Origin of the sequence: Escherichia sp. WS1450, from assembly GCF_046487395.1 — a bacterium.
GTDB lineage: Bacteria > Pseudomonadota > Gammaproteobacteria > Enterobacterales > Enterobacteriaceae > Escherichia > Escherichia coli.
Map to the genome: position 1 here is coordinate 57,672 of NZ_JBJQJO010000017.1, position 48,168 is coordinate 105,839.

The window sequence follows — 48,168 nt, forward strand, 5'->3', positions numbered from 1 at the left end:
TGGTGGAAACGGTGCAACCTTCTACCAGCGGCAGCAGGTCACGCTGAACACCTTCACGAGAAACATCCGGACCGGAAGACTCGCCGCGCTTACAGATTTTGTCGATTTCGTCGATAAACACGATCCCGTGCTGCTCAACAGCGTCGATAGCGTCTTGCTTCAGCTCTTCCGGATTCACCAGTTTCGCCGCTTCTTCTTCAATCAGCAGCTTCATGGCGTCTTTGATTTTCAGCTTACGTGCTTTTTGCTTCTGGCCGCCCAGGTTCTGGAACATGGACTGCAGCTGACTGGTCATCTCTTCCATGCCCGGAGGAGCCATAATTTCAACGCCCATCGGTGCTGCGGCAAGATCGATCTCGATTTCTTTGTCATCAAGCTGGCCTTCACGCAGTTTCTTGCGGAATGCCTGACGAGCAGCGGACGGTTCCTGCTGCTGTTCGGTCTGTCCCCAGTTGTTTTTAGCAGGTGGGATCAGCACGTCGAGAATACGTTCTTCTGCCAGTTCTTCAGCGCGATAACGGTTTTTCTCGATAGCCTGGACGCGTACCATTTTCACGGCGGCATCGGTCAGATCGCGAATAATAGAATCCACTTCCTTACCGACATAGCCCACTTCGGTGAATTTGGTCGCTTCAACTTTGATGAACGGCGCATTCGCCAGCTTAGCCAGACGACGGGCGATTTCAGTTTTACCGACACCGGTCGGGCCGATCATCAGGATATTTTTCGGGGTCACTTCATGGCGCAGCTCTTCGTTGAGCTGCATGCGACGCCAGCGGTTACGCAGAGCAATCGCCACAGAACGCTTGGCGTTGTCCTGGCCGATGATGTGCTTATCCAGTTCGCTGACGATTTCGCGTGGGGTCATTTCAGACATGGGAGATCCTTACGCTTTGTAGCTTAATTCTTCGATGGTGTGGAAATGGTTGGTATAGATGCAAATGTCGCCTGCAATATCCAACGCCTTTTCAGCAATTTCACGGGCGCTAAGTTCAGTGTTTTCTAACAGCGCGCGCGCCGCAGCCTGGGCGTAAGGGCCGCCGGAGCCGATAGCAATAAGATCGTTTTCTGGCTGCACCACGTCACCGTTACCGGTGATGATAAGCGATGCAGTTTCATCCGCGACTGCCAGCAGTGCTTCAAGTTTGCGCAGCATGCGATCGGTACGCCAGTCTTTTGCCAGCTCAACGGCGGCTTTGACCAGATGGCCCTGATGCATTTCCAGTTTGCGTTCAAACAGTTCGAACAGCGTAAAAGCATCCGCAGTACCGCCCGCAAAGCCCGCGATGACTTTGTCGTTGTACAGACGGCGGACCTTTTTCACGTTGCCTTTCATTACGGTATTGCCCAACGTGGCCTGACCATCACCAGCGATGACCACATGGCCGTTACGGCGTACGCTTACTATAGTTGTCACGAGCTGACCCCTTGGTTACGAATACAGAGTACAAACCCCGTACAAAAGTACGGGGCATAATGCAATTATAGATGGGGGGGATTTTGAGGGTTTCAACCCCCGGCGGCGAGCCGAATGCAGTTTGTATGACCCGCCATCTTCAAGCGATTGAGGGTGCTGTCTGCGTTCTCTTTGCCTTTCACCGGGCCAATGACCACACGATTCCAGCCATTGTTGGTGGTGATTTTCGAGTCAAAGCCTTCAAACGCCAGCTGAGCACGTACCGTCTCTGCCTGTTCCGCGCCTCTGAACGAACCGCACTGCACCATCCAGCGGCGTTCGTCTTTTTTCTCCGCCGTCGGTTTTGGCGCGTCAGCGGCACGAGCAACCGGCGCAGCTTGCTGCGGCTTCGACTGCGCGGTCGTGTGCGCAGGGGTTTGCAGCAGATCCTGGTACGGCTGCTGAGTAGAAGCCGGTTTAGACTGGCGCGGTTGCGCCTGTACCGGTGCGGCTTGCGACGTACGCGTCTGCTGCTGCCAGCTTTGTTCAGTCGTACGCGACTGCTGAGCCAAGCGTTGCTGCTCCGCTAATTGCTGTGCCTGACGCTGGCGCTGTAGCGTTTGCTGACGCTGTTCCGGCGTCTGCTCATTCCACGGAACTTCAACCAGCTGCGTTGGCTGCTGGCGCATATCGGCCTGCATTTGTTCAAGAAGCTGGCGTTGTTCTGGTGTCAGTTGCTCCGGCGTTTTCACTTCACCACCGGCAGAAGGTTCTGTAGGCGCACGCACACCTGGCTGGCGACTTTCCAGCTCTTTGATGTAGCGCCAGCGTTCTTCTGGTTTTGGTGGTAGTCCGTTTCCGGTCACTTTCTGGCTTTGCAGCGTCTCGGACTCTTCTTTCTTGTGATGCGTAATGAAGTACAGACCACCGATAAAGGTCACAAGAACGGCGGCAGCAATAGCGACCATAGCGGGAGAAACCGCAGGCAGATTTCGTTGCTTTTTCCGTGAGGTGCTCTTTTTTCGCCGCGAAGGTGCCGGTTGGCTGCGGCGTACATAATCTCGTTGTGCCACTATCGTTTCGCTGTATTTATTCGTTCGTCAGCCCGCCATGTTACTTAAGCGGCGGGCCTTTGACCAGTCACGGCAGTCTTAAAGGTTTACTTTAAGGTAACGCGCGTGTTGATCCCCGGATGATAAGTTCGCAGTCCATTAAACGAGAGCCACTGCCAACGTGTTGCCCCTGCATTTGATCAAGCAATAACAGCATAGCTTCCCGACCGATTTCGTAACGCGGCTGCGCGATGGTTGTCAGCGGCGGATCACAAAATTGCGTCAGGTCGATGTTATCAAAACCGATTATGGAAAGGTCTTCCGGGACTTTCAGCCCCTGACGTTTTGCCTGAGAAAGTGCGCCGAGCGCCATCACATCGCTATGGCAGAAGACAGCAGTAGGCGGTTGTGGAAGATCAAGCAGCTGTTGCATTGCTTTGCTTCCAGCTTCGAAGGTGAAGTCGCCACGGGCGATGTATTGCGGATCAACCATAATGCCGCAGCGACGCAGCGCCTGAACATAGCCTTGCAGGCGGTAGTGACACAGCGGCATCTCTTCGGGACCGGCTATACAACCAATCCGTTTATGCCCTTGCTCATATAAATAATTTACTGCATCAAATGCGGCGGTCAGATTGTCGATATGAACGGTAGGCAGCTCCAGTTCCGGTGCAAATTCGTTTGCCATCACCATCGGCGGCAGATTACGCTGTTCCTCAATGCTGGCATCAAACGGCAGCCTTGAACCCAGCAACAACATGCCATCAATTTGCTTGGTGATGATCAAATCGATAAAGGTTTTTTCCTGCTGATTTTGATGCGCACAGTCGCCAATCAGCACCAGATATCCGTGATTTGCCGCCGTAACTTCGATACCGCGAATAATTTCGCTAAAGAAGGGATCGCAGATATCCGGGACAATCACCAGAATGGTGCGGGATTCATTACGCTTGACGTTGCGCCCCATAGGCTGCGGTAAATAACCCACTTCCCGGGCCGCTTTTTCAACCCGATTACGGGTGGCCTGGGAGACTTTATCGGGATTCATTAATGCTCGGGAGACAGTCGCTGTAGAGACTTTTGCCTTGAGGGCAACGTCTTTCATGGTCGCGGCAGTTTCCTGCTTCTTCGCTTTCACACTCACTCCTCGCCTGACACGTCAGGCGTACTACATCCATGTTTACTTCACATCGGCAACATTTTTAGCAGATAGCGCGTGAAAACGGTTACAGAATTTTCATGAAAAGTGTGATGAATATTGAATTTTTCGATCCGCCTCGCATCGTGAGCGGTTTAACCCTCAATCGGATCGACATCCAGCACCCATTTCACCTTGCGGGAATCCGGTATTGTATTAATAAGTGCCAGCGTACCATTGATGATGTGCTGTAAGCGCACGCGGGAAGGGTGCTGCAACAAAATTTGCCAGCGCCAGCGACCGCCACGTTTAGGTGCCAGCGCCGGAACCGGACCGAGAACCCACAGTTTGTCGTCTGCCAGCGGGCTGGAGAGGATCAGATTACGCAGTTGTTGCAGGAACAGCGGCGCATGCTGATTGTTATGATCTTCCGCACGCACAATCACATGGCTGGTCCACGGCGGCAGCTGCATCATCCGTCGCTCAGCCAGCGCCTGTTCGGCAAAGGCGTCGTAGCCTTTATAGAGCAACGTTTGCAACAGAGGATGTTCCGGATGGTGCGTTTGCAGCACCACTTCGCCCTGTTTACCCGCACGCCCGGCACGACCGGCGACCTGGGTGTAAAGCTGGGCGAAACGCTCTGCCGAGCGAAAATCGGCAGAAAACAGCGCGCCGTCCACATCCAGTAACGCTACCAGCGTCACATCCGGAAAGTGGTGACCTTTCGCCAGCATTTGCGTGCCAATCAAGATCCTCGCGCCGCCGCGATGCACTTCCGCCAGTTGCTGTTCCAGCGCCCCTTTGCGGCTGGTGGTATCGCGGTCGATACGAGAAATGGGCACGCCGGGGAACAGCGGCGCAAGCGTCTGTTCAAGCTGTTCGGTGCCCAGCCCCACCGGCACCAGGTGCGTGGAACCGCAGGAAGGGCACTGGCGCGGCACCGGACGCTGACTGTCGCAATGGTGGCAGCGCAAATGCTGTTGCGCCTGATGCAGCGTGTAGTAGTGATCGCAACGTGGGCATTCGGCTATCCAGCCACAGTCGTGGCACAGTAGCGCAGGCGCAAACCCTCGGCGGTTAAGAAAGAGGATAACCTGATTGTTGGCCTGTAAATGCTGGCGCATACGGGTGATTAACGCCGGAGCCAGCCCCGCCTGCACCTTCTGACCTTTTAAATCCAGCACGTGTTGAATTGCCGGACGCGCATTCCCCGCCCGACGCGTCAGGCGCAGCAGGCGGTATTTTTTCTGCTGGACGTTGCATAACGTTTCCAGTGCGGGTGTTGCGGAGCCAAGAATAATCGGGATTTGCTCACTGTGCGCACGATAAACCGCCAGGTCGCGGGCATGATAGCGCCAGCCTTCCTGCTGCTTGTAGGAACTGTCGTGCTCTTCATCAATGACAATCACGCCGAGATTTTTAAACGGCGTAAACAGCGCGGAGCGGGTGCCGATCACAATCGCCGCCTCACCATTTTTCGCTTTCAACCACGCCGAAAGACGCTCGCTGTCGTTCAGGCCGGAATGCAGAACTTCCACGGGGGCATTAAAACGTTCACGAAAACGGGCGATAGTTTGCGGTGTCAGGCCGATTTCCGGCACCATCACCAGCGCCTGTTTGCCCTGAGCGAGCACGTTTTCCAGTACACTGAGATAAACCTCCGTTTTACCGGAACCGGTAACGCCCGCCAGCAGCCAGGCAGAAAAAGTATCTGCCGCGCTATGAATTGCGCCAACGGCGGTGGCCTGTTCGGTATTCAATCGCAACCGCTCACCAGAAACGGCATAGTTCGTTCGCCAGTCGCTAAACTCTGGTGTTTCACTTGCTAAATCACACAGACCTTTTTTGCGCAGCGCCTGCAACGCGGCATCATTAAATTCAAGTTCCGCGACCTGATCACGCCAGATTTTGCCTTGCCGTAACGCTGCCAGCGCCTGTTGTTGCTTGGGCGAACGTTTCAGGCTGTTCAGATCCACCGCCTGACCTTGTTCAGTGGCAAACCAGTACCACATCGGCGCGTTCGCCGCAGGCCGCCCCTGGCGTAGTAAAATCGGCAAGGCATGAAACAGCACATCGCCAATCGGATGATGATAGTAATCCGCCGCCCATAGCAGTAATCGCCAGACGGAGTGAGTAAACACCGGCTCAACGTCCAGCACTTCAACTACCGCTTTCAGCTCGTTGAGCGGCAGCTCGCTGACATCGCTAACTGACACCACAACCCCGATGCGCTCCTGCTGTTTGCCAAACGGCACGCGCACGCGACACCCGGCTTTGACCGTCATGCCTTCTGGCAGCAGATAGTCAAAGGTACGGGGAAGCGGAACGGGCAAGGCAACGTGGGCAACGGGCATAGCATCATCCTGACTTGAAATTCGGTGGGTTAGTATACACATTGCCGTAGAAGAGTGCGGATCAGTTTGCATACGCTGGTTAATTTCTGTATGATTTCGCGCCTTCGTACGAAATGATCGTATTGAAGCTATACTTTTAACATCGCGTGGTGTCTGGCGTTAGGGCTGGAAGAGCGACGCGGCCTTAAACCGAGGTTTTCCCATGAAAAAAGATATTCACCCGAAATACGAAGAAATTACTGCTAGCTGCTCTTGCGGTAACGTAATGAAAATCCGCTCCACCGTTGGTCATGACCTGAACCTCGACGTGTGCAGCAAGTGCCACCCGTTCTTCACTGGCAAACAGCGTGATGTTGCTACCGGTGGCCGTGTTGACCGCTTCAACAAGCGTTTCAACATCCCGGGCAGCAAATAAGACCGGATTTCCGAAAAAAGCGCCGCATGGCGCTTTTTTTGTGCCTGAATTTTGGTCGTATTACCACGAAAACAGCGGCCACTCTTTGGCAACCGTGGTGAGTTGTGGCGCGTCGAAAACGGCTTGTGGCGAGACCACCGTTTCCTCAAGCGGAATATTTTTGCCGTAGCGTTCTTTGAGCTTTGCCTGAACCAGCGGGTTACTAAGGTCGAACTCTTTCAACTTCTGCTGCTCGCCCACGCGCATTCCCAGCGCATTCTGATAAACCTTCCACACCACTTCCGAACAGTACTGGCGATCGTCGCTCCACGAGAAGCTGAAATCGTACGGTTTGCCGAGATAACGTTTTGCCGTTTGCGCCAGTTTTTGCTGTTGTTTAACACTCAGTCCGCCTTCAACGCGGCGAACAACGTATTTGCCCTTTTCACCATGGGCAATCCACTGCTTGAGCGGGGTGTATTTCACCGGGCCGACCGCTTCAAAAACGTAGGGCTTTTTGTTACGCATCACCAGCATACCGGTGTGGCTGTAATCGGAATGGGTCGCCAGTTGGATCGCTTTACTTTGCGATGAGCGAGAGATTTGAAAGATGATGTCGCCAGTTTGCGGCTGCCAGGCAAAGGCAGGCACAGAAACCAGCAGGCTGAGGATCAGTAGCCTGATTTTCATCGTTAAACGTCCATGTATGAAAAAAGCGGCTGGTTAACTCCGCGCCGCTCTTTTCCGCTTTAGTATTCCCACGTCTCCGGGTTAATCCCCATCTCACGCATGATCTCTTTTGCCGCTTCCGGGATTTCGTCGCTGCGCTCTTTACGCAGATCGGCATCATCCGGCAAAGGTTGCCCGGTAAATGCATGCAGAAACGCTTCGCACAGCAGCTCGCTGTTGGTAGCGTGACGCAGGTTGTTCACCTGACGACGCGTGCGTTCATCGGTGAGGATTTTTAACACCTTAAGAGGAATGGAAACCGTAATCTTTTTGACTTGTTCACTCTTCTTGCCGTGCTCAGCGTATGGGCTGATATATTCGCCGCTCCATTCAGCCATGAGATACTTAATCCTCTTCGTCAATAAATTGAGACCAGACCACACAATTTATGTGGGTACTGACCGTAAACCCGCATAGTTTACCGTACAGGCGCTACCGTGACATCGTGTAATGCACCTGTCGGCGTGATAATGCATATAATTTTAACGGCTATTTGGGTTTTGCTCAATCTATACGCAAAGAAGTTTAGATGTCCAGATGTATTGACGTCCATTAACACAATGTTTACTCTGGTGCCTGACATTTCACCGACCAAGCCCAGGGAACTTCATCACATGACGCGTAAACAGGCCACCATCGCAGTGCGTAGCGGGTTAAATGACGACGAACAGTATGGTTGCGTTGTCCCTCCCATCCATCTTTCCAGCACCTATAACTTTACCGGATTTAATGAACCGCGCGCGCATGATTACTCGCGGCGCGGCAACCCAACGCGCGATGTGGTTCAGCGTGCGCTGGCAGAACTGGAAGGCGGTGCTGGTGCAGTACTTACTAATACCGGCATGTCCGCGATTCACCTGGTAACGACCGTCTTTTTGAAACCTGGCGATCTGCTGGTTGCGCCGCACGACTGCTACGGCGGTAGCTATCGCCTGTTCGACAGCCTGGCGAAACGCGGTTGCTATCGCGTGTTGTTTGTTGATCAAGGCGATGAACAGGCATTACGGGCAGCGCTGGCAGAAAAACCCAAACTGGTACTGGTAGAAAGCCCAAGTAATCCATTGTTACGCGTCGTGGATATTGCGAAAATCTGCCATCTGGCAAGGGAAGTCGGGGCGGTGAGCGTGGTGGATAACACCTTCTTAAGCCCGGCATTACAAAATCCGCTGGCATTAGGTGCCGATCTGGTGTTGCATTCATGCACGAAATATCTGAACGGTCACTCAGACGTGGTGGCCGGCGTGGTGATTGCTAAAGATCCGGACGTTGTCACTGAACTTGCCTGGTGGGCAAACAATATTGGCGTGACGGGCGGCGCGTTTGACAGCTATCTGCTGCTACGTGGTTTGCGAACGCTGGTGCCGCGTATGGAGCTGGCGCAGCGCAACGCGCAGGCGATTGTGAAATATCTGCAAACCCAGCCGTTGGTGAAAAAACTGTATCACCCGTCGCTGCCAGAAAATCAGGGGCATGAAATTGCCGCGCGCCAGCAAAATGGCTTTGGCGCAATGTTGAGTTTTGAACTGGATGGCGATGAGCAGACGCTGCGTCGTTTCCTGGGCGGGCTGTCGTTGTTTACGCTGGCGGAATCATTAGGGGGAGTGGAAAGTTTAATCTCTCACGCCGCAACCATGACACATGCAGGCATGGCACCAGAAGCGCGTGCTGCCGCCGGGATCTCCGAGACGTTGCTGCGTATCTCCACCGGTATTGAAGATGGCGAAGATTTAATTGCCGACCTGGAAAATGGCTTCCGGGCTGCAAACAAGGGGTAAAAATGAGTGTGATTGCGCAGGCAGGGGCGAAAGGTCGTCAACTGCATAAATTTGGTGGCAGTAGTCTGGCTGATGTGAAGTGTTATTTGCGTGTCGCGGGCATTATGGCGGAGTACTCTCTGCCTGACGATATGATGGTGGTTTCCGCCGCCGGTAGCACCACTAACCAGTTGATTAACTGGTTGAAACTAAGCCAGACCGATCGTCTCTCTGCGCATCAGGTTCAACAAACGCTGCGTCGCTATCAGTGCGATCTGATTAGCGGCCTGTTACCCGCCGAAGAAGCCGATAGCCTCATTAGCGCTTTTGTCAGCGATCTGGAACGCCTGGCGGCGCTGCTCGACAGCGGTATTAACGACGCGGTGTATGCGGAAGTGGTGGGTCACGGCGAAGTGTGGTCGGCGCGCCTGATGTCTGCGGTACTTAATCAACAAGGGCTGCCAGCGGCCTGGCTTGATGCCCGCGAGTTTTTACGCGCTGAACGCGCTGCGCAACCGCAGGTTGATGAAGGACTTTCTTACCCGTTGCTGCAACAGCTACTGGTACAACATCCGGGCAAACGTCTGGTGGTGACCGGGTTTATCAGCCGTAACAACGCCAGTGAAACGGTGCTGCTGGGGCGTAACGGTTCCGACTATTCCGCGACACAAATCGGTGCGCTGGCGGGAGTTTCCCGCGTAACCATCTGGAGCGACGTCGCCGGGGTATACAGCGCCGACCCGCGTAAAGTGAAAGATGCCTGCCTGCTGCCGTTGCTGCGTCTGGATGAGGCCAGCGAACTGGCGCGTCTGGCGGCTCCCGTTCTTCACGCCCGTACTTTACAGCCAGTTTCTGGCAGCGAAATCGACCTGCAACTGCGCTGTAGCTACACGCCGGATCAAGGTTCCACGCGCATTGAACGCGTGCTGGCCTCCGGTACTGGTGCGCGTATTGTCACCAGCCATGATGATGTCTGCTTGATTGAGTTTCAGGTGCCCGCCAGCCAGGATTTCAAACTGGCGCATAAAGAGATCGACCAGATCCTGAAACGTGCTCAGGTGCGCCCACTGGCGGTTGGCGTGCATAACGATCGCCAGTTGCTGCAATTTTGCTACACCTCAGAAGTGGCCGACAGTGCGCTGAAAATCCTCGACGAAGCGGGATTACCTGGCGAACTGCGTCTGCGTCAGGGGCTGGCGCTGGTGGCGATGGTTGGTGCAGGCGTCACCCGTAACCCGCTACATTGCCACCGCTTCTGGCAGCAACTGAAAGGCCAGCCGGTCGAATTTACCTGGCAGTCGGATGACGGCATCAGCCTGGTGGCAGTACTGCGCACCGGGCCGACCGAAAGCCTGATTCAGGGTCTGCATCAGTCCGTCTTTCGCGCGGAAAAACGCATCGGCCTGGTATTGTTCGGCAAGGGCAATATCGGTTCCCGCTGGCTGGAACTGTTCGCCCGTGAGCAGAGCACGCTTTCGGCGCGTACCGGCTTTGAATTTGTGCTGGCAGGCGTGGTGGACAGCCGCCGCAGCCTGTTGAGCTATGACGGGCTGGACGCCAGCCGCGCGTTAGCCTTCTTCAACGATGAAGCGGTCGAGCAGGATGAAGAGTCGCTGTTCCTGTGGATGCGCGCCCATCCGTATGATGATTTAGTGGTGTTGGACGTTACCGCCAGCCAGCAGCTTGCTGATCAGTATCTCGATTTTGCCAGCCACGGTTTCCACGTCATCAGTGCCAACAAACTGGCAGGAGCCAGCGACAGCAATAAATATCGCCAGATCCACGACGCCTTCGAAAAAACCGGGCGTCACTGGCTGTACAATGCCACTGTCGGTGCGGGCTTGCCGATCAACCACACCGTGCGCGATCTGATCGACAGCGGCGATACTATTTTGTCGATCAGCGGGATCTTCTCTGGCACGCTCTCCTGGCTGTTCCTGCAATTCGACGGTAGCGTGCCGTTTACCGAGCTGGTGGATCAGGCGTGGCAGCAGGGCTTAACCGAGCCTGATCCGCGTGATGACCTTTCCGGCAAAGACGTGATGCGCAAGCTGGTGATTCTGGCGCGTGAAGCGGGTTACGACATCGAACCAGATCAGGTGCGCGTGGAATCGCTGGTGCCTGCCCATTGCGAAGGCGGTAGCATCGACCATTTCTTTGAAAACGGCGATGAACTTAACGAGCAGATGGTGCAACGGCTGGAAGCGGCCCGCGAAATGGGGCTGGTGCTGCGCTACGTGGCGCGTTTCGATGCCAATGGCAAAGCGCGTGTGGGCGTGGAAGCGGTGCGTGAAGACCATCCGCTGGCATCACTGCTGCCGTGCGATAACGTCTTTGCCATCGAAAGCCGCTGGTATCGCGATAACCCTCTGGTGATCCGTGGGCCTGGCGCGGGGCGCGACGTCACCGCAGGGGCGATTCAGTCGGATATTAACCGGCTGGCGCAGTTGTTGTAATCCTGAGTCAGAGAAAGCAGTATTTGCGTAACGCGCCCTGCGGAAAGCGGGGCGCTGTGCGTAAATTCTGTCTGTTTATGTAGCCAGTCGATAAAATGTCTGCTGGTTGCTAAAGAGAGCATTTGGGCTTTGCTACTCTTTCCGCCCGTTAATGCACATACCATTTTACGATTTTTTCCCTGAACCCAGAGTTGCCACTGATTTTTCCACCAGCCGTGATAAGTTGTTCCCTGAAAACGCCAGGGCATATTATCGGTATCGTCAGCTATTTCCTCTTCAATAAACCAAATCTCACCTTGCTGTTGGCGAAACAGATCAGCCCATGCCGTAATAATGGCACCTCTTAAAAAACACTCGTGTGAAATTACATGTGTTTTTACTGTAGGGAAGAGAATATTCAGTACTCTGAAATGCCCGTGCGCTGTGATAACCGGACGCAGAATAACACCTTTAGCATTGCGTTTGAGCGCTGCGCTGCCATACTGAATTTCATCAAACTGACTGCGGCGTAGAAATTGTGCTTCGCGCATATCAACGCGTTGTACAATATTACTCTCGTGTAACTCTGGTTCTGCATTCCCTCTGTATCGATAATGCAGACTTTCTCCAGCCTGATGCTGCGTGTAATTAGTAGAAAGATGAAGAATATTACCGCGAAGAGCATCAAAACTGATTAAAACATACAGTTTCTGCCCGCTGCTGACTCCCTGAAATGGCACGAGAAAAGCAACCGTTTCGATTATTTCAGGAGGCGTTATTTCTTTCTGATATTGTTTGGGTGTCCATACTTTTTTGCAGTTACGGCATTGAATGCGTTGCGAACCCTGTGGATTGTGACCATAACAAATCGTATCTGTACCATAACATACCGGGCAAAAATGGCCTTTCTCTGTTGCAAAAGTAGATAAGTGAACTGTCAACCAGTCACGAAATTGTTGCTCGTCAAACAACGGCGGGTAACTTCCGCATGCCCGACAGTGCAATGCCGGATAACCCAGTCGATAGTCGGGCCAGCTATAATCTGTCGATGTTGGCTGCCCTAAATTACGGCAACCAAACGACTTGCAGGCATTAATCGTAAACAGAGTCGACATATATCACCAACGATTTCACAAGGTCGTTGATTTTGTCCGGCAACGCTCCCCTGTGGATGTGATTACTCTCACATAAATAACTCTTTCAGAACGTAATGTAGCAATCCTTTAAATCACTGAAAGGGACTATTTATGAAAATTAAAATACTTGCTGCGGGTATCGCATTAACATTGCCGTTCTGGGCTTGCGCCAAAGATGTCACCATCATTTATACCAACGACCTCCATGCGCATGTCGAGCCTTATAAAGTGCCGTGGATCGCTGACGGTAAACGGGATATTGGTGGCTGGGCAAATATCACTACGCTGGTTAAGCAAGAAAAAGCAAAAAATAAAGCGACATGGTTTTTTGATGCGGGTGATTATTTTACCGGGCCATATATCAGCAGCCTGAACAAAGGTAAGGCTATTATCGATATTATGAATACTATGCCGTTTGATGCCGTCACGATAGGCAACCATGAATTTGACCACGGCTGGGACAACACATTATTACAGTTGAGTCAGGCAAAATTCCCTATTGTGCAGGGCAATGTTTTTTATCAGAACAGCAGTAAATCATTCTGGGATAAGCCCTATACCATCATCGAAAAAGACGGTGTGAAAATAGGCGTTATAGGTTTGCACGGTGTATTTGCCTTTAATGACACGGTATCTGCGGCAACGCGAGTGGGTATTGAGGCGCGTGATGAAATTAAATGGCTACAACGTTATATCGATGAACTTAAAGGCAAGGTTGATTTGACCGTCGCCCTGATCCATGAAGGTGTTCCGGCCCGCCAGTCCAGTATGGGAGGCACAGATGTGCGTCGCGCGCTGGATAAAGATATTCAGACGGCAAGTCAGGTGAAAGGGCTGGATATTTTGATCACCGGACATGCGCATGTGGGTACGCCGAAACCGATTAAAGTCGGCAATACGCTCATCCTCTCCACTGACAGCGGCGGGATTGATGTGGGCAAACTGGTCCTCGACTACAAAGAGAAGCCGCATGATTTTACGGTGAAAAACTTCGAGCTTAAAACCATTTACGCCGACGAGTGGAAGCCCGATCCGCAAACGAAACAGGTGATCGACGGCTGGAATAAAAAGCTTGATGAAGTGGTGCAACAAACGGTCGCGCAATCGCCGGTTGAATTAAAACGTGCCTATGGTGAATCGGCTTCCCTCGGGAACCTGGCGGCGGACGCTTTACTGGTAGCGGCGGGTAAAAACACCCAATTGGCGTTAACCAACTCTGGTGGTATTCGCAATGAGATCCCCGCAGGGGCGATTACGATGGGCGGCGTCATCAGTACCTTCCCGTTCCCCAATGAACTGGTGACGATGGATCTCACAGGTAAACAATTACGCAGTTTGATGGAACACGGCGCAAGTTTAAGTAATGGCGTTTTACAGGTATCGAAAGGCCTGGAAATGAAGTACGACAGCAGTAAGCCGGTTGGTCAGCGGGTAATCACGCTGGCTCTGAATGGCAAACCCATTGAAGATGCGACGATTTACCACATTGCTACTCAGAGTTTCCTTGCTGATGGTGGAGATGGTTTTACCGCCTTTACCGAAGGGAAAGCGCGTAACACAACGGGCGGTTATTACGTTTATCACGCCGTGGTTGATTACTTCAAAGCGGGTAACACCATCACGGATGAACAGATCAACGGTATGCGCGTGAAAGATATCAAGTAAAAGTACGTATTGAGTTGATTCATCTGTTTGTTACCAGTTGATTTTGCAGATCCAGTATTCGGCCTACGCGAGGGCGCAGGCCGAATCAGATGCCTTAGCATCACCATCCGGTGGCAGGACGTTGTTTTTCGAATAAGCCCAGGTGTCGCTGTGCTGTCAGAATATCAGTCAAAACGTGCGAGGTGGATTGCGCTATAGAGAAATCTTTTATCGCCTCTAATTAAGATGAGTTTTTTTCAACTTCCCTGATTTTTCCTCACCATCATTGGTCATTTTTCGGTTGACGCCCCTCGGCTTTTCCTTCATCTTTACATCTGGACGTCTAAATGGATAGATGTTCACAACACAACATATAACTACAAGCGATTGATGAGGTAAGGTATGAGCTTTTTTCACGCCAGCCAGCGGGATGCCCTGAATCAGAGTCTGGCAGAAGTCCAGGGGCAGATTAACGTTTCGTTCGAGTTTTTCCCGCCGCGTACCAGTGAAATGGAGCAGACCCTGTGGAACTCCATCGATCGCCTTAGCAACCTGAAACCGAAGTTTGTGTCGGTGACCTATGGCGCGAACTCCGGCGAGCGCGACCGTACGCACAGCATTATTAAAGGCATTAAAGATCGCACTGGTCTGGAAGCGGCACCGCATCTTACTTGCATTGATGCGACGCCCGACGAGCTGCGCACCATTGCACGTGACTACTGGAATAACGGTATTCGTCATATCGTGGCGCTGCGTGGTGACCTGCCGCCGGGAAGTGGTAAGCCAGAAATGTATGCTTCTGACCTGGTGACGCTGTTAAAAGAAGTGGCAGATTTCGATATCTCCGTGGCGGCGTATCCGGAAGTTCACCCGGAAGCAAAAAGCGCTCAGGCGGATTTGCTTAATCTGAAACGCAAAGTCGATGCCGGAGCCAACCGCGCGATTACTCAGTTCTTCTTTGATGTCGAAAGCTACCTGCGTTTTCGTGACCGCTGTGTCTCGGCGGGCATTGATGTGGAAATCATTCCGGGAATTTTGCCGGTATCTAACTTTAAACAGGCGAAGAAATTTGCCGACATGACCAATGTGCGTATTCCGGCGTGGATGGCACAAATGTTCGACGGGCTTGATGATGATGCCGAAACCCGCAAGCTGGTGGGCGCGAATATCGCCATGGATATGGTGAAGATTTTAAGCCGTGAAGGAGTGAAAGATTTCCACTTCTATACGCTTAACCGTGCTGAAATGAGTTACGCGATTTGCCATACGCTGGGTGTTCGACCTGGTTTATAAATAGTGTGGCTTTTGTGAAAATCACACAGTGATCACAAATTTTAAACAGAGCACAAAATGCTGCCTCGAAATGAGGGCGGGAAAATAAGGGTGTCAGCCTTGTTTTCTCCCTCATTACTTGAAGGATATAAAGCTAAAACCCTTTTTTATAAAGCATTTGTCCGAATTCGGACATAATCAAAAAAGCTTAATTACGATCAATTTGATCTACATCTCTTTAACCAACAATATGTAAGATCTCAACTATCGCATCCGTGGATTAATTCAATTATAACTTCTCTCTAACGCTGTGTATCGTAACGGTAACACTGTAGAGGGGAGCACATTGATGAGCACGTCAGACGATATCCATAACACGACAGCCACTGGCAAATGCCCGTTCCATCAGGGCGGTCACGACCAGAGCGCAGGTGGGGGCACAACCACGCGCGACTGGTGGCCAAATCAACTCCGTGTTGACCTGTTAAACCAACATTCTAATCGTTCTAACCCGCTGGGTGAGGACTTTGACTACCGCAAAGAATTCAGCAAATTAGATTACTACGGTCTGAAAAAAGATCTGAAAGCCCTGCTGACAGAATCTCAGCCGTGGTGGCCTGCCGACTGGGGCAGCTACGCCGGTCTGTTTATTCGTATGGCCTGGCACGGCGCGGGTACTTACCGTTCAATCGACGGGCGCGGCGGCGCGGGTCGTGGTCAGCAACGTTTTGCACCGCTGAACTCCTGGCCGGATAACGTAAGCCTCGATAAAGCGCGTCGCCTGTTGTGGCCAATCAAACAGAAATATGGTCAGAAAATCTCCTGGGCCGACCTGTTTATCCTCGCGGGTAACGTGGCGCTGGAAAACTCCGGCTTCCGTACCTTCGGTTTTGGTGCCGGTCGTGAAGACGTCTGGGAACCGGATCTGGATGTTAACTGGGGTGATGAAAAAGCCTGGCTGACCCACCGTCATCCGGAAGCACTGGCGAAAGCACCGCTGGGCGCAACCGAGATGGGCCTGATTTACGTTAACCCGGAAGGCCCGGATCACAGCGGCGAACCGCTTTCTGCGGCAGCAGCTATCCGCGCGACCTTCGGCAACATGGGCATGAACGACGAAGAAACCGTGGCGCTGATTGCGGGTGGTCATACGCTGGGTAAAACCCACGGTGCCGGTCCGACATCAAACGTAGGTCCTGATCCAGAAGCTGCACCGATTGAAGAACAAGGTTTAGGCTGGGCGAGCACTTACGGCAGCGGCGTTGGCGCAGATGCCATTACCTCTGGTCTGGAAGTAGTCTGGACCCAGACGCCGACCCAGTGGAGCAACTATTTCTTCGAGAACCTGTTCAAGTATGAGTGGGTACAGACCCGCAGTCCGGCTGGCGCAATCCAGTTCGAAGCGGTAGACGCACCGGAAATTATCCCGGATCCGTTCGATCCGTCGAAGAAACGTAAACCGACAATGCTGGTGACCGACCTGACGCTGCGTTTTGATCCTGAGTTCGAGAAGATCTCTCGTCGTTTCCTCAACGATCCGCAGGCGTTCAACGAAGCCTTTGCCCGTGCCTGGTTCAAACTGACGCACAGGGATATGGGGCCGAAATCTCGCTACATCGGACCGGAAGTACCGAAAGAAGATCTGATCTGGCAAGATCCGCTGCCGCAGCCGATCTACAACCCGACCGAGCAGGACATTATCGATCTGAAATTCGCGATTGCGGATTCTGGTCTGTCTGTCAGCGAACTGGTATCGGTGGCCTGGGCGTCTGCTTCTACCTTCCGTGGTGGCGACAAACGTGGTGGTGCCAATGGTGCACGTCTGGCATTAATGCCGCAGCGCGACTGGGATGTGAACGCCGCAGCCGTTCGTGCTCTGCCAGTTCTGGAGAAAATTCAGAAAGAGTCTGGCAAAGCTTCGCTGGCGGATATCATCGTGCTGGCAGGTGTGGTTGGCGTTGAGAAAGCCGCAAGCGCCGCAGGTTTGAGCATTCATGTACCGTTTGCGCCGGGTCGCGTTGATGCGCGTCAGGATCAGACTGACATTGAAATGTTCGAACTGCTGGAGCCAATTGCTGACGGTTTCCGTAACTACCGCGCTCGTCTGGATGTTTCTACCACCGAGTCACTGCTGATTGATAAAGCACAGCAACTGACGCTGACCGCGCCGGAAATGACCGCGCTGGTGGGCGGGATGCGTGTACTGGGTGCCAACTTCGATGGCAGCAAAAACGGCGTCTTCACTGACCGCGTTGGTGTATTGAGTAATGACTTCTTCGTGAACTTGCTGGATATGCGTTACGAGTGGAAAGCGACCGACGAATCGAAAGAGCTGTTCGAAGGCCGTGACCGCGAAACCGGCGAAGTGAAATACACTGCCAGCCGTGCGGATCTGGTCTTTGGTTCTAACTCTGTCCTGCGTGCGGTGGCGGAAGTTTACGCCAGCAGCGATGCCCACGAGAAGTTTGTTAAAGACTTCGTGGCGGCATGGGTGAAAGTGATGAACCTCGACCGTTTCGACCTGCTGTAATCTGACCTTCTTCAGCGACTGCCTGATGGCAGTCGCTGAAGTTTCTTTACCGGCGTATAGTGTCCACAGGAAAACTACACACTGGATCTCTCATGTCTGCCGCAGGAAAGAGCAACCCACTGGCAATCAGTGGCCTGGTTGTGCTCACACTTATCTGGAGTTATAGCTGGATTTTCATGAAGCAAGTCACCAGCTACATCGGTGCCTTCGACTTCACCGCCTTACGCTGCATTTTCGGCGCTCTCGTTTTATTCATTGTCCTTTTATTACGTGGTCGCGGAATGCGCCCGACACCGTTTAAATACACCTTAGCCATTGCCCTGTTACAAACCTGTGGGATGGTTGGCCTGGCGCAGTGGGCGCTGGTTAGCGGAGGAGCGGGGAAGGTGGCGATCCTGAGCTATACCATGCCGTTCTGGGTGGTGATTTTCGCCGCGTTGTTTCTCGGTGAACGCCTGCGACGTGGGCAATATTTCGCGATACTGATTGCCGCTTTCGGCTTATTTTTGGTGTTGCAGCCGTGGCAACTCGATTTCTCTTCGATGAAAAGTGCCCTGCTGGCAATCCTCTCCGGTGTTAGTTGGGGGGCGAGCGCGATTGTCGCGAAACGCCTATACGCCCGCCATCCACGCGTGGATTTATTGTCGTTAACATCCTGGCAGATGCTTTATGCGGCGCTGGTGATGAGTGCGGTCGCTTTACTGGTGCCACAACGTGAAATTGACTGGCAGCCCACCGTGTTCTGGGCTCTGGCCTACAGTGCGATTCTGGCGACGGCGCTGGCGTGGAGCTTATGGTTGTTTGTATTGAAAAACTTGCCTGCCAGTATTGCCAGCTTAAGCACACTGGCCGTTCCCGTTTGCGGCGTACTCTTTTCCTGGTGGTTGCTCGGTGAGAATCCGGGGGCCGTTGAAGGTAGCGGTATTGTGCTGATTGTGCTGGCACTGGCGCTGGTGAGCCGTAAGAAAAAAGAAGCTGTCAGTGTAAAAAACATCTGAATTTTTTCTTCATGTGGGGCGATCGCTTATTTAACAAAATACCGATAGTGCCCCACCATCCGCCAGCTAAACAGCACGTCTTCTTCCTGCGCGCCTGCGCCAATGTTATGTATCACCAGCGGCGTACCGTCGCGGGCAAAGCCATCTGACACCACCCCAATATGCGCCAGCCCGTTATCCAGTCGCCAGGAGACAATATCGCCCGCTTGATAGTCACTGGGGTTCTTGCTGGTGGGGCGTGTTTTATCATGGCGGCTAAACCAGGTTTCCAGATTAGGCACCCGACGGTGATCGATGTTGCTGTCCGGGCGCTTTAACTGCCATTTTTGCGGGTACTCAGCAAAATTCTTCGCCATATCTTCGTGAACCAGTTTCTGCAAATCGACCTTCTGGCTGCGCAAGGCGCGGATCACCACATCGGAACATACGCCGCGTTCTTGCGGGACATCACCGCCAGGATAGGTAAGCTGCACATACGCCGGATCGTAAAATAGCGTGCTGCCGATTTGCTGTCTGGCACCGTCTGCGATGGCAAGGTTGGTGTTGGCCTGGATTTGTACCACGGTTGGTGGAACGGCCGGAGATTTTAAGGAGTTGCTGGTAAACGCCGTTAGCAGGCTGACCAGCGCCAGTGAAGCTTTCATCTGGTTCGTCCGTGAAAATAAGAGTCACAGATTCGACCTTCCGGGCTAACGATTGTTCTGTAGAGAAAATGTCCAGAAGCGGATAAAAAATTCCTGAACAACGTGTGAGTTTCAGACGGGTGATAACGTATAAAAAGTGCTCGAACAGTCCCCTCTCCCCTTTGGGGAGAGGGTTAGGGTGAGGGGAACAGGCCAGCTCCGGGGCGAATATTTACCCTCACTCCGACCCTCTCCCTGAAAGGGCGAGGGGGAAAAACATGCCCGCAGTGACGAGTGAGCCACTTTGCCTGCACTCTCAAACTCCCGGACAAGCCGGGAGTTTGGAGTAGGTTATTCCCACTCTTGCAGGAAACGCTGACCGTACTGGTCGGCTACCAGCAGTGCAGCGTAAACCTGATCTGGCGTCGCGCCGCCAGGCATGTTGTGGATGGTTTCACCTTCTGCACATGCCGCTTCTGCCACAATTCGCATTTTCGCCGGGACATCTTCTTTAATATCCAGTTGAGCGAGAGTTATTGGCAAACCTACCGCATGGCTAAGTGCAGCTACGGTTTCGATTTCCTCCACCGGCGCGTTTTCCAGAACCAGCTGCGTCAGCGTACCGAATGCCACTTTTTCACCGTGATAATAGTGATGCGCATCTGGAATAGCGGTCAGGCCGTTATGTACTGCGTGCGCCGCAGCCAGACCTCCGCTTTCAAAACCCACGCCGCTCAAATAGGTGTTCGCTTCAATCACGCGCTCCAGCGCCGGAGTCACTACATGCTGTTCGGCGGCAAGCATCGCTTTTTCGCCTTCTTCCAGCAGGGTGTTGTAGCACAGTTCAGCCAGTGCCAGCGCCGCCTGGGTGCACTTGCCGCCCGCCATGGTGGTCGCGCCGCTACGAGAGCAAGCACGCGCTTCAAACCAGGTTGCCAGCGCATCGCCGATACCCGCCGCTAACAGACGTGCAGGTGCGCCAGCGACGATTTTGGTGTCGACAATGACCATATTCGGGTTATTTGGCAACATCAGATAGCGGTCAAATTCACCATCATCGGTGTAGATAACAGACAATGCGCTGCACGGTGCATCGGTAGAGGCGATAGTCGGTGCGATCGCTACCGGAACACCCATGAAATGTGCCAGTGCTTTGGCAGTATCGAGGGTTTTTCCGCCACCGATACCGAGAATTGCGCCACACTGCGCAGTCTCCGCGATGCCACGCAGACGGTCGATCTCATTTTGCGAACATTCACCGCCAAACGGCGCAATTTCTACTACCAGTCCAGCATCTTTAAAACTTTTCTCGACAGTGGATTGAGCAAAACCTAAAACAAATTTGTCACCCACCACTAACCAGCGTTCTGCCAGCGGCTTCAGGTATTCGCCCAGACGATTAATCACATCAGCGCCCTGGATGTATTTACCCGGTGATTGAATAATGCGGTCCATAATTGCTCCTTTAGAGATGAGTAGTGCCAAATGCGGCATTCCAGTCGTGTTCGAACTTCTCTATAGCTGACTCTACCGCAGGGGTGTTGAGCATTTGTTGCGCTACATCTAAGGGCAGGGTGATGGATTCACATCCTGCCAGTAAACAGTCCAGCGCCTGACGCGGCGTTTTAAAGCTGGCCGCCAGCACCATGCTTTCTGGTGCGTGCATTTCTAACAGCGCTTGCAGCTCCTGAACCGTACGAATGCCGTCTCCGCCCTGGGCATCTACGCGGTTAACATACGGAGCAACGTATTTTGCCCCTGCCAGTGCGGCTAATAACCCTTGTGCGGCGCTATATACAGCGGTGCCAAGTGTAGTAATACCCTCTTTTTTCAGTATTTTAATTGCTGCCAGACCTTCGGAAGTCACCGGGATTTTAACCACAATGCCCGGAATGGCGTCGCGCAGGCGCTTCGCTTCTTCCACCATCCCCTGCGCGTCGCGGCTCATTGTCTGAGCAAACAGAATGCCCTCATCACCAATCGCTTTTTGCAGACGCGGCAGCACTTCCCATATGGACTCCTTGCTGGCAGCGATAATGCTCGGGTTAGTTGTCACCCCGGCAATCGGGAATATGCGTGCCAGACGTTCGACTTCTGCGACGTTAGCGGTGTCCAGATACAGTTCCATGATGTTTCCTTTTACAGTTCCAGTTCATGTTGCAGCAGGCTGGCGATAGCGTCGGCAGAGGCGGCGTTAACCAGCGCGTTACGGAATTCTTCGTGCATGATGCGGCGAGCGAGGCGCGAGAAAATGCGCATGTGCTGATCGCCCGCAGCGTGTTTGTTCAGCGTTAACATAATGATGAATTGCGCTTCATCATCGCCCCAGCGCACCGGCGCTTGCAGACGCGCTACGCTGATGGTGGATTGCTCAATATGTTCCGATTTGCTGTGGGGAATGGCAAAACTAAAGCCCAGACCGGTAGAGAAAACGGCCTCGCGCGCCCACAAGTCGGCTTCCAGTTTACGCGGATAGCGGCAGCGGCCCGCCAGCAGCAGGTTATCGGTCATGCCTTTGAGCACTTCTTCTTTGCTGCGCCAGTCGCTTTCCAGTGTGATGCACTCGGCGGTGACCAGCGGTGCGTCTTGTTGGGTCATGCGGAATTGCGCCAGCAGGTGTTCCACTTCCAGCGAAGTACGGCAGGCCATTGCCTGGTTGAGCAACTTGCGGCACTCACGGCTATCAAGTTGCGCCATTCGCGCTTTCGCCGCCGGAATTGATGGTGCGCTCATGCTCAGCTCATCCAGCCCTAAACCGACCAGCAATGGCAGCACGGAACCTTTCGCTCCCAGTTCACCGCACAGACCAATCCATTTGCCCTGGCGATGTACCGCCTGCACGGCGTAATCGAGCGCCCGCAAGAATGCTGGATTCAGGCTGTTATAGTGACGAGTAACCTTAGCGTTATCGCGATCCACTGCCAGCAGATATTGCGTCAGGTCATTACTACCAATACTAAAGAAATCAATCTCTTCACAGCATTGATCGATGATGAACATCACCGACGGCACTTCCAGCATGATGCCGAGCTGGATCTTCTCATCAAACGGAATGTGTTCGTTACGCAGTTGCTGTTTGGCTTCCGCCAGTTTTTCTTTCACCCATAAGATCTCTTCCATTGAAGAGATCATCGGGATCATGATTTTCAGGCTGCCGTGAGCGGAGGCACGGAGAATCGACCGTAGTTGTGTGGTAAATAACGACGCGTACTCTTCATAAATACGCACGGCGCGATAACCGAGGAACGGGTTTGCCTCTGCGGGAATGTTCAGATAATCAACGGGTTTGTCACCGCCAATATCCATAGTGCGCACAATAATGCTGCGTCCGTTGGCGGACTCCAGCGCCTGGCAAAAAATGTTGTACAGCTCGCTTTCGCCCGGTGCACTGGTGCGATCCATATAGAGCATTTCAGTGCGGAATAAACCAACGCCTTCCGCACCATTGCCGAATGCGGCCTGCGCTTCCACGGAGTGAGCGATGTTAGCGGCAATTTCAATGCGGATACCGTCAGCGGTACGGGCTTGTTGGGTCAGCCAGACACGCTGTTGCTCACGCAGGGCGTCCTGTACGCGGGCTTCCTGCTGATAATAACGAGCTACGGCTTCCCCTGGCTCAACCACAATCGCCCCAGCGTTGCCGTCGATATAAATCGTTTGATGCTGCCACGGAGTGAGGGCATCAATATCCACACCAACCAGCGTCGGAATGTTGAACGAACGGGCAAGGATCACCGTGTGTGACGTGGTGCCGCCGCTTTTGAGCAACAATCCTTTGAGGTGATTTTTATCCAGTTCGAGGAACTGGCTGGGGGTCAGTTCATCAGCCATACAAATGGCGGGCTGCGTCAGTTTGCCCGGTGCCGGGAAGCGTTGCTCACCGTAGATTTGCTGGAGTAACTGGAAGCAGACGTCGCGTACGTCCAGGGCACGTTCTTGCAGGTAGCTGCTGCTGGAACGGGCGAACTCTTCGCAGAAGTGGTGTGCACTGGCGACAATCGCTTCGGCACAGCTTAATCCCTCGCTGACGCCTGCCAGTAAGTGCTGACGTAAAGAAGTATCGCCAGCCAGGGATCGGTGAGCTTCCAGTATCGCGCTGGTAGCACCGTCGCTATCCAGCAGACGAAATTCAATGTTTTTCATTACCAGTGTCAGGCCGTTTTCCAGCGCGGATTGCTCGGCGTCAACGCCTTTGGCAGCAGGAAGATTACCCAGCGCATTGAGATCTAAAGAAGAGATCGGCGTCAGAATGCCGCCTGCACTACCGCTGCACACGGTGCGGGCGCGGATAATTTGCGGATTCAGATTGGTCAGTGAAACCGGCAGTGGTTCCAGTTCGTCAGATTTAACTTTCGCCAGCGGCGCATCGCAGTGGGGGAATTCATCGCGCAGCCATTGGCTTAAACGCTGGTGCGCTTCCTGTTCGTCGGCCCCGGAAATCAGTAACTGGCAGTTATCGCCCGCCAGCGTGTCGGTGCCAATCAGCGCAAGGGCGCTTTTGGCGTTGCCCTTGCGGTCAGTGCGCAGGTTATGCCACTCAATTTGTGATGAAAAAGTATTACACAGCGTTTCAACGTGGCTTGCCGGACGCGCATGTACGCCGTTAGGTAGCTCACAAATAAATTCCACAATCAGGGCCATTGCCTTTCTCCCGGTACGGTTTTCTGTTTACAGGATAAGAGCGCACGGCAACGGCCTGCCATGTGACAAATCTGCCAAAAGCTGGACAAATGTAATGTAACCGTCAATTTGCGACGCGTCTCACAAGACACCGTTCTGCGGCATGCTTCCGGGTTATCGCAAGTTATGAGGCGGATCGCATTTTTGTACTGATATTACAAAAGTCCAGTAAATGGCCTTTTTATCCACTGTTTGCTCCGCCTGCGATTGCCTATTGTTTCCTCCATCAAAAATATGGACATGGGCTTTTGCAAGCCCGGGAGCAGCTTATGAATGAGTTGGTGCAGATCCTGAAAAATACCCGTCAGCACTTAATGACGGGCGTTTCACACATGATTCCCTTCGTGGTATCGGGAGGTATTTTGCTGGCGGTTTCCGTCATGTTGTATGGCAAAGGCGCAGTGCCGGATGCCGTAGCCGATCCGAATCTGAAAAAACTGTTTGATATCGGCGTTGCGGGTTTGACGCTGATGGTGCCTTTCCTCGCCGCTTACATTGGTTACTCCATTGCAGAGCGTTCTGCGCTGGCTCCGTGCGCTATCGGTGCCTGGGTTGGTAACAGCTTTGGTGCGGGCTTCTTTGGTGCACTGATCGCCGGGATTATCGGCGGCATCGTGGTGCATTACCTGAAGAAAATTCCGGTGCATAAAGTTCTGCGCTCGGTGATGCCAATCTTCATCATTCCTATCGTCGGCACACTGATTACCGCAGGCATCATGATGTGGGGGCTGGGCGAGCCTGTGGGGGCATTGACCAACAGCCTGACTCAGTGGCTTCAGGGGATGCAGCAGGGCAGCATTGTTATGCTGGCGGTGATCATGGGCCTGATGCTGGCGTTCGATATGGGCGGTCCGGTTAACAAAGTGGCCTATGCCTTCATGCTGATTTGCGTTGCTCAGGGTGTTTATACCGTGGTGGCCATTGCTGCCGTGGGTATTTGTATTCCGCCGCTGGGGATGGGGCTGGCGACGCTGATTGGTCGTAAAAATTTCTCCGCAGAAGAGCGCGAAACCGGTAAAGCGGCGCTGGTGATGGGGTGCGTTGGGGTTACTGAAGGGGCGATTCCTTTCGCCGCTGCCGATCCGCTGCGTGTTATTCCTTCCATCATGGTCGGTTCAGTTTGTGGTGCGGTAACTGCGGCACTGGTCGGTGCACAGTGCTATGCAGGCTGGGGTGGTCTGATTGTGCTGCCGGTGGTTGAAGGCAAGCTGGGTTATATCGCAGCAGTGGCTGTCGGAGCAGTGGTGACGGCAGTCTGCGTGAACGTGCTGAAAAGTCTGGCGCGTAAAAATGGGTCTTCGACTGATGAAAAAGAAGACGACCTGGATTTGGATTTTGAAATTAATTAATTGAGGAACGAGCCATGACGAAAATTATTGCAGTAACCGCGTGTCCATCTGGTGTTGCCCATACCTATATGGCGGCAGAGGCGCTGGAAAGTGCCGCGAAAGCGAAAGGCTGGGAAGTGAAAGTAGAAACCCAGGGGTCAATTGGTCTGGAAAATGAACTGACAGCGGAAGACGTGGCGAGCGCCGATATGGTGATTCTGACCAAAGATATCGGCATCAAGTTTGAAGAGCGTTTTGCTGGCAAGACCATCGTGCGCGTCAACATCAGCGACGCGGTAAAACGCGCTGATGCCATTATGAGCAAAATTGAAGCTCACCTGGCACAAACCGCTTAAGTTCTTATCCCGCCCGTAAGGGCGGGTTCGCTTTCCCACAGGAGTTCCTCATGACGAATCGTATCTCTCGCCTCAAAACTGCACTGTTTGCCAATACCCGTGAAATCTCGCTGGAGCGTGCGCTGCTTTATACCGCCAGCCATCGGCAAACCGAAGGCGAACCGGTGATATTGCGCCGGGCGAAAGCAACAGCGTATATCCTTGAACATGTTGAAATTTCGATTCGTGATGAAGAACTGATTGCCGGTAACCGCACCGTAAAACCGCGCGCCGGGATTATGTCGCCGGAAATGGACCCTTACTGGCTGCTGAAAGAGCTGGATCAATTCCCGACGCGTCCGCAGGACCGCTTTGCTATCAGCGAAGAAGATAAACGTATCTACCGTGAAGAGTTGTTCCCGTACTGGGAAAAACGTTCGATGAAAGATTTCATTAACGGGCAGATGACGGATGAAGTAAAAGCCGCGACCAGCACGCAGATTTTCAGCATCAACCAGACGGATAAAGGCCAGGGGCACATTATTATTGATTACCCGCGCCTGCTGAATCACGGGCTGGGTGAGCTGGTAGCGCAAATGCAGCAACATTGTCAGCAACAGCCGGAGAATCACTTTTATCAGGCCGCGTTGTTACTGCTGGAAGCCTCGCAGAAACACATTTTGCGTTACGCCGAACTGGCGGAAACGATGGCGGCAAACTGCACAGATGCCCAGCGTCGCGAAGAGCTGCTGACTATTGCGGAGATCTCCCGCCATAACGCGCAACATAAGCCGCAGACGTTCTGGCAGGCGTGCCAGTTATTCTGGTACATGAACATCATTCTGCAATACGAATCCAACGCCAGTTCGCTGTCTTTAGGGCGCTTCGACCAGTATATGTTGCCGTTCTATCAGGCATCATTAACCCAGGGCGAAGATCCGGCGTTCCTGAAAGAACTGCTCGAATCTTTATGGGTGAAATGCAACGACATCGTGCTGTTGCGCTCCACCAGTAGCGCGCGTTATTTCGCCGGTTTCCCGACCGGCTATACCGCACTGCTCGGCGGGTTAACCGAGAACGGACGTAGCGCGGTGAACGTACTTTCGTTCCTCTGTCTCGACGCCTATCAAAGTGTGCAATTACCGCAACCGAACCTGGGGGTGCGCACTAACGCCTTGATCGACACGCCGTTCCTGATGAAAACCGCCGAAACCATTCGCCTCGGCACCGGTATTCCGCAAATCTTTAACGATGAAGTGGTGGTGCCAGCGTTCCTCAACCGTGGCGTTTCGCTGGAAGATGCACGCGACTATTCCGTAGTGGGCTGTGTGGAATTATCTATTCCCGGCAGAACCTACGGCTTGCATGACATCGCGATGTTTAATCTGCTGAAAGTGATGGAAATCTGCCTGCATGAAAATGAAGGCAACGCTGCGCTGACTTATGAAGGTTTACTGGAGCAGATCCGCGCCAAGATCAGCCACTACATCACCCTGATGGTTGAGGGCAGCAATATTTGCGATATCGGTCACCGTGACTGGGCACCTGTACCGCTGCTCTCATCGTTTATCAGCGATTGTCTGGAAAAAGGCCGCGATATTACCGATGGCGGTGCGCGTTATAACTTCTCCGGCGTACAGGGGATCGGTATCGCCAACCTGAGCGATTCTCTCCATGCGTTGAAAGGTATGGTTTTTGAGCAACAGCGTTTAAGTTTTGACGAATTGCTGTCGGTATTAAAAGCCAACTTCGCAACGCCAGAAGGCGAAAAAGTCCGTGCTCGCTTAATTAACCGCTTCGAGAAATACGGTAACGATATCGACGAGGTGGATAACATCAGCGCCGAACTGTTACGCCACTACTGCAAAGAAGTGGAAAAATACCAGAACCCGCGCGGCGGCTACTTCACGCCGGGATCGTATACCGTTTCTGCTCACGTCCCGTTGGGATCGGTGGTTGGCGCGACGCCAGACGGTCGTTTTGCCGGGGAACAACTGGCAGACGGCGGCTTGTCACCTATGCTGGGTCAGGACGCACAAGGGCCAACGGCGGTACTGAAGTCAGTCAGTAAGCTCGATAATACGCTGCTGTCTAACGGTACGTTGCTGAACGTGAAATTCACTCCGGCGACCCTGGAAGGTGAAGCGGGATTACGCAAACTGGCCGACTTCTTACGGGCGTTTACCCAGCTTAAGTTGCAGCATATTCAGTTTAACGTGGTGAACGCCGACACGTTGCGGGAAGCGCAACAGCGCCCACAAGATTATGCCGGGCTGGTGGTGCGCGTTGCCGGATACAGCGCCTTCTTTGTCGAACTGTCGAAGGAGATCCAGGATGACATCATCCGCCGGACAGCGCATCAGCTGTAACGTTGTGGAAACGCGCCGCAATGATGTGGCGCGCATTTTCAACATTCAGCGTTATTCACTGAATGACGGCGAGGGCATTCGTACGGTGGTCTTTTTTAAAGGCTGTCCGCATCTTTGCCCGTGGTGTGCTAATCCGGAGTCGATCTCCGGCAAAATCCAGACGGTACGCAGAGAGGCGAAATGTCTGCACTGTGCGAAATGTTTGCGTGATGCGGATGAATGCCCGTCCGGGGCGTTTGAACGGATTGGTCGCGATATCAGCCTTGACGCGCTAGAACGGGAAGTGATGAAAGATGACATTTTCTTTCGCACGTCCGGCGGCGGCGTCACGCTTTCTGGCGGCGAAGTGTTAATGCAGGCGGAGTTTGCTACCCGTTTTTTACAGCGACTTCGGCTTTGGGGGGTGTCATGCGCCATTGAAACTGCCGGAGACGCGCCAACCAGCAAGTTGTTACCGCTGGCGAAATTGTGCGATGAAGTGTTGTTCGATTTAAAAATTATGGATGTGACTCAGGCGCGGGATGTGGTGAAGATGAACCTGCCACGCGTGCTGGAGAATTTGCGTTTGCTGGTGAGTGAGGGTGTCAACGTGATCCCGCGTTTACCGCTGATCCCTGGTTTCACACTCAGCCGGGAGAATATGCAGCAGGCGCTGGATGTACTGATCCCGCTGAATATCAGGCAGATCCATCTGTTACCGTTTCATCAGTACGGCGAACCGAAATACCGCCTGCTGGGGAAAACATGGTCGATGAAAGATGTTGCTGCGCCGTCGTCAGCCGATGTGACAACGATGCGCGAAATGGCAGAACGGGCCGGATTTCAGGTTACCGTGGGAGGTTAAAATGGCATACCTGGTGGCAGTAACCGCCTGCGTAAGCGGCGTGGCGCATACATATATGGCGGCGGAACGGCTGGAAAAGTTGTGCCAGTTAGAGAAGTGGGGCGTCAGCATTGAAACCCAGGGCGCGTTGGGAACGGAGAATCGTTTAGCGGACGAGGATATCCGCCGGGCGGATGTTGCGCTGTTAATTACGGATATCGAGCTTGCCGGTGCTGAGCGATTTGAACATTGCCGCTATGTGCAATGCAGCATCTACGCTTTCCTGCGTGAGCCGCAGCGGGTGATGAGCGCGGTGCGCAAAGTGCTTTCTGCGCCGCAGCAAACCCATCTTATTCTGGAGTAGTCGGTTTTTCTGTCAGTTGGCTGTGGTACTGACGACGATATTCCGACGGCGAGCGTTCGGTATTTTTACGAAACAGACGGCAGAAGTAGTTGCTGTCGACAAAGCCGCAGGCGTGCGCCACTTCTTTTACCTTCAGGTCATAGCCTTTCAATAACGTCTTAGCGTGCTCCAGTCGCGTGTGATTCAGGTATTCGTTAAAACCAATGGCCCCTGTTTTTTGAAACAGGTGCGAGAGATAGTTTGGTGAAATATAGAACGCCTGTGCGACAGATTCGCGGGTAAGCGCGGAGGCATAGCGTTCGTCGATATAATCGCGAATAGCTTCGAATAGTGCCTGGCTGCGTGAGGCGGTCTGGATTTGGCTGCCAAGCAAATCGCGGCAGTGGCTAAGCAGGCTGGCGACGATAAGCCTTGCCGTTTGCTGCTCCTGCGGCTGCATTTGCATTTCATTGAGCGTTTGTAGCAGAAAAGAACCTATGCGTGGGCCGCGCCGGGCGACGTGTTGCTTCGCCAGATTTTGATATTGTTTGCCATCCCATTGCACGACGCTGAAGCCGAGTTGCTGTTTGCCAAACAGCACGCTAAAGGTAGTGGCGGGGGCTTGCCATTGTGGAAAATTCCAGCCACCAGCAGGAACGTACAGCACATCGCCGGGAACTAACGTTGCTCCAGCACCGGTATCAACAAACTCACCTTCCAGCACAATTTCCAGCCGTGGAAAATCGACCTGATACGCAAGATCGGGCACCGGGCCGTTACTGCTGGCAAAGTAAATCTGGCGCAGGGACAGCGGGCCGTTGATCAGGCGGGAGAGCAGATAGCTGACGTCGTGATACATGTTATTCCCTTAGGTATGTAGACGGGAAAACAGTAACTGGCATTATTAAAAAAGGCCACCTGAAAAGTGTGGCCTGAGGGGAGTTCGATGTAAACATTGCGGCAGTTTCAGTCGACTTGTATTGCCGGATGCGGCGTAAACGCCTTATCCTGCCTACCGCCGCGATCTGTAGGCCGGATAAGACGCGTCAAGCGTCGCATCCGGCAAATAGCACTTGGCTGATAATTACTGATTACCCACCTGATCGCCATACGGCAGTGTGTCGTAATCGATCAGCGCATTTTTCTTATACGGGTTACCAATCCAGCGGGTAGTTTCTTTGAACTGCGGATTCACCACTGAACGGGTTGGATCGTAACCGTCGTAAGATAAACCCGCCAAATCTGACCAGGTGTGGATCAGTTCCGCCAGGCTGTATTTACGATCAACATCCTGCGAGAAATCACGCGGATGAGTCGCTTGCCATTTTTCTGACGTCCACAGCAGGAACGGAATGGTGTACATATGACGCGTCGGGTTGTCCTCATTACGCCCCTGAGTTTTGTGCGGCGGCGTGTCGTAAACCTCTTCACCGTGGTCAGAGAAGTAAACCAGGAAACCGTTCGGGTCTGCTGCTTTAAAGTCTTTAATCAGGCTGGCAACCACATGATCGTTATACAGGTTAGCGTTGTCATAATCGTTATATGACTCCAGCTCTTCTGCGCTTAGTCCCGGCGGAACATGATCGGTATTGCCATCAAACTTGCCCTGATTTTCCGGGTAGCGGTATTTGTATTTGATATGCGTACCCAGCAGATGAACGATGATCAGTTTCTTCGGCGCAGGGTCATTCAGCACTTCCTGGAACGGCTTCAGCACGTTGGTGTCGTATTCACGCGCACTCTGCGTACGTTGCTGGTTCATGTAGTACTGCTTGTCGGTCTGGCGCGAAAATACCGTCAGCATGGTATTGCGGGCGGTCATCGTCTGCTGGTTGGTGATCCAGAAGGTTTTATAACCCGCCTGTTTCATCATGTTCATCAGCGACGGCTGCGTCAGATACAGATCCGGGTTCTTTTCATTGGCAAAGGTCAGCGCCTGTTGCAGGATTTCAATGGTGTACGGACGAGACGTCACCACGTTATTAAACACGGTCAGATTCGGATCGGTTTTATGCAGCGCATCCAGCTCCGGCGTGGTTTCACGCGGATAACCGTACAGACTCATGCGGCCACGCTGGGTCGACTCGCCAATCACCAGCACTAAAGTGCGCGGTTCGTTACCCGATTCATCTTTGAAATTCGCCAGCGGCGGCAAGGCATTATTTTCATTCAGTAGCTTTGTTAGCGAGTTTAGTTGCTGACGATACTGATAATAGCCGGTCAGGAATTGCCACGGTGCGGCAGGCTCCATACGCGATGCCAGGTTATCCAACGTTTTCTCAAATGGCTTGTTTTTGATAAACGTATTCATGGCGATCGGATGCAGAATCAAGCCATAAAGTAGGGCAAAAGAGACAACATAACGCCACGGCTTTGGAATATAGACCGGGCGCAGGCGTGTCCACAGCAGAACTGCCACCGCCGTATAGGCCAGCGCGATAAGCACAATTTTCAGGCTGAAATACTGGCTTAAATACTCGCTGGCTTCGTTGGTGTTGGTTTCAAACATCACAAACAGAACGCTCTGCGAGAACTCCTGACCGTAGATGACGTAGTAGCACAGCGCCGCCAGAGAGGCCGCCCATAGCACCACGCCGATCACTGCGGCAATAATTTTAATCCGCTTCGGAAAGAGGAATATCGGGATCAACCACAGCGAACTGAATAACAGCGAGTCGCGAATGCCGTTAGTGCCACTATAACCACTGATGTAAATAATGGCCTGTAGCAGAGTAGAGAAAAACCAAAAGTAGAGCAGTGCCCAACCCAGGGCTTTCCAGCTAAAAAGGGGTTTAGCTTGGACTTCTGTGGAATGCATAGTAAGAACCTGTCTTGAAAAAAATATCGCCGAATGTAACGACAATTCCTTAAGGATATCTGAAGGTATATTCAGAATTTGAATAAAATGCAGACAGAAATATATTGAAAACGAGGGTGTTAGAACAGAAGTATTTCAGAAAACCCTCGCGCAAAAGCACGAGGGTTTGCAGGAGGGGAAGATTAGCCGGTATTACGCATACCTGCCGCAATCCCGGCAATAGTGACCATTAACGCCTGTTCGACGCGAGGATCCGGTTCCTGGCCTTCTTTTTCTGCCTGGCGGGAGCGGTGCAGCAACTCGGCCTGCAATACGTTCAGCGGGTCGGTGTAAATATTCCGTAGCTGAATAGACTCTGCAATCCACGGCAGATCGGCCATCAGATGGGAATCGTTGGCAATCGCCAGCACCACTTTGATGTCTTCTTCTTGCAGATTGCGTAACTCTTTACCTAACGGCCACAGTGCTTTGTCTACCAGACGTTGATCATAGTACTCCGCCAGCCACAGGTCTGCTTTGGCGAAGACCATCTCCAGCATGCCGAGACGCGTCGAGAAGAATGGCCAATCGCGGCACATAGCCTCCAGCTCGCTCTGTTTGCCATCTTCGACCACTTTTTGCAGTGCCGTACCTGCACCCAGCCAGGCGGGGAGCATCAGGCGGTTTTGCGTCCATGCAAAAATCCACGGAATGGCGCGCAGCGACTCGACGCCGCCAGTCGGGCGACGTTTCGCCGGACGTGAACCCAACGGCAGTTTGCCCAGTTCCTGTTCCGGCGTAGCGGAGCGGAAGTAAGGCACAAAATCTTTGTTTTCACGTACGTAGCCACGGTAGAGATCGCAGGAGATGACTGACAGTTCATCCATAATGCGACGCCAGCTCTCTTTCGGCTCAGGTGGTGGCAGCAGGTTGGCTTCCAGAATCGCCCCGGTGTACAGCGACAGGCTGCTGACGGTGATTTCTGGCAGACCATATTTAAAGCGGATCATCTCGCCCTGTTCAGTCACGCGCAGGCCGCCTTTCAGGCTTCCTGGCGGTTGTGACAGCAGCGCCGCATGAGCAGGTGCGCCGCCGCGACCAATGGAACCGCCGCGACCGTGGAACAACGTCAGTTCAATACCCGCTTTTTCGCAGGTTTTGATTAATGCATCCTGTGCCTGATATTGCGCCCAGGAAGCCGCCATCACGCCCGCATCTTTTGCTGAGTCGGAATAGCCAATCATCACCATCTGTTTGCCCTGAATCAGGCCGCGATACCAGTCGATATTCAGTAGCTGAGTCATGACATCGTTGGCGTTGTTCAGGTCATCGAGAGTTTCAAACAGCGGAGCAACCGGCATCGCAAAGCCGATACCCGCTTCTTTCAGCAGCAGGTGGACAGCCAGCACGTCGGACGGCGTTTTCGCCATCGAGATCACGTAGGCGGCAATGGAGCCTTGCGGTGCTTCGGCAATCACCTGGCAGGTATCGAGCACTTCGCGCGTTTCGGCGCTTGGTTGCCAGTTGCGCGGCAGAAGCGGACGTTTGGAGTTCAGTTCGCGGATCAGGAATGCCTGTTTGTCGGCCTCTGACCAGCTTTCATAATCGCCGATGCCGAGATAGCGGGTCAGCTCGCCCAATGCTTCGGTATGGCGGGTGCTCTCCTGGCGGATATCAATGCGCACCAGCGGTACGCCGAAACATTTCACGCGACGCAGAGTGTCGAGCAGATCGCCGTTGGCGATAATACCCATGCCACATGCCTGAAGGGACTGGTAGCAAGCGTAGAGCGGTTCCCACAGTTCTTCGTTTTGTGTCAGCAGGCCTTCTGGTTTTGGCAGTTCTTCGCCTTTCAGGCGCGCTTCCAGCCATGCCTGTGTCGCCATCAGGCGAGAACGCAGGTTTTTCATCAGATAGCGATACGGTTCTGCGGCACCTTCTTCGCCGACCAGCGCCAGCAGTTCAGGGGTTGCTTCAACCATCGACAGTTCAGAAACCAGCACCTGAATATCTTTCAGGAACAGATCGGTGGCTTTCCAACGGCTGAGCAGCAGGACGTGGCGGGTGATATCGGCCGTGACGTTCGGGTTGCCGTCGCGGTCACCACCCATCCACGAGGTAAAACGCACCGGAACAAATTCGACGGGCAGTTTGTAGCCGAGGTTCTCTTCCAGTTGTTCGTTCAGTTCGCGCAGGTAATTCGGTACGCCTTGCCACAGGCTGTTTTCTACTACAGCAAAGCCCCATTTGGCTTCATCTACCGGGCTTGGGCGCAGCTTACGGATTTCATCGGTATGCCATGACTGGGCGATTAACTGGCGCAGGCGACGCATCAGCTGGTTGTGTTCGTAGTCAGCGATATCTTTGTTATCGAGCTGTTTTAAACAGGCGTTCACTTCCACCATTTTGTGGATCAGTGTACGACGGGTAATTTCGGTTGGGTGAGCCGTGAGGACCAGTTCCAGCGACAGCGATTCCACTGCTTTTTTGATGGTGTCTTCGCTCAGTTCCGGCTGGTTTTTCAGTTTACGCAGGGTGCGGGCGATCACTTCCGGGTTGCTGGCAGCTTCGCCTTTCGGCGAAATGCTGTGGTATTGCTCGGCGGTGTTGGCCAGGTTCAGGAACTGACTAAACGCACGCGCAACGGGCAGCAGCTCGTCGTTCGACAAATTTTGTAAGGTGGTGAGCAACTCCTGGCGGTTAGCATCATTGCCAGCGCGTGAAGATTTCGACAACTTACGGATAGTTTCTACGCGTTCAAGAATGTGTTCTCCCAACGCATCCTTGATGGTTTCTCCCAGCACTTTGCCGAGCATACTGACATTACTACGCAATGCGGAATATTGTTCGTTCATATTACCCCAGACACCCCATCTTATCGTTTGATAGCCCTGTATCCTTCACGTCGCATTGGCGCGAATATGCTCGGGCTTTGCTTTTCGTCGTCTTTTATAAAGCCACGTAAAAGCGGTGACGTCAAATGCTGCGAAATCGCTTCAGCAAACGAATAAATAGCAGGAATTTACGCCATTAAATTCACGACGCTTTAAATAAGCGTAACTTATGGGAATGTTAAAAAATCGTCTCAATTAACACCAAAGGTGTAGGTCGGATAAGATGTGCAAGCATCGCATCCGACATTGTTTGGCCTACGTTTTAATGCCAGCAAAAATGGTGAATCACCTGGGTGATCAGTTCGCGGGTGGGCTTGATAAACCTCGTCTCCAGATATTCATCAGGCTGATGAGCCTGATTAATTGAGCCAGGCCCCAGAACCAGCGTCGGGCATAACGTTTGAATAAACGGCGCTTCGGTACAGTAATTCACCACTTCGGTCTTTGCTCCGAGCAATTTCTCAACCACTTCAACCAGTTGATGATTCGGTGGGCATTCATAGCCAGGGATCGGCGGATGCAGCTCGTCGACCGTCAGACGACCCGGCCAGCGTTCGCTCACTGGAGCCAATGCATCGTTGAGCAAACCATTAAGTTCATTGAGTGTCATGCCTGGCAGCGGACGAATATCCATATGCAACTCACAGCAAGCACAAATACGGTTAGAAGCGTCGCCACCGTGAATATGCCCGAGGTTGAGCGTGGGGTATGGCACGGTAAACGCTTCGTAGTGATAACGTTCTTTCAGCTTATCGCGCAATTGCAAAATATGCCCGATGGCGTCGTGCATCAGTTCGATAGCGTTAACTCCGCGTGCTGGATCGCTGGAGTGGCCCGACTGGCCCTGAATACGGATGGCGTTAGAGATATGACCTTTATGTGCGCGTACCGGTTGTAGTGACGTCGGTTCGCCAATGATGGCGCAATCCGGGCGCAGGGCAGTAGTTTCGGCAAAATAACGCGCTCCGGCCATACTGGTTTCTTCATCGGCAGTCGCCAGAATGTAGAGCGGTTTTTTCAGTTTCGTGACGTCGACATCGCGTAGCGCATCAAGGATAAACGCAAAAAAGCCTTTCATGTCGGCGGTGCCTAAGCCGTAAAGCTTGCCGTCATGCTCCGTCAGTGTAAACGGATCGCGCGTCCAGCGTCCGTCATCAAATGGCACCGTATCGGTATGCCCCGCCAGCAACAAGCCGCCAGCCCCCTGTCCGGTACTGGCCAGCATATTAAATTTGTTGCGAGTTCCTGGCACAGGCTGCACTTCCACATTGAAGCCTAAATTTTTAAACCAGTCCGCCAGCAGAGTGATTAAATCTGCATTGCTTTGATCGAGTGCCTCTTCCGTGGCGCTTATTGAAGGTGTGGCAATCAGAGCACGGTAAATCTCGATAAATGGCGGTAATTTGTTTTTCATTGTTGACACACCTCTGGTCATGATAGTATCAATATTCATGCAGTATTTATGAATAAAAATACACTAACGTTGAGCGTAATAAAACCCACCAGCCGTAAGGTGAATGTTTTACGTTTAACCTGGCAACCAGACATAAGAAGGTGAATAGCCCCGATGTTGAATACGCTGATTGTGGGTGCCAGCGGCTACGCTGGCGCAGAGCTAGTGACCTATGTAAATCGCCATCCGCATATGAACATAACCGCTTTGACTGTTTCAGCGCAAAGCAATGATGCGGGAAAGTTAATCTCCGATTTGCATCCGCAGCTAAAAGGCATCGTTGATCTGCCGTTGCAGCCGATGTCGGATATCAGCGAGTTTAGCCCAGGGGTGGACGTGGTGTTTCTCGCCACCGCCCATGAAGTTAGCCACGATTTAGCGCCGCAATTTCTTGAAGCCGGCTGCGTGGTGTTCGACCTTTCCGGCGCGTTTCGTGTTAACGACGCCACCTTCTATGAAAAATATTACGGCTTTACCCATCAGTATCCGGAACTGCTGGAACAGGCAGCCTACGGTCTGGCCGAGTGGTGCGGTAATAAATTAAAAGAAGCGAACTTGATTGCCGTGCCAGGCTGTTATCCGACGGCGGCACAGCTGGCGCTGAAACCGTTGATTGATGCCGATCTTCTTGACCTCAATCAGTGGCCGGTAATCAACGCCACCAGCGGTGTGAGCGGTGCAGGACGTAAGGCAGCGATTTCAAATAGTTTTTGTGAAGTTAGCCTACAACCGTATGGCGTCTTTACCCATCGCCATCAACCAGAGATCGCCACACACCTCGGTGCTGACGTTATCTTCACCCCGCATCTGGGCAATTTCCCGCGCGGCATTCTCGAAACCATTACCTGCCGCCTGAAACCGGGTGTGACCCAGGCGCAAGTCGCGCAAGTGTTACAGCAGGCGTATGCCCATAAACCGCTGGTGCGATTGTATGACAAAGGCGTTCCGGCGCTGAAAAATGTCGTTGGGCTGCCATTTTGCGATATCGGGTTTGCCGTTCAGGGCGAGCATCTGATTATTGTGGCGACCGAAGACAACTTACTGAAAGGCGCGGCGGCACAAGCGGTACAGTGCGCCAATATTCGTTTCGGCTATGCGGAAACGCAGTCTCTTATTTAAGGGTGCAATGATGAATCCATTAATTATCAAACTGGGCGGCGTACTGCTGGATAGTGAAGAGGCGCTGGAACGTCTGTTTAGTGCACTGGTGAATTATCGTGTGTCACATCAGCGTCCGCTGGTGATTGTGCACGGCGGCGGTTGCGTGGTGGATGAGCTGATGAAAGGGCTGAATCTGCCGGTGAAAAAGAAAAACGGCCTGCGGGTGACGCCTGCTGATCAGATTGACATTATCACCGGAGCACTGGCGGGAACGGCAAATAAAACCCTGCTGGCATGGGCGAAGAAACATCAGATTGCGGCCGTAGGTTTGTTTCTCGGTGACGGCGACAGCGTCAAAGTGACCCAGCTTGATGAAGAGTTAGGCCATGTTGGACTGGCGCAGCCAGGTTCGCCTAAGCTTATCAACTCCTTGCTGGAGAACGGTTATCTGCCGGTGGTCAGCTCCATTGGCGTAACAGACGAAGGGCAACTGATGAACGTCAATGCTGACCAGGCAGCGACGGCGCTGGCGGCAACGCTGGGCGCGGATCTGATTTTGCTCTCCGACGTCAGTGGCATTCTCGACGGCAAAGGGCAACGTATTGCCGAAATGACCGCCGCGAAAGCAGAACAACTGATTGAGCAGGGCATTATTACTGACGGCATGATAGTGAAAGTGAACGCGGCGCTGGATGCTGCGCGCACGCTGGGCCGCCCGGTGGATATCGCCTCCTGGCGTCATGCGGAACAGCTTCCGGCACTGTTTAACGGTATGCCGATGGGTACGCGGATTTTAGCTTAAGTTTTGTTAGCCGGAGGCGCAGCTTTCCGGCATTAAATTTCAAAATAAGGAAACAGAGTTATGGCACTTTGGGGCGGGCGTTTTACCCAGGCAGCAGATCAACGGTTCAAACAATTCAACGACTCACTGCGCTTTGATTACCGTCTGGCGGAGCAGGATATTGTTGGCTCTGTGGCCTGGTCCAAAGCCCTGGTAACGGTCGGTGTGCTGACCGCAGAAGAACAGGCGCAACTGGAAGAGGCGCTGAACGTGCTGCTGGAAGATGTTCGCGCCAGGCCACAACAAATCCTTGAAAGCGACGCCGAAGATATCCATAGCTGGGTGGAAGGCAAACTGATCGACAAAGTGGGTCAGTTAGGCAAAAAACTGCACACCGGGCGTAGCCGTAATGATCAGGTAGCGACTGACCTGAAACTGTGGTGCAAAGATACCGTTAGCGAGTTGCTGACGGCTAACCGGCAGCTGCAATCGGCGCTGGTGGAAACCGCACAAAACAATCAGGACGCGGTGATGCCAGGTTACACTCACCTGCAACGCGCCCAGCCGGTGACGTTCGCGCACTGGTGCCTGGCCTATGTTGAGATGTTGGCGCGTGATGAAAGCCGCTTGCAGGATGCACTTAAGCGTCTGGATGTCAGCCCGCTAGGCTGTGGTGCGCTGGCGGGAACGGCCTATGAAATCGACCGTGAACAATTAGCAGGCTGGCTGGGATTTGCCTCAGCGACCCGTAACAGTCTCGACAGCGTTTCTGACCGTGACCACGTGCTGGAACTGCTGTCTGCTGCCGCTATCGGCATGGTGCATCTGTCGCGTTTTGCTGAAGATCTGATTTTCTTTAACACCGGCGAAGCGGGGTTTGTCGAGCTTTCTGACCGCGTGACTTCCGGTTCATCATTGATGCCGCAGAAGAAAAACCCGGATGCGCTGGAGCTGATTCGCGGTAAATGCGGTCGTGTGCAGGGCGCGTTAACCGGCATGATGATGACGCTGAAAGGTTTGCCGCTGGCTTACAACAAAGATATGCAGGAAGACAAAGAAGGTCTGTTCGACGCGCTCGATACCTGGCTGGACTGCCTGCATATGGCGGCGTTGGTGCTGGACGGCATTCAGGTGAAACGTCCGCGTTGCCAGGAAGCGGCTCAGCAGGGTTACGCCAACGCCACTGAACTGGCGGATTACCTGGTGGCGAAAGGCGTACCGTTCCGCGAGGCGCACCATATTGTTGGTGAAGCGGTGGTGGAAGCCATTCGTCAGGGCAAACCGCTGGAAGATCTGCCACTCAGTGAGTTGCAGAAATTCAGTCAGGTGATTGACGAAGATGTCTATCCGATTCTGTCGCTGCAATCGTGCCTCGACAAGCGTGCGGCAAAAGGCGGCGTCTCACCGCAGCAGGTGGCGCAGGCGATTGCTTTTGCGCAGGCGCGGTTGGGGTAAGAACATTTATATGTACAAATTTGAGCCTGGCTTATCGCCGGGCTTTTTTATGGCAAAAAAAAGCGGATCCTGGAGATCCGCAAAAGTTCACGTTGGCTTTAGTTATTCGAGTTGAGAAACTCTCGAAACGGGCAGTGACTTCAAGGGTTAAAAGAGGTGCCGCTCCGTTTCTGTGAGCAATTATCAGTCAGAATGCTTGATAGGGATAATCGTTCGTTGCTATGCTACCTATCGCCGCGAACTATCGTGGCAATGGAGGATGGATAATGAATATTCGTGATCTTGAGTACCTGGTGGCATTGGCCGAACACCGCCATTTTCGGCGTGCGGCAGATTCCTGCCACGTTAGCCAGCCGACGCTTAGCGGGCAAATTCGTAAGCTGGAAGATGAGTTGGGCGTGATGTTGCTGGAGCGGACCAGCCGTAAAGTGTTGTTCACCCAGGCGGGAATGCTGCTGGTGGATCAGGCGCGTACCGTGCTGCGTGAGGTGAAAGTCCTTAAAGAGATGGCAAGCCAGCAGGGCGAGACGATGTCCGGACCGCTGCATATTGGTTTGATTCCCACGGTTGGACCGTACCTGCTACCGCATATTATCCCGATGCTGCACCAGACCTTTCCAAAGCTGGAAATGTATCTGCATGAAGCACAGACCCACCAGTTACTGGCGCAACTGGACAGCGGCAAGCTCGATTGCGTGATCCTCGCGCTGGTGAAAGAGAGCGAAGCATTCATTGAAGTGCCGTTGTTTGATGAGCCAATGTTGCTGGCTATCTATGAAGATCACCCGTGGGCGAACCGCGAATGCGTACCGATGGCCGATCTGGCAGGAGAAAAACTGCTGATGCTGGAAGATGGTCACTGTTTGCGCGATCAGGCAATGGGTTTCTGTTTTGAAGCCGGGGCGGATGAAGATACACACTTCCGCGCGACCAGCCTGGAGACGCTGCGCAACATGGTGGCGGCAGGTAGCGGGATCACTTTACTGCCAGCGCTGGCTGTGCCGCCGGAGCGCAAACGCGATGGAGTTGTTTATCTGCCGTGCATTAAGCCGGAGCCTCGCCGCACTATTGGGCTGGTTTATCGTCCGGGCTCACCGCTGCGCAGCCGCTATGAGCACCTGGCAGAGGCCATCCGCGCAAGAATGGATGGCCATTTCGATAAAGTGTTAAAACAGGCGGTTTAAACCGTTTAACGCAGCTACCCGATAGGCTTCCGCCATCGTCGGGTAGTTAAAGGTGGTGTTGACGAAGTACTCAATAGTGTTGCCGCCACCTTTCTGTTCCATAATCGCCTGACCGATATGAATAATTTCGGCAGCGCGCTCGCCAAAGCAGTGAATACCCAGAATCTCTTTTGTTTCCCGATGGAACAAAATTTTCAGCGTGCCCACGTTCATGCCGACGATTTGTGCGCGTGCCAGATGTTTGAACTGGGCGCGGCCCACTTCATACGGCACTTTCATCGCGGTCAGCTGCTGTTCGGTTTTGCCCACAGAGCTGATTTCCGGGATGGTGTAAATGCCGGTAGGGATATCTTCAATCAGATGTGCGGTGGCTTCGCCTTTCACCAGCGCCTGCGCGGCAATGCGCCCCTGGTCATAGGCCGCCGACGCTAGGCTCGGATAACCAATCACGTCGCCCACCGCGTAAACGTGTGGCTGTGCGGTCTGATACATGCTGTTGACCTTCAGCTGTCCGCGACTGTCAGTTTCCAGCCCAATGTTCTGTAACGCCAGCGAATCGGTATTACCGGTGCGACCGTTGGCATAGAGCAGACAGTCAGCTTTCAGTTTTTTACCCGACTTCAGATGCATGATCACACCGTCGTCACAGCCTTCGATCTTCTCGTACTCTTCGTTGTGACGAATCACTACGCCACTGTTCCAGAAGTGATAGGAGAGAGAATCTGACATCTCTTGATCGAGAAATGCCAGCAGGCGATCGCGGGTATTGATCAGATCCACTTTTACATCCATACCGCGGAAGATCGACGCATATTCACAGCCGATCACTCCAGCACCGTAAATCAGCACATGGCGCGGTTCGTGGTGCATGCTAAGAATTGAGTCGCTGTCGTAAATGCGTGGATGGGTGAAATCAACATCTGTTGGATGATATGGACGAGAGCCGCAGGCAATAACAAATTTTTCAGCGGTTAGTGTTTCGACGCTGCCGTCCGGGCAATCCAGCGCCAACGTATGCTCGTCAACAAAGCGAGCGTTCCCCTGCAATATTTCACAGTGATTACGTTCGTAAAATCCCTGACGCATGCGCGTTTGTTGATTAATCACGTTATCGGCATGGTTAAGGATATCGGCAAAAGAAGAGCGGAGCAGTCGGGAATGGTCGCTGTAAAGTGGGTTTTGATTGAATTCTATAATGCGGCTGACGGCGTGACGGAGAGCTTTCGACGGGATGGTGCCCCAGTGGGTGCAACCGCCGCCAACACTTTGATAACGCTCGATAACTGCGACGCGCGCACCTTGCTTAACCAGGCCCATTGCAGCGCCTTCGCCGCCGGGGCCGGAACCTATTACTATGGCATCGTAATCGTAGGAATGTGGCATGGTAGGGCTTACCTGTTCTTATACATAAAAGCAACAGAATGGTAACATTTTATCGCGGGTAAGCCAATTGATCCCCGTCATTTATCTGGCTATAACTTGAGCGGGCTTTGCTTTATCTGTTTCTTACTTTTGACCTGAACGTTTTATTGGATTTTTATCGACGATACTCTCCGTTTAAGCGGCAGGTTTCCTTTGTACGTAAAAGAACCGGCCAAAGAATTGCAGTAAATATGTTTTATTGCGTTACCGTTCATTCACAATACTGGAGCAATCCAGTATGTTCATTCTCTGGTATAGTGCCAGCAGTACTTTTGGCAAGGATTCAGACATCGTGATGGGCGTAAGAGCGCAACAAAAAGAAAAAACCCGCCGTTCGCTGGTGGAAGCCGCATTTAGCCAATTAAGTGCTGAACGCAGCTTCGCCAGCCTGAGTTTGCGTGAAGTGGCACGAGAAGCAGGCATTGCTCCCACCTCTTTTTATCGGCATTTCCGCGACGTAGACGAACTGGGTCTGACCATGGTTGATGAGAGCGGTTTAATGCTACGCCAACTCATGCGTCAGGCGCGTCAGCGTATCGCCAAAGGCGGGAGTGTGATCCGCACCTCGGTCTCCACATTTATGGAGTTCATCGGTAATAATCCTAACGCCTTCCGGTTATTATTGCGGGAACGCTCCGGCACCTCCGCTGCGTTTCGTGCTGCCGTTGCGCGTGAAATTCAGCACTTCATTGCGGAACTTGCGGACTATCTGGAACTCGAAAACCATATGCCGCGTGCGTTTACTGAAGCGCAAGCCGAAGCAATGGTGACAATTGTCTTCAGTGCGGGTGCCGAGGCGTTGGACGTCGGCGTCGAACAACGTCGGCAATTAGAAGAGCGACTGGTACTGCAACTGCGAATGATTTCGAAAGGGGCTTATTACTGGTATCGCCGTGAACAAGAGAAAACCGCAATTATTCCGGGAAATGTGAAGGACGAGTAATGAAACAAGCAAATCAAGATAGAGGTACGCTGCTGCTGGCGCTGGTGGCTGGCTTATCGATTAATGGTACTTTCGCAGCGCTGTTTAGCTCCATTGTGCCATTTTCTGTATTCCCGATTATTTCCCTGGTGCTGACGGTTTATTGCCTGCATCAACGTTATCTTAATCGCACCATGCCGGTAGGCTTGCCGGGTCTGGCTGCTGCCTGTTTTATTCTCGGCGTACTGCTGTACAGCACGGTAGTTCGTGCGGAGTATCCGGATATCGGCTCTAACTTCTTCCCGGCAGTACTCTCCGTCATTATGGTGTTCTGGATTGGCGCGAAGATGCGTAACCGTAAGCAGGAAGTTGCTGAGTAATCGGAATCATGCCGGATGCTGATGCATCCGGCATGGGTTTTACTTCGCGGTCAGTAATACGCCGCACTCCATATGGTGCGTGTAGGGGAACTGATCAAACAGAGCCAGACGTTCAACCTTGTGCGTCTGGCTTAATGTTTCCAGATTCTTGCATAACGTTTCCGGATTGCAGGAGATATACAGAATACGTGGATACGCCTGCACCATTTTCTCGGTTTCACCGTCCAGACCGCTGCGTGGTGGGTCGACAAAAATGGTTTCGCACTGATAACTCTTTAAATCGATCCCTTGCAGGCGGTTAAACTCGCGTACGCCATTCATCGCCTGAGTAAATTCTTCTGCCGCCATACGAATAATTTGTACGTTATCAATATGGTTAGCGGCAATGTTGTATTGCGCGGCAGCGACCGACGGCTTAGCGATTTCGGTGGCTAATACCCGATCAAAATTGCGCGCCAGTGCTAATGAAAAGTTACCGTTGCCGCAGTACAGCTCCAGTAAATCGCCTTTTGAGCCTTTGGTTACGTCCAGCGCCCATTCCAGCATCTGAATATTCATCGCCGCGTTCGGCTGGGTAAAGCTGTTTTCTACCTGACGGTAGATCATCTCTTTCCCTGCGACCGGCAGACGTTCATCGATGTAATCTTGATCCAGCTCGATTTTGGTTTTCGTTGCCCGACCAATCAGATGCACATTCAGATTCTGCGCTCGCAGTGCATCGCGCAGGGCTTCCGCTTCCTGACGCCACTCATCATCCAGCTTCTTATGGTACAGCAGGGAAACCACCGCCTGATTACTCAGCGTGGTGAGGTAATCAATCTGGAACAACTTGTGGCGCAGAACGGGATTATTACGCACACCCGCAATCATCGCCGTCATCAACTGGTTGATAAGTTCACTGGCGGCGGGGAAGCTATCCACGCGGATGCGGCTTTTGGTTTGTTGATCGAAAATGATGTGATACAGGTCATCGCCATCGTGCCAGATGCGGAACTCCGCACGCATCCGGTAATGACTGACCGGCGAGCGAAACACTTCCGGAACCAGGTCAGAAAACGGTGCCATCATACTTTGCAAACGTACCACTTTTTCGGCTAACTGCGCTTCATACTGTTCTGTTGGAAGGTGTTCGGGGGTCATGATGTATCCTGAAAAATTAAAGTACGCGGCGATTGTAGGGATTGCTCATCAGATGTCCAGATCTTGATGAATTCCTATTTGTGAGCTACGTCTGGACAGTAACTTGTTACAACCTGTAGCATCCACTTGCCGGTCCTGTGAGTTAATAGGGAATCCAGTGCGAATCTGGAGCTGACGCGCAGCGGTAAGGAAAGGTGCGATGATTGCGTTATGCGGACACTGCCATTCGGTGGGAAGTCATCATCTCTTAGTATCTTAGATACCCCTCCAAGCCCGAAGACCTGCCGGCCAACGTCGCATCTGGTTCTCATCATCGCGTAATATTGATGAAACCTGCGGCATCCTTCTTCTATTGTGGATGCTTTACAATGATTAAAAAAGCTTCGCTGCTGACGGCGTGTTCTGTCACAGCCTTTTCCGCTTGGGCACAGGATACCAGCCCGGATACTCTCGTCGTTACTGCTAACCGTTTTGAACAGCCGCGCAGCACTGTGCTTGCACCAACCACCGTTGTGACGCGTCAGGATATCGACCGCTGGCAGTCGACCTCGGTCAATGATGTGCTGCGCCGTCTTCCGGGTGTCGATATCACCCAAAACGGCGGTTCAGGTCAGCTCTCATCTATTTTTATTCGCGGTACAAATGCCAGTCATGTGTTGGTGTTAATTGATGGCGTACGCCTGAATCTGGCGGGGGTGAGTGGTTCTGCCGACCTTAGCCAGTTCCCTATTGCGCTTGTCCAGCGTGTTGAATATATCCGTGGGCCGCGCTCCGCCGTTTATGGTTCCGATGCAATAGGCGGGGTGGTGAATATCATCACGACGCGCGATGAACCCGGAACGGAAATTTCAGCAGGGTGGGGAAGCAATAGTTATCAGAACTATGATGTCTCCACGCAGCAACAACTGGGGGATAAGACACGGGTAACGCTGTTGGGCGATTATGCCCATACTCATGGTTATGATGTTGTTGCCTATGGTAATACCGGAACGCAAGCGCAGACAGATAACGATGGTTTTTTAAGTAAAACGCTTTATGGCGCGCTGGAGCATAACTTTACTGATGCCTGGAGCGGCTTTGTGCGCGGCTATGGCTATGATAACCGTACCAATTATGACGCGTATTATTCTCCTGGCTCACCGTTGCTCGATACCCGTAAACTCTATAGCCAAAGTTGGGACGCCGGGCTGCGCTATAACGGCGAACTGATTAAATCACAACTCATTACCAGCTATAGCCATAGCAAAGATTACAACTACGATCCCCATTATGGTCGTTATGATTCGTCCGCGACGCTGGATGAGATGAAGCAGTACACCGTCCAGTGGGCAAATAACGTTACCGTTGGCCACGGTAATATTGGTGCGGGCGTTGACTGGCAGAAACAGACTACGACGCCGGGTACTGGTTATGTTGAGGATGGGTATGATCAACGTAACACTGGTATCTATCTGACCGGATTGCAACAAGTCGGCGATTTTACGTTTGAAGGCGCAGCCCGCAGCGACGATAACTCACAGTTTGGTCGTCATGGAACCTGGCAAACGAGTGCCGGTTGGGAATTCATCGAAGGCTATCGTTTTATCGCTTCTTATGGCACGTCGTACAAGGCACCTAATCTTGGGCAACTGTATGGTTTCTACGGAAATCCGAATCTGAATCCTGAGAAAAGCAAACAGTGGGAAGGCGCGTTTGAAGGCTTAACCGCTGGGGTGAACTGGCGTATTTCCGGATATCGTAACGATGTCAGTGATTTGATCGATTATGATGATCACACCCTGAAATATTACAACGAAGGGAAAGCGCGGATTAAGGGGGTCGAGGCGACCGCCAATTTTGATACCGGACCACTGACGCATACTGTGAGTTATGATTATGTCGATGCGCGCAATGCAATTACCGACACGCCGTTGTTACGCCGTGCTAAACAGCAGGTGAAATACCAGCTCGACTGGCAATTGTATGACTTCGACTGGGGTATTACTTATCAGTATTTAGGCACTCGCTATGATAAGGATTACTCATCTTATCCTTATCAAACCGTTAAAATGGGCGGTGTGAGCTTGTGGGATCTTGCGGTTGCGTATCCGGTCACCTCTCATCTGACAGTTCGTGGTAAAATAGCCAACCTGTTCGACAAAGATTATGAGACAGTCTATGGCTACCAAACTGCAGGACGGGAATACACCTTGTCTGGCAGCTACACCTTCTGAACCACGTCCCACCGTGCTGGTGTTTGACTCCGGCGTCGGTGGGTTGTCGGTCTATGACGAGATCCGGCATCTCTTACCGGATCTCCATTACATTTATGCTTTCGATAACGTCGCTTTCCCGTATGGCGAAAAAAGCGAAGCGTTTATTGTTGAGCGAGTGGTGGCAATTGTCACCGCGGTGCAAGAACGTTATCCCCTTGCGCTGGCTGTGGTCGCTTGCAACACCGCCAGTACCGTTTCGCTTCCTGCATTACGCGAAAAGTTCGACTTCCCGGTTGTTGGTGTCGTGCCGGCGATTAAACCTGCTGCACGTCTGACGGCAAATGGCATTGTCGGATTACTGGCAACCCGCGGAACTGTTAAACGTTCTTATACTCATGAGCTGATCGCGCGTTTCGCTAATGAATGCCAGATAGAAATGCTGGGCTCGGCAGAGATGGTTGAGTTGGCTGAAGCGAAGCTGCATGGCGAAGATGTTTCTCTGGATGCGCTAAAACGTATCTTGCGTCCGTGGTTAAGAATGAAAGAGCCGCCAGATACCGTTGTACTGGGGTGTACCCATTTCCCTCTACTACAAGAAGAACTGTTACAGGTGCTGCCAGAGGGAACCCGGCTGGTGGATTCTGGCGCAGCGATTGCTCGCCGAACGGCCTGGTTGCTAGAGCATGAAGCCCCGGATGCAAAATCTGCCGATGCGAATATTGCCTTTTGTATGGCAATGACGCCAGAAGCTGAACAATTATTGCCCGTTTTACAGCGTTACGGCTTCAAAACGCTCGAAAAACTGGCAGTTTTAGACTGATTTGGTTGAATGTTGCGCGGTCAGAAAATTATTTTAAATTTCCTCTTGTCAGGCCGGAATAACTCCCTATAATGCGCCACCACTGACACGGAACAACGGCAAGCACGCCGCCGGGTCAGCGGGGTTCTCCTGAGAATCTCAACAGAGAAAAGCAAAAAAATGCTTGACTCTGTAGCGGGGAAGCGTATTATGCACACCCCGCGCCGCTGAGAAAAAGCGAAGCGGCACTGCTCTTTAACAATTTATCAGACAATCTGTGTGGGCACTCGAAGATACGGATTCTTAACGTCG

At 52.8% G+C, this 48,168-nt stretch carries 38 protein-coding genes and 1 riboswitch (1 of these 39 cut by a window edge); of the genes, 20 read left to right on the top strand and 18 right to left on the bottom strand.

The features are described from left to right. The 5 genes from hslU to priA all read right to left on the bottom strand — a co-directional run. Positions 1 to 877 carry the 5' portion of an HslU--HslV peptidase ATPase subunit gene (hslU, locus tag ACJHYR_RS18580; protein WP_001293344.1) on the bottom strand. 455 nt of this gene lie to the left of the window's left edge, so the window shows 877 of its 1,332 coding nt (coding positions 1-877); its start codon is at positions 875 to 877; its stop codon lies beyond the left edge, outside the window. A gap of 9 nt (positions 878 to 886) precedes the next feature. Then, positions 887 to 1,417 carry an ATP-dependent protease subunit HslV gene (hslV, locus tag ACJHYR_RS18585; protein WP_000208242.1) on the bottom strand — a complete coding sequence of 177 codons (531 nt, stop codon included), beginning with the start codon at positions 1,415 to 1,417 and terminating at the stop codon, positions 887 to 889. Positions 1,418 to 1,509: 92 nt separating this feature from the next. Further along, positions 1,510 to 2,469, bottom strand: coding sequence for a cell division protein FtsN (gene ftsN / locus ACJHYR_RS18590; protein ID WP_000068834.1), 960 nt, complete (start codon positions 2,467 to 2,469; stop codon positions 1,510 to 1,512). A gap of 91 nt (positions 2,470 to 2,560) precedes the next feature. Then, positions 2,561 to 3,586, bottom strand: a complete 1,026-nt coding sequence (gene cytR / locus ACJHYR_RS18595; RefSeq protein WP_000644904.1) for a DNA-binding transcriptional regulator CytR — start codon at positions 3,584 to 3,586, stop codon at positions 2,561 to 2,563. A 155-nt stretch (positions 3,587 to 3,741) separates the two neighbouring features. Continuing rightward, positions 3,742 to 5,940: a primosomal protein N' gene (gene priA, locus ACJHYR_RS18600; RefSeq protein WP_001309112.1), complete on the bottom strand. Its 2,199-nt coding sequence runs from the start codon at positions 5,938 to 5,940 to the stop codon at positions 3,742 to 3,744. A gap of 202 nt (positions 5,941 to 6,142) precedes the next feature. On the opposite strand from priA, the gene rpmE reads away from it, so the two are divergent. Then, positions 6,143 to 6,355 carry a 50S ribosomal protein L31 gene (gene rpmE / locus ACJHYR_RS18605; RefSeq protein ID WP_000710769.1) on the top strand — a complete coding sequence of 71 codons (213 nt, stop codon included), beginning with the start codon at positions 6,143 to 6,145 and terminating at the stop codon, positions 6,353 to 6,355. A gap of 60 nt (positions 6,356 to 6,415) precedes the next feature. Here rpmE and ACJHYR_RS18610 read toward each other — a convergent pair whose 3' ends face one another. Then, positions 6,416 to 7,024, bottom strand: coding sequence for a YiiX family permuted papain-like enzyme (locus ACJHYR_RS18610; RefSeq protein WP_000702310.1), 609 nt, complete (start codon positions 7,022 to 7,024; stop codon positions 6,416 to 6,418). A gap of 59 nt (positions 7,025 to 7,083) precedes the next feature. After that, positions 7,084 to 7,401, bottom strand: a complete 318-nt coding sequence (gene metJ, locus ACJHYR_RS18615; protein ID WP_000852812.1) for a met regulon transcriptional regulator MetJ — start codon at positions 7,399 to 7,401, stop codon at positions 7,084 to 7,086. A gap of 276 nt (positions 7,402 to 7,677) precedes the next feature. Between metJ and metB the strand changes: the two genes are divergently transcribed. Continuing rightward, positions 7,678 to 8,838, top strand: coding sequence for a cystathionine gamma-synthase (gene metB / locus ACJHYR_RS18620; protein ID WP_059327821.1), 1,161 nt, complete (start codon positions 7,678 to 7,680; stop codon positions 8,836 to 8,838). A gap of 2 nt (positions 8,839 to 8,840) precedes the next feature. Then, the gene (metL, locus tag ACJHYR_RS18625) at positions 8,841 to 11,273 is read left to right on the top strand and encodes a bifunctional aspartate kinase/homoserine dehydrogenase II (RefSeq protein WP_072837526.1); all 2,433 of its coding nucleotides are present in this window, start codon (positions 8,841 to 8,843) and stop codon (positions 11,271 to 11,273) included. Here metL and ACJHYR_RS18630 read toward each other — a convergent pair. After that, complete coding sequence (locus ACJHYR_RS18630; RefSeq protein ID WP_001309893.1) at positions 11,237 to 12,367, bottom strand: hypothetical protein; 1,131 nt, start codon at positions 12,365 to 12,367, stop codon at positions 11,237 to 11,239. The two genes, metL and ACJHYR_RS18630, sit on opposite strands and share 37 nt — an antisense overlap. Before the next feature lie 132 nt (positions 12,368 to 12,499). On the opposite strand from ACJHYR_RS18630, the gene ACJHYR_RS18635 reads away from it, so the two are divergent. The 4 genes from ACJHYR_RS18635 (at position 12,500) to yijE (ending at position 18,832) form a co-directional block, all read left to right on the top strand. After that, a complete protein-coding gene (locus ACJHYR_RS18635) occupies positions 12,500 to 14,053 on the top strand; it encodes a bifunctional metallophosphatase/5'-nucleotidase (protein WP_059327819.1) in 1,554 nt (517 codons plus the stop codon). A gap of 381 nt (positions 14,054 to 14,434) precedes the next feature. Further along, the gene (metF, locus tag ACJHYR_RS18640; RefSeq protein WP_000007512.1) at positions 14,435 to 15,325 is read left to right on the top strand and encodes a methylenetetrahydrofolate reductase; all 891 of its coding nucleotides are present in this window, start codon (positions 14,435 to 14,437) and stop codon (positions 15,323 to 15,325) included. A 328-nt stretch (positions 15,326 to 15,653) separates the two neighbouring features. After that, a complete protein-coding gene (katG, locus tag ACJHYR_RS18645) occupies positions 15,654 to 17,834 on the top strand; it encodes a catalase/peroxidase HPI (RefSeq protein ID WP_001296626.1) in 2,181 nt (726 codons plus the stop codon). Between the two features lie 92 nt (positions 17,835 to 17,926). Further along, positions 17,927 to 18,832: a cystine transporter YijE gene (gene yijE / locus ACJHYR_RS18650; protein WP_001306638.1), complete on the top strand. Its 906-nt coding sequence runs from the start codon at positions 17,927 to 17,929 to the stop codon at positions 18,830 to 18,832. Between the two features lie 26 nt (positions 18,833 to 18,858). Here yijE and ACJHYR_RS18655 read toward each other — a convergent pair whose 3' ends face one another. The 4 genes from ACJHYR_RS18655 to ptsP form a co-directional block, all read right to left on the bottom strand. Continuing rightward, positions 18,859 to 19,476 (bottom strand): DUF1287 domain-containing protein, encoded by a 618-nt coding sequence (locus ACJHYR_RS18655; RefSeq protein ID WP_000647907.1) that lies wholly within the window; start codon positions 19,474 to 19,476, stop codon positions 18,859 to 18,861. Between the two features lie 330 nt (positions 19,477 to 19,806). Continuing rightward, positions 19,807 to 20,910, bottom strand: a complete 1,104-nt coding sequence (gldA, locus tag ACJHYR_RS18660) for a bifunctional L-1,2-propanediol dehydrogenase/glycerol dehydrogenase (protein ID WP_000373992.1) — start codon at positions 20,908 to 20,910, stop codon at positions 19,807 to 19,809. 10 nt (positions 20,911 to 20,920) lie between these two features. Then, positions 20,921 to 21,583 (bottom strand): fructose-6-phosphate aldolase, encoded by a 663-nt coding sequence (gene fsa, locus ACJHYR_RS18665; RefSeq protein WP_000424838.1) that lies wholly within the window; start codon positions 21,581 to 21,583, stop codon positions 20,921 to 20,923. Positions 21,584 to 21,594: 11 nt separating this feature from the next. Then, positions 21,595 to 24,096 (bottom strand): phosphoenolpyruvate--protein phosphotransferase, encoded by a 2,502-nt coding sequence (gene ptsP / locus ACJHYR_RS18670; protein WP_059327818.1) that lies wholly within the window; start codon positions 24,094 to 24,096, stop codon positions 21,595 to 21,597. 308 nt (positions 24,097 to 24,404) lie between these two features. On the opposite strand from ptsP, the gene ACJHYR_RS18675 reads away from it, so the two are divergent. The 5 genes from ACJHYR_RS18675 to ACJHYR_RS18695 are packed head-to-tail and all read left to right on the top strand — an operon-like array spanning position 24,405 to position 29,354. Further along, complete coding sequence (locus ACJHYR_RS18675) at positions 24,405 to 25,484, top strand: PTS fructose transporter subunit EIIC (protein WP_001004446.1); 1,080 nt, start codon at positions 24,405 to 24,407, stop codon at positions 25,482 to 25,484. Positions 25,485 to 25,498: 14 nt separating this feature from the next. Beyond that, positions 25,499 to 25,819 (top strand): PTS fructose-like transporter subunit IIB, encoded by a 321-nt coding sequence (locus tag ACJHYR_RS18680; RefSeq protein WP_000161265.1) that lies wholly within the window; start codon positions 25,499 to 25,501, stop codon positions 25,817 to 25,819. 50 nt (positions 25,820 to 25,869) lie between these two features. Beyond that, a complete protein-coding gene (locus ACJHYR_RS18685; protein ID WP_000184828.1) occupies positions 25,870 to 28,167 on the top strand; it encodes a formate C-acetyltransferase in 2,298 nt (765 codons plus the stop codon). Beyond that, on the top strand, positions 28,133 to 29,011 hold the full coding sequence (locus ACJHYR_RS18690; RefSeq protein ID WP_000204151.1) for a [formate-C-acetyltransferase]-activating enzyme: 879 nt from the start codon (positions 28,133 to 28,135) through the stop codon (positions 29,009 to 29,011). The genes ACJHYR_RS18685 and ACJHYR_RS18690 overlap by 35 nt, the downstream gene beginning before the upstream one ends. Position 29,012: 1 nt before the next feature. Beyond that, positions 29,013 to 29,354 carry a PTS fructose-like transporter subunit IIB gene (locus tag ACJHYR_RS18695; protein ID WP_000323849.1) on the top strand — a complete coding sequence of 114 codons (342 nt, stop codon included), beginning with the start codon at positions 29,013 to 29,015 and terminating at the stop codon, positions 29,352 to 29,354. On the opposite strand, the gene ACJHYR_RS18700 is transcribed toward ACJHYR_RS18695, so the two are convergent. From ACJHYR_RS18700 to argE, 4 genes are all read right to left on the bottom strand, one after another. Continuing rightward, on the bottom strand, positions 29,341 to 30,192 hold the full coding sequence (locus ACJHYR_RS18700; RefSeq protein ID WP_000274636.1) for an AraC family transcriptional regulator: 852 nt from the start codon (positions 30,190 to 30,192) through the stop codon (positions 29,341 to 29,343). The two genes, ACJHYR_RS18695 and ACJHYR_RS18700, sit on opposite strands and share 14 nt — an antisense overlap. A 225-nt stretch (positions 30,193 to 30,417) precedes the next feature. Next, complete coding sequence (locus ACJHYR_RS18705) at positions 30,418 to 32,151, bottom strand: phosphoethanolamine transferase CptA (protein WP_000556273.1); 1,734 nt, start codon at positions 32,149 to 32,151, stop codon at positions 30,418 to 30,420. Between the two features lie 182 nt (positions 32,152 to 32,333). Continuing rightward, entirely contained in the window at positions 32,334 to 34,985 is a 2,652-nt protein-coding gene (ppc, locus tag ACJHYR_RS18710) for a phosphoenolpyruvate carboxylase (RefSeq protein ID WP_001005579.1), read from the bottom strand. Between the two features lie 301 nt (positions 34,986 to 35,286). Continuing rightward, positions 35,287 to 36,438, bottom strand: a complete 1,152-nt coding sequence (gene argE, locus ACJHYR_RS18715; protein ID WP_014639372.1) for an acetylornithine deacetylase — start codon at positions 36,436 to 36,438, stop codon at positions 35,287 to 35,289. Positions 36,439 to 36,591: 153 nt separating this feature from the next. Between argE and argC the strand changes: the two genes are divergently transcribed. From argC to oxyR, 4 genes are all read left to right on the top strand, one after another. Next, positions 36,592 to 37,596 (top strand): N-acetyl-gamma-glutamyl-phosphate reductase, encoded by a 1,005-nt coding sequence (gene argC / locus ACJHYR_RS18720; RefSeq protein WP_000935365.1) that lies wholly within the window; start codon positions 36,592 to 36,594, stop codon positions 37,594 to 37,596. 7 nt (positions 37,597 to 37,603) lie between these two features. After that, positions 37,604 to 38,380 (top strand): acetylglutamate kinase, encoded by a 777-nt coding sequence (gene argB, locus ACJHYR_RS18725; protein WP_001309116.1) that lies wholly within the window; start codon positions 37,604 to 37,606, stop codon positions 38,378 to 38,380. Positions 38,381 to 38,440: 60 nt separating this feature from the next. Further along, positions 38,441 to 39,814 (top strand): argininosuccinate lyase, encoded by a 1,374-nt coding sequence (gene argH / locus ACJHYR_RS18730; protein WP_001230087.1) that lies wholly within the window; start codon positions 38,441 to 38,443, stop codon positions 39,812 to 39,814. A gap of 266 nt (positions 39,815 to 40,080) precedes the next feature. Beyond that, positions 40,081 to 40,998, top strand: a complete 918-nt coding sequence (oxyR, locus tag ACJHYR_RS18735; RefSeq protein WP_001025935.1) for a DNA-binding transcriptional regulator OxyR — start codon at positions 40,081 to 40,083, stop codon at positions 40,996 to 40,998. Here the strand turns inward: oxyR and sthA are convergent. Next, positions 40,981 to 42,381, bottom strand: a complete 1,401-nt coding sequence (gene sthA, locus ACJHYR_RS18740) for a Si-specific NAD(P)(+) transhydrogenase (protein ID WP_001120830.1) — start codon at positions 42,379 to 42,381, stop codon at positions 40,981 to 40,983. The genes oxyR and sthA overlap by 18 nt on opposite strands. A gap of 331 nt (positions 42,382 to 42,712) precedes the next feature. Here sthA and fabR point away from each other — a divergent pair, with 331 nt between their 5' ends. Together fabR and ACJHYR_RS18750 are read left to right on the top strand one after the other, a co-directional pair. Beyond that, positions 42,713 to 43,363, top strand: coding sequence for an HTH-type transcriptional repressor FabR (fabR, locus tag ACJHYR_RS18745; RefSeq protein WP_001309117.1), 651 nt, complete (start codon positions 42,713 to 42,715; stop codon positions 43,361 to 43,363). Beyond that, positions 43,363 to 43,722 carry a YijD family membrane protein gene (locus tag ACJHYR_RS18750; RefSeq protein WP_000806411.1) on the top strand — a complete coding sequence of 120 codons (360 nt, stop codon included), beginning with the start codon at positions 43,363 to 43,365 and terminating at the stop codon, positions 43,720 to 43,722. The genes fabR and ACJHYR_RS18750 overlap by 1 nt, the downstream gene beginning before the upstream one ends. A 39-nt stretch (positions 43,723 to 43,761) precedes the next feature. On the opposite strand, the gene trmA is transcribed toward ACJHYR_RS18750, so the two are convergent. Next, entirely contained in the window at positions 43,762 to 44,862 is a 1,101-nt protein-coding gene (gene trmA / locus ACJHYR_RS18755) for a tRNA (uridine(54)-C5)-methyltransferase TrmA (protein WP_000187018.1), read from the bottom strand. Between the two features lie 113 nt (positions 44,863 to 44,975). Beyond that, positions 44,976 to 45,166, top strand: a riboswitch (cobalamin riboswitch). A 64-nt stretch (positions 45,167 to 45,230) separates the two neighbouring features. Here trmA and btuB point away from each other — a divergent pair. Beyond that, positions 45,231 to 47,075: a TonB-dependent vitamin B12 receptor BtuB gene (btuB, locus tag ACJHYR_RS18760; protein ID WP_000591367.1), complete on the top strand. Its 1,845-nt coding sequence runs from the start codon at positions 45,231 to 45,233 to the stop codon at positions 47,073 to 47,075. After that, the gene (gene murI / locus ACJHYR_RS18765; protein WP_001586526.1) at positions 47,020 to 47,877 is read left to right on the top strand and encodes a glutamate racemase; all 858 of its coding nucleotides are present in this window, start codon (positions 47,020 to 47,022) and stop codon (positions 47,875 to 47,877) included. Before btuB ends, murI begins: the two co-directional genes overlap by 56 nt. The last annotated feature ends 291 nt before the right edge of the window (positions 47,878 to 48,168 follow it).

Excerpts from the sequence above, each read along its gene's own strand:
- ACJHYR_RS18685 (WP_000184828.1), top strand. The coding sequence starts at position 25,870 with ATGACGAATCGTATCTCTCGCCTCAAAACTGCACTGTTTGCCAATACC.
- trmA (WP_000187018.1), bottom strand. The coding sequence starts at position 44,862 with ATGACCCCCGAACACCTTCCAACAGAACAGTATGAAGCGCAGTTAGCC.
- murI (WP_001586526.1), top strand. The coding sequence starts at position 47,020 with ATGGCTACCAAACTGCAGGACGGGAATACACCTTGTCTGGCAGCTACA.
- fsa (WP_000424838.1), bottom strand. The coding sequence starts at position 21,583 with ATGGAACTGTATCTGGACACCGCTAACGTCGCAGAAGTCGAACGTCTG.
- ACJHYR_RS18680 (WP_000161265.1), top strand. The coding sequence starts at position 25,499 with ATGACGAAAATTATTGCAGTAACCGCGTGTCCATCTGGTGTTGCCCAT.
- rpmE (WP_000710769.1), top strand. The coding sequence starts at position 6,143 with ATGAAAAAAGATATTCACCCGAAATACGAAGAAATTACTGCTAGCTGC.
- ACJHYR_RS18705 (WP_000556273.1), bottom strand. The coding sequence starts at position 32,151 with ATGCATTCCACAGAAGTCCAAGCTAAACCCCTTTTTAGCTGGAAAGCC.
- ACJHYR_RS18675 (WP_001004446.1), top strand. The coding sequence starts at position 24,405 with ATGAATGAGTTGGTGCAGATCCTGAAAAATACCCGTCAGCACTTAATG.
- argH (WP_001230087.1), top strand. The coding sequence starts at position 38,441 with ATGGCACTTTGGGGCGGGCGTTTTACCCAGGCAGCAGATCAACGGTTC.
- ACJHYR_RS18750 (WP_000806411.1), top strand. The coding sequence starts at position 43,363 with ATGAAACAAGCAAATCAAGATAGAGGTACGCTGCTGCTGGCGCTGGTG.
- ACJHYR_RS18700 (WP_000274636.1), bottom strand. The coding sequence starts at position 30,192 with ATGTATCACGACGTCAGCTATCTGCTCTCCCGCCTGATCAACGGCCCG.
- ACJHYR_RS18655 (WP_000647907.1), bottom strand. The coding sequence starts at position 19,476 with ATGAAAGCTTCACTGGCGCTGGTCAGCCTGCTAACGGCGTTTACCAGC.
- argE (WP_014639372.1), bottom strand. The coding sequence starts at position 36,438 with ATGAAAAACAAATTACCGCCATTTATCGAGATTTACCGTGCTCTGATT.
- katG (WP_001296626.1), top strand. The coding sequence starts at position 15,654 with ATGAGCACGTCAGACGATATCCATAACACGACAGCCACTGGCAAATGC.
- metJ (WP_000852812.1), bottom strand. The coding sequence starts at position 7,401 with ATGGCTGAATGGAGCGGCGAATATATCAGCCCATACGCTGAGCACGGC.
- metB (WP_059327821.1), top strand. The coding sequence starts at position 7,678 with ATGACGCGTAAACAGGCCACCATCGCAGTGCGTAGCGGGTTAAATGAC.
- btuB (WP_000591367.1), top strand. The coding sequence starts at position 45,231 with ATGATTAAAAAAGCTTCGCTGCTGACGGCGTGTTCTGTCACAGCCTTT.
- ptsP (WP_059327818.1), bottom strand. The coding sequence starts at position 24,096 with ATGGCCCTGATTGTGGAATTTATTTGTGAGCTACCTAACGGCGTACAT.
- priA (WP_001309112.1), bottom strand. The coding sequence starts at position 5,940 with ATGCCCGTTGCCCACGTTGCCTTGCCCGTTCCGCTTCCCCGTACCTTT.
- argB (WP_001309116.1), top strand. The coding sequence starts at position 37,604 with ATGATGAATCCATTAATTATCAAACTGGGCGGCGTACTGCTGGATAGT.
- sthA (WP_001120830.1), bottom strand. The coding sequence starts at position 42,381 with ATGCCACATTCCTACGATTACGATGCCATAGTAATAGGTTCCGGCCCC.
- oxyR (WP_001025935.1), top strand. The coding sequence starts at position 40,081 with ATGAATATTCGTGATCTTGAGTACCTGGTGGCATTGGCCGAACACCGC.
- argC (WP_000935365.1), top strand. The coding sequence starts at position 36,592 with ATGTTGAATACGCTGATTGTGGGTGCCAGCGGCTACGCTGGCGCAGAG.
- metF (WP_000007512.1), top strand. The coding sequence starts at position 14,435 with ATGAGCTTTTTTCACGCCAGCCAGCGGGATGCCCTGAATCAGAGTCTG.
- yijE (WP_001306638.1), top strand. The coding sequence starts at position 17,927 with ATGTCTGCCGCAGGAAAGAGCAACCCACTGGCAATCAGTGGCCTGGTT.
- gldA (WP_000373992.1), bottom strand. The coding sequence starts at position 20,910 with ATGGACCGCATTATTCAATCACCGGGTAAATACATCCAGGGCGCTGAT.
- ACJHYR_RS18695 (WP_000323849.1), top strand. The coding sequence starts at position 29,013 with ATGGCATACCTGGTGGCAGTAACCGCCTGCGTAAGCGGCGTGGCGCAT.
- metL (WP_072837526.1), top strand. The coding sequence starts at position 8,841 with ATGAGTGTGATTGCGCAGGCAGGGGCGAAAGGTCGTCAACTGCATAAA.
- ACJHYR_RS18630 (WP_001309893.1), bottom strand. The coding sequence starts at position 12,367 with ATGTCGACTCTGTTTACGATTAATGCCTGCAAGTCGTTTGGTTGCCGT.
- ACJHYR_RS18690 (WP_000204151.1), top strand. The coding sequence starts at position 28,133 with ATGACATCATCCGCCGGACAGCGCATCAGCTGTAACGTTGTGGAAACG.
- ppc (WP_001005579.1), bottom strand. The coding sequence starts at position 34,985 with ATGAACGAACAATATTCCGCATTGCGTAGTAATGTCAGTATGCTCGGC.
- ACJHYR_RS18610 (WP_000702310.1), bottom strand. The coding sequence starts at position 7,024 with ATGAAAATCAGGCTACTGATCCTCAGCCTGCTGGTTTCTGTGCCTGCC.
- ACJHYR_RS18635 (WP_059327819.1), top strand. The coding sequence starts at position 12,500 with ATGAAAATTAAAATACTTGCTGCGGGTATCGCATTAACATTGCCGTTC.